Genomic DNA, 41,349 nt, shown 5'->3' with positions numbered 1-41,349 from the left:
AGCGCTGCGATCGCCGGAACGAAGTCGAATGCACCTGCCATCTTACCACCTCATCGTCGCCGCTTTCGTGACGTCGATATCATCGAAGTTGCGGTACAACACCAGGATGATGCCGATACCGACCGCGACCTCCGCGGCCGCCAGCGCCATCACGAACAGCGCGAACACCTGCCCCGTGAGGTTCCCGTGCTGGAACGAGAACGCCACGAGGTTGATGTTCGCCGCGTTGAGCATCAGCTCGACGGACATCAGGAACAACAGCGCGTTGCTCCGCGTCAGGATGCCGTAGACGCCGATGCAAAACACCGCCGCCGACAGCAGGAGGTAGTACTGGGTCTCGATAGCCATCAGGCCTCACCTCCCTCCGTCGCCGCGTCGGAAGCGGTCCCGTCCGCGTCGGCGGCCTCGGGGTCCGCGTCGGTTGCCTCGGGGTCCGCGTCGGTTGCCTCGGAGTCCGCGTCGGCTGCCCCGGACTCGGTCCCGGACACACCGCCGCGGAGTCGGCGGCCGCCGTCGGTCAGCGCCGTGACGACGCTGCCGTCCTCCTCGCGGCGCGCGAGCAGGAGCGAGGCGTCGAGCGCGGCGTCGAGGACGACCGCGATGACGATGAACACGACCAGGAAACTCTCCGCCGGAATGGCGGCCTGGTCGAGCATCCCGAACATCGCATAGCCGATGCTCGCGGTGATCGACCCCGCAGGGAAGCCGTCGGGCTTGGGGAAACTGGCCGTCATGAAGACGTAGGCCATGACGGCGAACAGCGCGAGCGCCGCGACCCCGTTGGCGAAGGTGACGTTCGTCGCCAGACGCGGGCGCTTGGTCATGCTGTCACCTCGCCGTCTCCCTCGGCCTCGACGTCGGCGTCGGGGTCGGTCGAATTATCTCTCTCGGTGAGCATGATGGCGAACGTGATCAGGATCAAGACCCCGCCAACGTACACCAGGATCTGCATCGCGGCGAGGAACTCGGCGCGCAACATGACGTAGTACACTGCTACACTGAGCAGTGAGACGCCGAGAAACAGCGCCGAATGCCAGACGTCGCGAACCATCACGACGCCCAGGCTGCTCCCCACGGTGACGAGGGCGAACAGCGCAAACGCGATTGACTCGAGCAATGCCATCGTTATTTCCCAACTCCTACCGGACGCCCTTTGAAGATTTCTGTATCGTCCCGCGCGTGGCCGCTCTCGCGTGGAAATTCGTTGAACGTTCCCACGACCTTCGGTGGCCGTCACCACACCCGCCCGGTCGAGAGACGACCGACCACACCAAACCACGCATCCGATCCCGCCAAACCGCGAACCCGATCCCGCCAAACCGCACGACCGAGGCGAACGTGTTCGACTCCGGCCGGTCAGCAAAACGACTGGTGGTCCCGTTCAGTAGTCGCCCAGCACGCCCGTCAGTAGTCGCCCAGCACGCCCGTCAGTAGTCGCCCAGCACGCCCAGTCGTCGCGCGCGCTTCGTCGCGCGGGCGAACACCAGGTACCCCACGCCCAGGTACAGGACCGCCGTCCCGGCCAGAAGGGCGACCGCGCCGGGGTCGAACTCCCAGAGCCGGACGCCGTCTTTCATCGCGCGCTGGAGCATCGCGCTCCCCTGGGCCAGCGGGAGGACGCGCAGCCACGGCAGGTCGAACGCTGGCGCCGAGATCAGCCCGATGAAGCCGAACTGCAGGAAGTTGGTGACGTTCCCGATCCGCTTGTAGAGGACGCTCAGCCCGCCCATCGCCAGGCCGAGCCCGAGCGCGCCCGCGATGGTGAGAATCCCCACCACGACGACAGTCACGACCGGGAGTTCGAGCGCGGTCCCCGTCATCAGGATCATCACCGCGAGCACGACCGCCGAAGTGAGAAAGGTTCGGAAGACGATGGCCGCCGACTTCGCGAGAACCACGGGCCCGAACCCGAACGGCGTCATGTAGTGGCGTTCGAGCGTCCCCCAGCTAGCCTCGGACTGGACGTCGTTTGCGATCCCCGAATACGCGCCCAGCGAGAGCGTCCACAGGAAGTAGCCGACGATCAGCCCCTCGATGGTGTCGGTGATCGCCTGCCCGGCGACCATCTGCCCGCCGTAGAACATCAGGCCGATGCCCATGCCTGCAGCAAACAGCATGGCGAACCAGCCCATATAGGAAAAGTCCGGCCGCGCTTTGGCGCCGCCCAGTCGTACCTTGGCCAGTGGCGTGAAGATCAGCACGACGCTGAGGACAAGGAAGATGTTGCCGGACAGAAGGAAAACCCAGGTCAGATTCTGGGTCAGATAGTTGAAGATCGCGTTGTAGATCGGCGCCACCTGGTTCTGTAGTGCCAGTGTGATGAACACGAAGAACACGATGATGGCGGATGAGATGCCGAATACCTTGCCGTGAAGGTCAAGGTTGAGGGTCACTTTGCCGGAGAAGTTGTCCTGACCGATCTTGTAATCCGTATCGATCAGGTTCGCCGGGCCCTCCGGCGCGGGAACGCCGTCGACGCCCTCGCTGCTGTCACCGGATTGGTTTGGATCCTGCGTCATGATAGCGCACTCCGTTTATGATTTGACGTTATTGAGATCCCGTATGATGTAGTCAGGGCCGGACCAGGAAAATGGACGCATCCGTCTCCTTGGCCACCTTGCCGCCATTGGCCGGCATGATAGCGTCGAGCTTGCGGGGCAGGTGGGTCGCCATGACCACCAGATCAGCTCCCACATCCTTTACTGCTTTAAGCAGCTTGTCATCCAACTCGACAGCCGGATCGGACGATACGATTACCCGCGCCGAAACGGGCCGACCGTGCTGCTGGGCCTGTTCGTTGGCGAAGGCTTCAAGCTTCTGTTCATATTCCTCAGGATTGTGGGCCACTGACCCGGGTGAGGAATGGGTAACGCTCACGTAACAGATTTCCGTCTCGTAGTGTTGCCCGAGATCACCCGCCACCGTGAGCGCACCCTTGAGTGCGTCCACATGGGCCAGGTCCACAGGCACCATGATTTTCCTATACATTGCCTTGCTCCTTCCGTGCTCGTGACATGGAATTAATGCTGCGCGGCCGAGGCTACTAGGTAACAGTACGTAATGCCACCCGTTCCCCGGATACTGCCCTACTATAGTCGAATTAATGACGTTTGGTTCACTGGCGATGCGGGAATATCGCAAACGCGCTGGATATGGTGAACCACGGATGCCACTCCCGAGCACCCCTGTTATAGTCGAAAAACATCATCAAGACGGGTATCAAGGGGGCACTGCATGATTGAATCACCACTGCTCGAGCGCGCGGAAGGCTACATTGGTGGCCAGTGGATCGGAAAGGGCAGCGGCGGCACGCTGAGCGTCACCAACCCCGCCACAGGCGAGACACTGGCCGAAGTGCCGGCTCTCGGCGCTGCTGAAACCGAGGAGGCCATTGCCGCAGCTTCCCGGGCCCTGAACCTGCAGGAGCCCGTATCCCTGGACGAGCGCCGCCGCTGGCTCGAGGGCGTGCGCGATGCATTGAAGGAAGAACGGGAGGAAATCGGCCGCATTCTCTGCCTTGAGCACGGCAAGCCGCTGAAGGAGGCAGTGGGTGAGGTGGACTATGCCGCCGGTTTCTTCAATTACTGCGCCAACTACATTGATCAGCTGGCGCCGCACACCATTCCGGAGACCCCCAAGGACTGCACCTGGACGGTCCACTACCGCCCGATAGGGGTGGCGGGGCTCATCACTCCCTGGAACTTCCCCATCGGGATGATCGCCAAGAAGCTTTCGGCGGCGCTGGCCGGTGGTGCCCCGAGTGTGATCAAGCCCGCCGAGGACACGCCGTTGACCATGATCGCCGCCTTCCGGGCCATACACGACCGGAAAGTGCTGCCCAAGGGCATGATCAACCTGGTCATGGGCCCGCCCAAGCCCATCGGCGATACGCTGTGCCAGAACCCGGACGTAACCATGATCAGCTTCACCGGTTCCACCGGCGTGGGCCAGCACCTGATGCGTGAGTGTGCCGGCCGGGTGAAGAAGCTGGCGCTGGAGCTGGGTGGTAATGCCCCCTTTATCGTTTTTGATGACGCCGACGTTGATGACGCCATCACCCAGCTTATCGGTAACAAGTTCCGCGGCGGCGGCCAGACCTGTGTCTGCGCCAACCGTATCTTCGTGCAGTCCGGCATAGCGGATACCTTCGCGGAGCGGCTGGCTGAAAAAGTGGCGGCCCTGAAAGTGGGCGATGGCATGCAGGAAGGCACCGACATCGGCCCGCTCATCAACCAGGCCGGCTTCGACAAGGTGCGCCGCCATGTGAAGGATGCTCTGGACAAAGGCGGCACGCTGAAAGCCGGTCAGCATCCGGACTCGTTGCCCGAGTCCGGCAGCTTTTTCTATCCGCCCACGCTGGTCACCGGTGTTACCCCGGACATGCAGTGCTGCGACGAGGAGACCTTCGGGCCCTTCGTGCCCATGGCCACCTTTGAGACCGAAGAAGATGTGCTGGCCGCCGCCAATGATACGGATTACGGCCTGGCCTCCTACCTGTTCACCAGGGACGAGGCCCGGGCGCAGCGGATGATCCCGGCCATGCGCTTCGGCCATGTGGGCTGGAACACCGGCACCGGCCCCACACCGGAAGCGCCCTTCGGTGGTATGAAACTCTCCGGTGTCGGTCGTGAAGGTGGGCTGGAGGGCCTGTTCGAGTTCGTGGAACCCCAGACCGTGCCCAGGAGCTACTGATCATGGCGGATGAGACGGTTGAGGGTGAGCCCCTGGCGGGGCTGCGGATTGCCCTGCCTGAAACCCGCCAGCTGGATGTGCTGGCGCAGATGGTCGAGCGCCGGGGTGCGGAAACCTGGCGTTGCCCGCTGGTCTCGATCCTGGATACCCCGGATCAGGAGGCCGTGCGGGCCTGGCTCGGGCGCTTTAATGCCGGTGCCATGGATGACCTGATCCTGCTTACGGGCGAGGGTCTTCGCCGTCTTTCCGCCGCGGCCGAGCGCGAGGGCTGCCATGAGGCCTTCGTAACAGCCCTGGCTGGCGTCCGGAAGATCACGCGTGGGCCCAAACCCGTGAACGCCCTGCGTGAGCTGGGCCTGAAGAATGATCTCACGGCGGACGAGGCCACCACCGACGGCGTGATCGCCACACTGCGCGAGCAGGATCTCGATGGTCGCACCGTGGGTGTTCAGCTCTACGGCGAGGAGCCCAATGAAAAGCTGACCGGTTTCCTGCGGCAAGAGGGCGCGGAAGTGGACACCGTGGCGCCCTACGTCTATGCCGACGAGAGCAACCGCGAACAGGTCGAGGTCCTGGCGCAGGGGCTGGTGCGGGGGGAGCTGGATGCCATCGCGTTCACCAGCCAGGCCCAGGTCAAGCGCCTTATGGACGTGGCTAAGGGCATTGGCATGCAGTCCGCAGTGGTCGAGGCACTGAACCGGCTCCTGGTGGTGGCGGTCGGGCCCATCGTGGCCGACAGGCTTGCCCAGTACAGCGTTGGCGTGGACGTCATGCCCGAGGAATCCTGGTTCATGAAGCCGATGGTTCGGGCCCTGATCGAGCGGCTTGCTGCTTGAGGTGAGCAATACCGCGCTTATACAGCAGCCAGGATGTTATGCCGGCGGCGATGTTGCCGAGCATGGCGCCGGTGAAGAGCCCGTTGAGCCCGCCGATCTGGCCGCCGATCCACAGCAGGGGCAGGAACCAGGCGAACAGCCGCAGCACTGAGATGACCAGGGCCCGCATGGGCAGCCCCATGGCGTTGCAGGCTGAGACCATCAGCATGCACACACCGAGCCCGCTCCAGCTCACCGGCAGCCGCAGCAGGAAATCCGCCAGGTGCCCCTGCACCTCGGGGTCACTGGCCAGCAGCGAGGACAGGAGCCCGGACAGCAGCAGCCAGGCCGCGGCGATTCCGAGCTGGAGCAGGATCACGAAACGCACCGCCAGCCAGACCAGCAGTTCCACCCGATCCGGCCGCCCCGCGCCCACGTAGCGACCGATCATCGGGGGCATGGCCATGGTCAGGGCCAGCACCGCCACCAGGGAGAAGAACTCCAGGCGTGAGCCCAGGCCCCAGGCACCCACGGCGGACTCCCCGAAGGTGGCCACAAAGCCAGTGGCCAGCATGGCCGCAATGGGCGGCATCAGCTGGCTGAGCATGGCCGGGCCGGCAATGGAGCCCAGCTGGGCCAGTGCGGGCCGGATCGGCAATTCCGCCAGGAGGAAGGTGATCCACTGGCGTGCAAAGAGTCGGGAGAAGACCACGAGAGTGCCGGTGCCGAACGCGACCACTGTCGCCCAGGCGGCGCCCGCGATGCCCCAGTCGAAGGTGAAGATGAACAGCGGGTCCAGGGCCACGTTGATCAGGCTGGTGATCACCATCATGGCCCCGGGCAGTTTCGTATCCCCGTGGGAGCGGCACAGGCTGTAGCCGAAATAGAGTACGGCGCCCAGCCATGCGGCGAACAGGAATGGTGGCCAGTAGGCGTCCAGCAGGGGCTGGAGGTCCTCGCTGCCGCCGAGCAGCGCCAGGATCCAGTAACGACCCAGCCAGATCGCTAGCGCCAGCAGCGCAATCAGCGTCGCGCCGGCGACCACCACCAGGCCGCCGAGCCGCTTGGCCCGGACCGGGTCATCCGCGCCCAGTACACGGGATATCACGGCGGTGGTCGCAATGCCGATACCGACCTGAACGCCGATGATGAACATCTGCAGTGGCACCGTGAAGCCGAGGGTTGCCAGCGGCTTGACGCCCAGCTGGCCGATGAAGGCACTGTCCACCAGCTGGTAGCTCATCAGAGCCAGCACGCCGAAAAGCATGGGCCATGTGAGATGGAACAGTTCCCGGCCCGGGCGCGGGTTGTCCACGGAGGTGTTGATCATGGGTAACGTCGCGGCTCCACTGGCAGTGCGGAAGAGGGCATTATGCTAGCGGAGATGGTGGGGGATTCACACACACAAAAGGGAAGGCCCTTTCTGAGTGCCTTCCCTTACGATTGCCTGGCGTACCAGTTACTTGCGACGGAGTACCGCCTTGAGACTGCGCGTTTGAGCGGGGCGGGTCAGTGCTTCAAGCGTCATGTTGTCTTTGTTGGGACGGTTCACATCGGCCCGACGGGATGCCTCAACCGGCGCAGTACCGCGGCGGCGAACATCTGATTGAACGAATTTGGTGCGCATGATTCGCCTCCTCTAAGGTTTCCGGTTGATGTTGGTCATTGGATCCGCCCTCCTGCTGCGGCAAAGTGAACCCCATGCGGAGGGACGGCGTATTGCCTCCCGTCAAGAGACATGACAATCATGCTCTCTTGTTTCCAATAGGAAAATACGGAAAGTTACTTAGCCTGCTCACTAATAATGGTGATCAGCCGCGCCAGTGCGGTGATGACCGGTGGGAGTGAGATTAACGCAACAGGATTTCAGGTTGATGACAAATTAATTTTGCTTAACGGCAAATCCTGATCTACCCTCTTAGCATCCTCACCCAAGTGGGTGCAGAGGCGGGAAAACTCGGAGGCGCACAACAAGAAATGCGTCACTGGGAAGTGAACCAGAAGAAACAGAGAGGATGATGACCATGAAAAAGAAGATTCTGGCCCTTGCGGTTAGTGGTGGTCTGGCAGCTGCACCCATGGGTGCGATGGCAGCACCGGAAGTTTATGGCCTGATTGATATCGGCGTTGAGCACTATACTGACAGTGATGGCGCAAACAACGTTGAAATCTTTAATGGTTTAAATTCTGTTGACGGTAACAGTGACGATCGCGACGTTACCTTATCGAATGGCATGACCTCACGTCTTGGCGTTCGTGGAAGTGAGGATATAGATTTCGCTGACTTGACTGCGTCCTACAACATTGAACTTCAGGTTAACGTGCTGGACGACGGTGGTAATGCTACCAATACCCGCCTTGGTTGGGCCGCTCTTGGTGGTGACTGGGGCAAAATCAAGGTTGGTGCCCAATGGCAGGCACTGTACGAGTTCGGGGGTTGGAACACGCACCGTACTGACGTTCATGGCTATGGCACCTACTACTATGCAACAAGTGTTCTGAATGACTCCACGCGTTATGGTTTCCGTCAGGACAGTGCCATCAGCTGGGAGTATGGGAGTGCTTGGGGCCATTCCGATCCGTTTGCAGCGCAAGTGACTCTGGGAATCGGTGATGGAACTCAAACTGTTGGTGGTGACTATGCAGCAGGTGGTTTGGTAACCGATGAGTCTGCGACCATCCAGAATGAAGAAGGCATTACTTCGATTCAGGCTGCATTCCAGTACAGTTTTGATAAGAGAATCAGTGTTAACGCGGTCTATCACAGGGAGTTCAGTGATTACGACACTGGCGTAGTAGCAAGCGCTGAAGACCGTCAGTCTGATTTCTTCAGTGAGACAATCCCGGGATCTGTAACTTCAGATAACCCAACTGGCGACACTTACGGCGAGAGTGCATTGGAAACCTTGGCTGAAGCGAACCAAGAGCCTGAACTCTGGAACGTCGGTGCCCGTTGGAATGTAACTGATGCGCTTGAACTGGCGGCAAACTATACGTTGGTCGATCTTGATGATGCCGACAACAACAAGCGTGACGCGGTTGCAATTGCGTCGGTCATGGACTTCGGTAACGGTTTGACCGGCCATCTTGGTTTCTCTCAAGCCTCCGATGACCGTGACTCTGAGACCGACATCGATCTGAATACCTACGGCTTTATCAAGCAGGCGCTGTCGGACCGGACCAATGTTCGCCTCGAGCTTGAAAACATCCAGTACGACAATGATGCCAACTCAAGCGCTACAGTCGCACTGGTCGCCCTGCAGCATAACTTCTGATCATCTGACCAGAAGCAACTGCAGCAAAGAACGGCACCCCTCGGGGTGCCGTTCTTCGTTGTGGCTCCGGTGGCCTTGGAACATCGCCCCTTCGTACCCATCTCCTGTGTAAAGCCATCAACAGGAGAGCACCATGCCACAGCATTTCGACGACGCCCCCGGCCTCTGCCATGAACCGGATGCGGAGACGCAGCAGTATCGCCTGAACCACACCATGGTCCGCATCAAGGATCCGGAGAAAAGTCTGGATTTCTATACCCGTGCGCTGGGCATGCGTCTGATCCGGAAGCTGGACTTTGAGGATATGCAGTTCACCCTGTACTTTCTGGGCTATCTGCCCGAAGGGGGAGAGTCCGAGGTGCCATCAGACCCTGCGGCGCGCACGACCTACAACTTCGGGCGTGAAGCGCTGATTGAGCTGACCCACAACTGGGGTGACGAGAAGGATCCGGACAAGCAGTTCCACAACGGCAATGAAGAGCCCAAGGGTTACGGGCACATCGGTGTGGCCGTGCCGGACGTGGAGTCCGCCTGCCAGCGCATGGAGACCCTGGGGGTTCCCTTCCAGAAGCGGCCGAACGACGGCAACATGAAGGGCATCGCGTTCGTCAGGGATCCGGATGGTTACTGGGTGGAGCTCTTCCAGCCGGATTCCCTGGAAAAGATGGGCCGGGCCTGATCAGGCCGCTGGCTGGGCGAACAGCTCATGGATGGGGGCGGGGTGGGCGATCCCGAAACCCTGCCCGTAGTCCACGCCCAGCTCCTGGAGGGCCTCGATGAGGTCTTCACCTTCCACGAACTCGGCAATGGTGCGCAGGCCCATGCTGCGGGCCACCTCGCAGATGGCGCGCACCATGCTCTGGTCGTGCTGGTTGGCCAGCAGATCGCGCACGAACACGCCATCGATCTTAACGAAATCCACATCAAAGCTGCGCAGGTAGTCAAAGGTCGCGAGCCCGGTGCCGAAGTCATCCAGCGAGACGCTGCAGCCCAGTGCCCGCATGGCGCGGACCTGCTGGACGGCGGCGGCACGGTCGCCAATCTGCTCGGTTTCGGTGATCTCAAAGCTGATCCTGCCGGCAGGCACCCCGGAGGCCTTGAGCTCATGGTCGATAAAGGCGATGAGTTCCGGGTTGGAGAGGGAGGTGCCTGCCAGGTTGATGGCACACTTGGTGGTGTTCTCCAGCCATTCCGGGTTGTCGGCCAGGGTCCGCAGGGTGGACCGGATGACCCACTGGTCGATCTCCCCCATGAACCCGAAGGTCTCCGCGACTGGCAGGAACCCACCCGGGCTGATCAGTTCTCCGTTGCGCTCGCGCAGGCGCACCAGTATCTCGTAATGCAGGCCCGTGCCCTGGGGTGAGAACGGCTGGATCCGCTGTGCGAAGAGCTCCAGGCGATCCTCGGTAAGTGCGGATTTGAGCCGTTCGATCTGCTGGGTCGTGGCGTGGCGCTCGTCGATCAGGTCCCGGGTGTTCTCGATAACCCGGATTCTGGGGTTTGCCTGCGCTGCCTGGTGGGCCGCCTGGGTGGCCGCGCTCAGGTAGTGGATGGGGTCTTCCAGGTTGCCGTCCAGGGGAACCGCGCCGACCGTGACGCGGATCTGGGTCTGGTTGCCGCCGGGCTCGAAAATGCTGCCGTCAAAGTCGCTGTAAAGGGACTCCAGCCGGCGCTGCAGCACTGCGGTGGACTCCGCAGGCATCAGCAGCACGAAGGTGGCATCGGCGATGCGGGCCGGCAGGGTACGCGGCCCGGTGGCGCCCATGAGCCGGGCGGCGAGCTGGCGCTCGAGCTCCTGGCTGGCCTCGAATCCCAGCAGTTCTTCGATCCGGTCCGCTTCCAGTACCTGCAGATAGACCAGCCAGTCCGGGGGCTGCCTTTTATGGGTGTGATCGGCCAGGGCGGCGCTGAGATCCTCGGTGAACGCACGGTCGTTGCGCAGGCCGGTAAGAAAGTCGGTCCGGGCCTGCTCCTGGAAACCACGGATCAGGCGGGAGCGCTCGGCGGTGATGGCGGAGAGCACCTGGGACATGACAGCCAGGCCGCCCACCAGCAGCAGCGAGCGGATCAGGTCCCCCAGCGTGATGATCTGCGGCAGCCCGCCCATGCCGTTCAGTGAGAGTGCCATGAACAGCGCCACGAAGGCGGGCACGGTGATCAGGCCGCTGGGTGGCCGGGTCTGGAGAATGAACCAGCACAGCAGGGGGAAGAACGCGAAGCCGATGGCCGTGGAATAGGTGCTCTCATTCAGCCCGTGCATGAGCAGCGCCAGTGCCAGAAGCCCGGCCGTGATGGCGAGCCAGAACCAGGGCATGCGCTGGCGCCAGTCGAGGCGGAGCTGGTCGAGGAAGTGATGCGGGTTGCTGAGAATGGAGTACACCAGAGGGGCGAACAGGATGATGCCGATCGCCTCAAAAGCCATATAGACCAGAACGGTGTCATGGAAGCCGGTATCGGCGGCCACTGGCATGCTCAGCCGGTAACCGGCGGCCCCGAAAATCGAAGTGACCAGCCCGCCGGCAAGGGCGGCCCGGGTATAGAGCGCAATCAGCTCCGAGAACGGACCCTTTTTGCGGCCCTGCTGCCAGAACTGGCGCATGAGGAAGGCGCCGACCGCCGCGCCCAGGCACTGCCCGATGGTAGCCAGAACGGCAAGGGCGGGCGGCGTGGCGTCCAGCCAGAGAAGCCACACAAGAAAGGCCGGGCCCAGAACGATCAGAGTGCGGTAGCCCAGAGCCGCCGTGGCACCAAGGAATATGCCGGCCGGGGGCCACAGGGCGGACATGGGCTGGTCACCGATGGTGAACAGTCGGGATGCCTCGGCGCTGGCCACAAGAATTACAGCGAGACCGATCCAGCCCAGAACGGCCTGCCAGCGTGTCGTTGCAAGACGGTGGACAGACCCGGGATAGCCTCCACTGAGATTTTGGGGGGTTGGTAACATGCCGGTGTCGGTTAACCTGCGTTGTTGAGTCTTACTTCAGGGAGCCCCGGCAGCGGGAAAAGGATCCGGTTGAGTGTTTTTACCGCATCCAGGTAATCGGCGAACTCGTCCAGCTGTCCTCCCGCCTCATGGCGCAGGGCATAGGTTTCGAGTTCGGGCTGGCCGTGACCGTTCGTCTCGGTGATACGAACGACAGTATACCCTTGGATGCATTCAAGTGTTTCCTCACTGACCGGCATATCGACCTCGTTCTGATCGCCAGAATCCTGTTTGATACTATTCTGGTGCCTCGCACATCCGGCTCCTACGGTAACTTCGTTACCAGAATGTGTCCGTCTGTCACCGGCGCCCTACAACGAAGGTCGAATACCCGCAACCCGATGTTCCCGGTAATGTTCGGCCTGTCGCCGGGAAATTACAGGTGAACATCTGTTATCATTCTGCGCCGTGTCGCCCAAAAGGCTGAGGTAGTTTGTTCATGACGACCACCACGGATGTCGTCCTCGTAGGCGGGGGCGTAATGAGTGCCACTCTCGGGGTGATCCTCCGGGAGCTTGATCCTTCCCTTAACATCACCCTGGTCGAGCGCCTCGACCATGTTGCCCACGAAAGTACTGACGGCTGGAACAATGCGGGAACCGGCCATGCTGGTTACTGCGAGCTGAATTACACGCCCGAGGACGATCAGGGCAATATCAGCATCGACCGTGCCCTGGATATCAATTCGGCATTTGAGGTTTCGCTCCAGCTCTGGTCCTACCTGGTGAGCAAGGGCGAACTGAAGCCCGAGGAGTTCATCCACACCACGCCCCACTGCAGCTTTGTCTGGGGTGAGGACCACGTGAACTTCCTGCGCAAGCGCCATGGGCTGATGAGCGCGCACCACCTGTTCAAGGAGATGGAATTCTCCGAGGACCCGCGTGTGCTCGAGGAGTGGATGCCGCTGATCACCGATGGCCGTGACCCCATGGAGCCGGTTGCGGCTACCCGGGTTGGACATGGCGCGGACGTGGATTTCGGGTCACTGACCCGGGCGCTGGTGCGCTATCTTGAAAGCAAGCCCAACTTTGAGCTGCTTCTGAACAACTCGGTCACGACCATGGACCAGGCGGATGATGGCAGCTGGAAGGTCTCCTGCCGGGATCGCCATACCGGCGCCAACCGGCACCTGGAGGCGGACTTCGTGTTCATCGGTGCCGGCGGCGGTGCCCTGCCGCTGCTTCAGAAATCCGGCATCGAGGAAAGCAAGGGCTACGGCGGCTTCCCGGTCAGCGGCCAGTGGCTGGTATGCCGCAAGTCGGACGTGGTCGAGCGCCATGACGCCAAGGTCTACGGCAAGGCGCCGGTAGGCGCGCCGCCCATGTCCGTACCGCACCTGGATACCCGCATCATCAACGGTGAGCCGGCCCTGCTGTTCGGGCCCTTTGCCGGTTTCACCACCAAGTTCCAGAAGGAGGGCTCCTTCTTCGACCTGTTCTCCTCTCTGCGCGGCAGCAACTTCTCCTCCATGATGGGCGCGGGTATGAGCAACATGGACCTGACCCGCTACCTGATTGGTGAGGTGTTCCAGTCCGCTGAAGAGCGGATCGAATCGCTGCGCAACTTCTATCCCCGTGCGAAATTCGATGACTGGACACTGCAGCACGCCGGCAAGCGCGTTCAGGTGATCAAGAAAGACGCCAATGGACGGGGTGTACTGCAGTTCGGCACGGAAGTGGTGGCCGCCAGCGACGGCAGTCTGGCCGCTCTGCTGGGGGCATCGCCGGGGGCATCCACTGCCGCCAAGGCGATGATCGATGTGCTGGAGCGCTGCTTCCCGGGGCAGATGGCCGAGGATGGCGAGTGGACCCGCCGGCTGCAGGAAATGATTCCTTCCCATGGCCGTTCGCTCAAGGAGGACGCCGATCTGCTCAATGAGGTCCGCCCCTATACCCTGAGTACCCTCAAGCTGAACGAGTGAGCCGCCGGTGGCCACGCTGGCGGCCCTGACCGGCCCTGAAGTCAGTGGTACCCCGGTATACTTGTGTATACTGGGGGTACCATGACCACTGAATCCTCCATCAGGACGCCCATGCCATGCTGGCAGGACCACGCCTCCGCCATTGCCAGCGGGTTTCTCGGGGACTGGCTCCAGGCCCGGGAGAGCCCGCTCGCCATGCCCATGCAGGTGCGCCATCAGGGGCGCGCCATCAATACTGGCGCCCCCGATGTGCCGGATGCTTCCGGTACCCTCGTTTTCCTGATCCATGGCCTGACCGAACTGGAATCCGTCTGGTCCTACCGGGATGACCCGGACAATGGCTACGGACCGGAACTGGCCCGGGCTCTGGGGGGCACCTCGCTGGCCCTGCGCTATAACACCGGCCTGCCCGTTTACCGCAACGGCGAGCTGATGGCGGAGGCGCTCGAAACCCTTCTCGAGAACTGGCCTGTGCCGGTGACGAACCTGATCCTGATCGGTCACAGCATGGGCGGGCTTCTGATCCGGGCTGCCTGCCATCACGGGCGTCAGAGTGGGCACCAGTGGTGTCGCAGTGTCGGCAGCTGCGTCTACATCGGTTCACCCCATGACGGCTCCTGGCTGGCCCGGGGAGCGCACCGGGTCGCGGACCATCTGGCAGCGATGCCGAAGGATTACCTGCGGGTGGCCGGAGCGTTCATCGACCTCCGCAGTGAGGGCATACGCAACCTGTCCCGCGGCGAGGTGACACGGCCTGACGCGGAAGAGCCGCCACTGCTGCCCGGTGCGGATCATTACGTGATTTCGGGACTGCTTACGCGCAACCGGGCGCACCCCGTGAATACACTGTTCGGTGACGCCCTGGTCCAGGAACCCAGTGCGCGAGGCGATGAACGCTCCGGCTGGGTACTCAGGGACATTGCGAATTTCCCCGGGACCCACCACATCCGGCTCGCCCATGAGCCGAAAGTGGCCCGGCAACTGAAGGAGTGGCTGACATGACCACTGAAACCACAGGCAGCAACAGGCGCTGGTGGTTTGGCGTTGCGGACCTGGCAGGCGTGAGTCTGGAAGAGGCGGCGCTGGGCCTGGAACGCATCCACCTGTCCATTGCGGACGAGACGTTCAATGTGCTGGAAGCGATTCCGGTGACGCGGCCGGTGAGTGAGCCGGTACGGCTCATGCACCACGGTATCAGCCGGCTGTCCTACCGCAGCGTCGCCCTGCTCGGGCGTGGCCTCAATGCCGCCGCTGGTTTCGGCCTTCAGTCCCGCCCCTGACGCACCAGGGTTTCCAGGTCCTCACTGATCTGGCTGATGGACTGATCCGAGCGGATCAGCAGGCGTGCCTGGCCCTGGCCGTCGAAGACGTAGACGGCGTTGCTGTGTGAGACGTCGTAGTCGCCGTTCTCATCGGGCTTGCCGTAGCCGAAAGTGGTGCGGTAACGCTTCGCCAGTGTCCGCAGCGTCTCCTCGTCCGAGGTCAGGCCCACGATGTTGTCCCCGAAGAAGTCCACGTACTCCCCGACGCGTTCCGGCGTATCGCGTTCTGGATCCACGCTCACGAACAGCAGCGTCACCTCATCCCGCATGTCCTGCGGCATCTGTTTCACGGCGTTCTGAAGCCGGGCCATGGTCGCTGGGCAGATGTCCGGGCAGTTGGTGAAGCCGAAGAACAGCAGCCGTACCTGGCCGGCCCTGTCCTCGGCCGTGAATGGCTCGCCGTCGGGTGCCGTGAGCGTGAACTCAAGGTCCGGCATCAACCCCCGTATGTTCTTGGCATGCCACTCCACGCCGCTGCCACCGCAGCCGGCGAGGGCCAGCATCAGTGCCATCACGCTCAGGGCTCGGATGATTCCCGTCATGCGTGTACCTCCCCGGCTTCATCAGCCTGCTGTGTCTTTGCGCTGTTGCGGTCATCGCGCATCATACGCCCGACCACGATCAGGATGGCGATACCGCTCATCATCGCCGGCGGAATCCAGGTCAGGATCCCGCCCAGCATCTGGTCGGTCTCCGGCGCCAGGGGCCAGGCCCGGCCGCAGACCTCGTAGACGTCATACACCATGCTGTCCGAGAACAGGATCCAGGCCCCGAGCGCGCTCTGGGGTGGAATGATCAGCACCAGCAGGATGATGCGCTTGCCATAGCCCAGGACCCGCTCCGTGTGCGGCGAGCGCGGGTCCAGGATCAGCCACCAGAACAGCAGTCCGTCCAGCAGCATGGACCAGTTCATCAACCAGTAAAGCGGGCGGCTGAGCATGGCATCAAAATGCAGCTCAGGGGTGAGCCAGAGGTAGATCAGCCCCACGAACAGGGTCGCGGCGATCAGTGGCTGCTGCAGCACCCGGTAGGCCATCTTCACCGGCCACAGGACGGGACCAAGCCAGCCGGGAATCTGGCGTGCCCAGAAGCGCATGATGGGCAGCGGGTTGGAAAGCACCAACAGCAGCGGCCCCAGGTGGTGGAGGACCAGGTGCTGGCCGCGGTGGATGAAGAACATGTATTGGGAGTAGTAGTCGAACCGCGTGTGCATCACCGTGTAGCACAGCAGCAGCCCCAGCAGGAAGGTGAAGACCCGGAGCGCGCCGGGGCGTTCCTCCGCCGGCAGCGCATAGAGACCCTGCAGATACATCGTCAGCACCACCACGAACGCGATCAGCGTCAGCGGTGAGAAGTCATAGGGTAGGAGGTAGTGATACCAGCTCATGGGCAACCGGGTGATGGTGTGTTGCGGCCCGTAATAATACCGGAAGGTGTGTGGATTTTCACCGTTACGTGCGGATTGACGGGCCACTCTGGCTGCAGTGCCGGCTCCCCGGCTACACTGGCGGCCATTGATGATGAATTGAGGATAGCTGTCCATGACCGAGACTGATGCGCCCTTCGACAAGACCTGGCCGATGATTGTCTACGCCCTGTACCTGGCCAGCCTGCTAGCCGGGGTTACCGGAATCATTGGTGTGATCATTGCCTATGTGAACGGAACCGTGGAAGACGAACGCCTGCGGACCCATTACCGGTTCCAGATCCGCACCTTCTGGATCGGGCTGCTGTACATGGTGGTCTCAACCATCACCATGCCCATTGGCATCGGATGGTTGATCCTGATCTGGGCCGTGGTCTGGTTCCTGATCCGGTGCGTGAAGGGCATGGTGGCGCTGAACGAGGGGCGGGCCCACCCGGACCCGACCACCTGGCTCTTCGGCTGACCGGCTCAGTGTGAGAGGGCGCGGAAGTACAGGTGCGCGCTCTGCTTGCTGAACTGGAGGGTGCGGCCGGAATGGAACCGCACCTCGAAGGCCGTATCCGTCTCACGCACCACGCCGCCGGCGCCGTAAAGCACGTGTTCCACCTCCCGAGCCTGCCAGATGGGCTGTGCCTGTGCCTCGCCCGCGTCCGTTTCCGGTGAGGGCGCGTCCAGAGTCACGCCGTGCAGATCCGCGTAGCGTTGAGCGATACGGGTGGCCGGCTCCGTCACGGTTATCGACTCACTGCCTCCGTCCGTAATGCCCTCGCCCAGCTCCCGGCTCAGCCCGAAAGTGCATTCCGCCACGAAGCGGCTGGGCAGGCGTTCCGGGTCCGAGCCGTCCGTGGTAAGCAGGTGCAGGTGTTCCCTGGTGCGGGTGATGCCCACGTAGAGCAGGCGGCGTTCGCTCTCGAGCAGGGCATCCAGGTCCGCACTGCCACGCGCCGTGTACGGGAAGGTCTTCTCCTGAAGGCCGGGGATCACTACCACCTGCCATTCCAGCCCCTTGGTGCGGTGGATGGTGGCCAGGTGCACTCCCTGCTGCTGGTTGGAGCCGGCCCGGGCCTTGAGGTCCCGCAGGTGGCGCAGGGCTGTCTGGGCGTCCAGGCCCAGGGTGGCCAGGTAGCGCTGGAATCCGGCGACGGTGCCTATGCGCTCGTCCGCCTGCTCGTGCGTCAGTGCCAGGCTGCGGATGCCCTCGAACAGCTCGGTGGCCGTGGCGTAGTCCTCCAGGATCTGATGGGCTGGCCGGCGACTGCCTTCCAGTGCCGCCAGTGCCTCACCCAGCTTGCGGACCTTGCGCGCGGGCAGCGGTTTCCAGTCGCTGGTGTCCAGCTGCTGCAGCACCTGACCCCAGTCCCGGGTGAACGCGGCCAGCTGGTCGGCGATGGCGTTGAGTTCCTGTTCCTTCAGGCCGCAGTGCGGGAAGCGCAGCACCTGCTGGAAGCACTGCCGCCGTTCCGCCCGGGCCGCATCCCCGGGCTCGCGGTGTTCGCCGGCCGCCAGCGCCAGCAGCTCCATCAGTGCTGCCACCTCGCGGGTGAAGAGCGCGCCCTTATGGGCATCGATGCGATAGGGAACGCCCCGGGCCAGCAGCCGCAGCTCAATCGGCACGCTCTGGCTCCAGACCCGTACCAGCACCGCCATGTCCCCCAGCGGCTGGCCGGCCTGCTGACGCTGCTCGGCCAGGCGCACCACGGCGTCCGCATCCTCGCGTACCCGTTCAAGCTCAATGCTCGTATCCGGCGTGCCTGGATGCGAATGGCAGAGCACCTCCTTGCGGTCGCTGTTGTGGGCGATCAGGTGGTTGGCCAGCAGGGCCACGCGGTGGCCGTAACGGAAGCTGTAGGAGAGGCTCAGTTCCACCGGGTCCGGGAACTCCTCGCGAAACCGGGAAAGGATGAACTCCGGCCGCGCCCCCCGGAACTCGTAGATGGTCTGGTCTGGGTCGCCCACCACAGTGACCCGGGCGCGATCCCCGGCGACGACCTTTAACAGCAGGTGCTGGATCTCGTTGGTGTCCTGGTACTCATCCACCAGCACCATGTCCATCTTGTTGGATACCAGCTCCCGCAGCTCGGGGTGTTCGTGCATCGCCACCACCGGCTCATAGAGCATGTCCGCGAAGGTGATGCGCCGGTGGTCCTTTCGCCATTTCTCGAAGGCGTGATACAGATCCAGCAGGTAGCGGTGCTTCGGCTCGAAGCCCAGCGCCTCAAAGACCGTCTCCGCGCTGTCGAGGGTGGTCTTCGCCCGGTCAATGAAGCCCGTGGCCGTTTCCACGAATTCCTTCTTGTTGCGCCGGATCTCATCCTGAAGATCCTCGGGGGCGAAGCGCAGGGTCAGCTGCCAGGCTTGGAAATTGACCTCCTGTTCGCTCAGTACCTCACCCTGCCAGGGCGGTAGATAGCCTTCCTGTACGAAACGCCGGTACAGGCGCAGGCCCATGGCATGATAGGTTCGGATCTCGGGAAGCTGGAGCCGGGTGTCGGCGGTGATGGTCTGGAGCTTGGCCTGGAAATCCGCCCGGGCGCTGCGGTTGAACATCAGGATCAGGATGCGCGCCGGGTCATGGCCCTGCTCCAGCAGGTAACGGATGCGCCAGGCGAGCGTGGTGGTCTTGCCGCTGCCGGCCACGGCGGTGATCACGCAGTGCTGGTTATCGAGGGTGACGACCCTGTTCTGTTCGTCCGTCAGTGACATCATGCGGGGGACCTTCGGGCAGCGGCGTCCATTGTAACGGCAGCAGAGGTAATGAGGGTAATGGTATGAGCGAACCGGAAAGCATTCAGCGCAACGTCCTGGGCGAGCCCCTGAAGGCGTGTGGCTACGATCCCATGACCGGTTTCTACCGGGATGGCTGCTGCCATGTGGGGCCCGAGGACATGGGCGTACATGCGGTCTGCAGCGAAGTCACCGAGGCCTTCCTGGAATTCTCCAGTGCCCAGGGGAATGACCTGGCCTCGCCCATGCCCGCTTTTGGCTTCGAGGGCCTGAAGCCCGGCGACCGCTGGTGCCTGTGCGCCGCGCGCTGGAGAGAGGCCCACGAGGCCGGCTGCGCCCCCAGGCTGGTGCTGCAGGCCACCCATGAGTCCATGCTGGAGTACGTGGACTTCGCCACGCTCAAGGCCTACGCGGTGGATCTCAACTGAGCATGGAACCGGCACTCGGCCAGTGGCTGGAGGCGACCCTGCCCGTGATCCGGGCGCGGCGGCATCGAAGTGTGCTGGTGCTGGCGGGCCCCGCGGACTGGGGGCGGGCGATTGCGAATGAGGTGGCCGCGTATCGGGAAGACGCCGGCCTGTGGGTGGGTGATGCCGACCCGGCTCCGGGGATGTACCAGTGCAGCGGCGCGCAGGCTCGCCAATGGCTGGGCCGGAACCTGTCGCTGATTGTCTGGGACAGCCATTCGGGCACCCATCCGGCGGGGCTGGGCGCGGTCAGCGGGGCCCTGGTGGGCGGCGGCCTGCTGGTCTGGCTGGTGCCGCCTCTCGTGGACTGGTCGGAAGGGCCGGATCCGGACTACGACCGCCTGCGCCAGCATGCGCCCCCCTACCGCTTTCTGGCCCGGATGGCACGGCTTCTGGGGCAGGCGGCGGAGCAACCCCCCAATGCGCTGGTTACCCCGGATTCCGCCTTCCTTGAGCCACCGGCCCCGCCCGCAGCGGCTCGGCAGGCTCCCCAGGGGCCGACAGATGATCAGCAGCGCGCCATTGAGGCTGTTATGGCCATGGGCGGAGCGGCGGAGCCCGCACCCGTGGTCCTGCGTGCGGACCGGGGCCGGGGTAAGTCCGCGGCCCTGGGCATGGCCGCGACACGGCTGGTCAACGAATACGGTACGCGGGTCTGCGTAACCGCTGCTCGCCCCTCCGCGCTGGACAGTTTCTGGCACTTCGTCCCTGAAGAATGCCGGGATGGGGTGATGTTCCGGGCGCCGGATGAACTGCTTCGCCAGGTGCCGGAGGTTGACGTTCTGATGGTGGATGAGGCGGCTACCCTGCCGTTACCGATGCTGGCGGCGATGACGGCGCGCTGGCCGGGCGCGGTTCTGGCGACCACCGTGCACGGGTACGAAGGGACCGGGCGGGGCTTCGACCTTCGGTTCCGTGCCGTGCTGGATCGTAACCATCCGGGCTGGGACAGGGTGATGCTGGATGAGCCCATTCGCTGGGCGCCGGACGATCCGCTGGAAACGCTGATGAACCGGTTGCTGTGCCTGGATGTGGATCTGTCGGAGATCGCCTCTTCGGATGAGCCGGTGGCCTACCGGGTGGTGACACAGGATGAGCTGCTGACCGATGACGGGCTTCTGAAGGCCGTGATGGGTTTGCTGGTCAGCGCCCATTACCAGACCTCCCCGGACGACCTGCGCCAGCTCTTGGATGATCCCGAGACGGTTATTGTTGCGGCCCTGCAGGGCGATGCCCCCGTGGGCGTGGTCTGGGGGCTGCACGAGGGCGGGCTTGCGGCGGAACTGGCGCGCTCGGTCTGGCTGGGCGAGCGCCGGCCTCGCGGGCACCTGGTGGCGCAGTCCCTGGCGTTTCAGGGCGGTGACCCGGAGGCGGCACGCCGGTGCTACCTGCGCGTGACCCGGATTGCTGTGCACCCGGATAGGCGCCGTCAGGGGATCGGGCAGCGATTGCTGGCGGAGATGGAGAGGATTGCAGTCGCGGGCGGCGTTGACGTTCTGGCCACCAGTTTTGGCGCCACGCCGGCCCTGATGGCGTTCTGGCGGGCCGCCGGGTTCCGCTTTCTGCGGCTGGGCACGAAACGCGATGCGGCCAGCGGGACCCATGCCGCTATGCTGGGCAGGCCGCTCAACCATGAAGGCACGGTACTGTGCCGCTCCCAGGCCGAGCGTTTTGCGGCGCACTGGCCCTGGCTTCTGCCGGCACTGAACGGTCTTGAGCCTGAGGTGCAGGCAGCCGTGGAGGCGATGATGCCGGCGCCCCCGGAACGGGAGCCCGGGGTGCTCAGTGACGACGACTGGCGCGAGATCGAGGCCTTCGTGAAGGGAGCAAGGGAACTGGAGGTAACCCGGCTGCCACTGGCCATACTCGCTGCGCTGGTTCCTTCCGAGGTTGCTGGCTGGAGCGAAGGGGAGCGACAGCTCTGGCAGCGGGCGGTCACCGGGAGAGCGGACTGGGAGGCGCTGCGCCAGGAAGGGCTGGTGGCGGGGCGGCGTCCGGGGTTAAAGCGGCTCCGGTCGCTGGCCCGGTCCCTTGTTGAGGCATGGTCGGAAAGCGGAGTGTGACTGCTTCGGTTTCATCGGGGTGATGATCCGCGAACAATGTGGCGAAATCCATTCCTCGGAGTAACCCATGCGCCCCTGCCCCCTGAATCCACTGCCGGCCCTGCTCCTGCTCAGTTCCCTGGTGCTTGCCGGCTGCGGCAGTTCGCCCGGGCCTGACCGTGCCGAAACCCGCACGGATGCCAGCACAGCCCTGATGGCGGCCGCCTCCGAGGGCGATCGGAAGCGGGTGCAGGCACTGCTGGCTGAGGGTGGCGCACTCAATGCCATGGGCCCGGACGGCACCCCGCTCTATCAGGCAGCGGACGCGGGGCACGAGGAGACGGTGTGGTACCTGCTGCGCCAGGGGGCGGACCCGGACCGGGGACTGGAAGGTGGTGTAACACCCCTGATGGCGGCCGCTGCCGCCGGCCAGCAACGCATCATTGATCTTCTGATCCGCGCCGGGGCGGATGTGAATGCACGCAGCGACGCGGGCGAGACGCCGTTGACCTATGCGGCTCTGAACAGCCAGCTGGGAGCAACCAACCGGCTGCTGCGGGCGGATGCGGACGTGAATACGGTTAATGAGGAAGGTGAGTCATTGCTGATGCGCGCGGTGGCCCGCAATGACCTGTTGCTTGCCGGGGTCATCGTGGATGCCGGGGCGGATGTGAACTACCAGGCGGCGGATGGCCGCACCGCGTTGGATGTGGCGCGGGCGAACGGCAACCGGGACCTGGTGATGATGCTGAAGAACGCCGGAGGCGACTGACCCCGCTACAGGTCCTGCAGCGGGTGCTCGTCTTCCGGCCAGGGGGCGGTGAAGTGGGAACGGACCCAGCCCGTTGGAACACTGGCTACGTCTTTGTGCGTCCAGCGCGGTTCGTGATCCTTGTCGATCAGCCTCGCACGCACTCCCTCCAGGAAATCACGATGGCGGGCGCAGTGCACCGCCACCATCAGCTCCATCATGAAGATGTCGCGCAGGCTCTGCTGCAGGCCCCGATGCAGCTGCTCGAACACAATGTGCGCTGATACCGGGCAGCCGTTGCGCAGGTTGTTCTGGGCGGCCTGGAACCACTCGGATTCCGCCTCGGTGTTGAGAATGGCGTTGACCACGGCCACCACGTCCCGACCGCGGCATATCCGGCTGATGAACTGTTCGTGGCGCTCGAGGTTGGATTCGGAGAGGTCCAGCTGATAGCCCGCGGCAAAACCCTGGAGGGTTTCCAGCAAGTGGCGGTCATTGGTCTCCGGTGAGCGGGTCCAGCTCTGCTCACGGAGACGGTCCATGAGCTGGTCGAAGCCGTCGTTGGGCACGGCATAGTCGGCCAGGCTCACGCGCAGCGCGTCGGCCACATTCAGGGTGGCGCCTGTCAGCCCCATGAACATGCCGATGCTGCCGGGCAGGCGGTTGAGGAAGCGGCTGGCGCCCACGTCCGGGAAGAAACCGATGCTGACCTCGGGCATGCCCATTTTCAGATCGGGGGTGACCAGGCGGTAGCGGGAGGCGTTCATCATGCCCAGGCCGCCGCCCATCACCACGCCCTGGCCCCAGCACACCACGGGCTTGGGGTGAGTGGCGATGGTGTAGTCCATGCGGTATTCCGCAGCGAAGAAGCGTTCGCCGTCATTTCCCGGCCGGCCCTTGGCGTCCTGGATGGCTTCGTGCACCGAGCGAACATCGCCGCCGGCGCAGAAGGCCTTCTCGCCGTTGCCGCAGAGGACGATCACGCGGACGTCGTCGTCCTCGGCCCAGGCGTCGAGCTGTTGCTGGATGGCTTCGATCATCGGCAGCGTGAGGGCGTTGAATTTACGGGCATTGTTGAGGGTGATGAGCCCGAGTGCGCCCTCCTGGCATGCCTGTTTCTCGAAGAGGACGGGGTCCTCGGCCTGGTTCTGCGCTGTGTCGGCGCCCATGGGCGTGCCTCCTGTATACCGCTTTGGCCGTTCAATACGGGCCCTTATCCTACCGGAATTGCGCCGGGGCACCAATCGAGGCGGATGCGTGCGCCGGGGGAGCGGTTATAATGCGGGCTTCGCGAATGGGAGGTGTGCATGCGGAGTATCCTGGCGGTTCTGGCTGCGGTGGCGTTGGCGCTGGTATTTTTCTTTGTGGGTCAGGCGCCGGCCGGTGATCCGGATGCCGGCGAGGCGCTGGCGAGTGGCTGTGCGTCCTGTCATGGCGGTGATGGTATTGCGGCGGTGGATCGCTATCCGTCGCTGGCGGGGCAGAATGGGGAGTATCTGTTCCAGGCGATGAAGGCGTATCAGAACGGGAACCGGCGTGGGGGGCAGGCGACGGTGATGCATGGGCAGGTTTCGGGGCTTTCGGAGCAGGAGTTGCGGGATCTGGCGGCTTACTATGCTGAGATGCCTCGGACGGGTGCGAAAGAAGACTGAGAGGTGGTTGCTGGGGTGGGGGTTTGGGGCCTCTCTCCGGGAACCGCCAACAAGTACGTCCGTGTAGGCTACCGATTGCCCGTCACGCTACGCAGTCCTGCTCCGCGTGCCGGTCCTGGCTTGCCTTCCCTGGCAACCCGTCAGGCCTTTCGGCCTGACCCATGGCAATCGAGTTTCCCTCCTAGAGGCCCCAAACCCCCACCCTTCCAGCTGTATTGCTTTCTCTGACAGCGTTTACCCTGGCTTGTCGATGATCTGGTAGCACGGCTTGTAGGCCTGGCCTGGCAGTTTCATGCGGTTCTGGGCCACGAAAGCGTCCAGCAGGGTTTCCAGGGGTTTGAGGAACTCGGGGTCGCCTTCGATCTCGAAGGGGCCGTGTTCTTCCACCTGTTGGATGCCATCGGCTTTGACATTGCCGGCCACGATGCCGCTGAAGGCGCAGCGCAGGTTGGCGGCGAGGCGGTGGGGTTCCTGGTCGCGGCTGAGGTTGAGCGCGCGCATGCTGTCGTGGGTAGGTTCGAACGGGGTCTGGAAGATGGGGTCAACCGTGAGCACCCAGTTGAAATAGTAGGCGTCGCGGTTTTCGCGGCGGTAATCGCGCACGGTCTGCATGCCCTCTTTCATGGCGCGTGCGGTTTCTTCCGGATCGTCGATGATGATGCGGTAGCGGCTCGCGGCCTGGTCGCCGAGGGTGTTGCGGATGAACTGGTCGATCATCTCGAAGTAGTCGGCATTCTCCTTTGAGCCGCTGAAGATCAGCGGGAAGGGAAGGTCCGCGTTTCGGGGGTCGAGCAGGACGCCGAGGAGGTAGAGGATTTCCTCTGCGGTACCCGCGCCCCCGGGGAAGACGACGATGCCGTGGCCGGCGCGCAGGAAGGCTTCCAGGCGCTTTTCGATGTCCGGCATGATCACGAGTTCGTTCACGATCGGGTTCGGGGCCTCGGCGGCGATGATGCCGGGCTCGGTGATGCCGACGTAGCGGCCACCGTCGATGCGCTGCTTGGCGTGCGCGATGGTGGCGCCCTTCATGGGGCCTTTCATGGCGCCGGGCCCGCAGCCGGTGCAGATATCGAGGCCGCGCAGGCCGAGTTCGTGGCCGCAGTTCTTGGTGTAGTCGTATTCGTCGCGGCTGATGGAGTGGCCGCCCCAGCAGACGACCATGTTGGGTTCGTTTTCCGGCCTGAGGATCTCGGCGTTGCGCAGGACCTGGAAGACGAGGTTGGTGATGTCCTCGGAGTGCTCGGGGTTGTACCAGCCGGCGGTGGCCAGTATCGAGTTGGCATAGACGATGTCACGCAGCACGGAGAACAGGTGCTCGCGGATGCCACGGATCATGGTGCCGTCCACGAAGGCGCTGGGCGGGGCGTTGTGGAGTTCGATCTTGATGCCGCGCGGCTGTTGCAGCAGGGCCAGGCCGAAGTCCTGGTAGGTTTCCATGATGGCCTTGCTGTCATCGCTGATGGTGCCGCTGTTGAGCACGGCGAGGGCGCACTGGCGGAAGAGATGGTAGAGGCCGCCTTCGCCGTCGTCCTTGAGCTGGTTCACCTCCTTGTTCGAGAGGATCTCGAGACTGCCTTCGGGAGAGACGCGCGCGTGAACGCCGTTTCTGGACATAGTATTTGGCCTTCGGTGTCGGTTAAAATCGCGCTTCTGCTGAACAAAGCGCGATCCAAGCCGACTAGTGTTACCCATGGTCCATTACCTCATCAAGATTTCGCCGGAAATGGCGGTCAAATCCGATCCCGTGCGGCGCAAGCAGCTGCGCCAGATGCGGCGTAATGTCCGCCGGATGATGCGCCAGCTCGACGAGCGGATTGATGTGCGCCCGGGCTGGGATCGTATCGACGTGTATGTGCCGGGCGAGGACCCTGAAGCGGAGCAGCGGCGCACGGTGGAACACGGCGAGGAGGCGGGCCTGGCCGAGCGCGTTATCCATTACCTCCAGCGTATGCCCGGTGCCCAGTTCATCCTGCTGGTCGACGACCTGCCCTGGCAGAACTTCGAGGATGCGGCCGAGAAAGTGACCCATGTCTACCGCGAGCGGCTCGCGGGCAAGACCTTTGCCGTGCGCGTGAAGCGCCGGGGGGAGCACAGTTTCAGCTCCCAGCAACTGGAACAGTTCCTGGGCGGGCATCTGCTGAAGAACACGGACGCCGCGGGCGTGAATCTCAAACACCCGGAGATTCCGGTGAATCTGGAGGTGAAACGCGAGAGCATGGTGGTGGTGCGTCGGCGCTACCCGGGCCAGGGAGGCTTCCCGATCGGGACTCAGGAGCCGGTGCTGTCCCTGATCTCCGGCGGGTTCGATTCGGCCGTGTCCTCCTACATGGCCATCCGGCGCGGGCTCCAGACCCACTTCCTGTTCTTCAATCTCGGCGGTACGGCCCACGAGGCGGGTGTGCGGCAGATGGTCCGCCACCTCTGGGCGGACTACCAGTCTTCCCACCGGGTCTACATGATCTCGGTGCCGTTCGAAGGGGTGATCGGCGAGCTGATGACGCGCATCAACCACTCGTACCGTGGTGTCGTGCTCAAGCGGCTGATGATGCGGGCGGCGGAGCGCATTGCGAATGAGATGCACATTTCCGGGCTGGTCACGGGCGAGAGTATTTCCCAGGTTTCCAGCCAGACGCCGCTTAACCTGGGCCTGATTGACCAGAGCACGGACATGCTGGTGATGCGGCCGCTGGTGTTCATGAACAAAGACGAGATCATCGACGTCGCGGACCGGATCGGCGCCTACTGGATGGCGGCGAACATGCCGGAATACTGTGGCGTGATCTCGGACCGGCCGACCACGCGTGCGAAGAAAGGGCGCATTGAGCGCGACGAGTCCTTCTTCGATGATGCGGTGCTGGATGCCGCCGTGGCGAACCGCACCATGACGCCGGTGGACCAGATGCTGGAAAGCGAGGTGGGGATCGACGATGTGCCGCGGGTGAACACGCCCTCACCCGGCGATGTGGTCATCGACATCCGCCATCCCGGTGAGGCGGCGGATGCGCCGCTGACGCTCACCAACAATGAGATCCGCTCCATTCCCTTCTACGAACTGAATCACCGCTTTGCGGAGCTGGATGCCGGCAACCGCTACCTCCTGTACTGTGACGAAGGCAGTATGAGCACGCTGCATGCGGGGCATCTCATCGCGGAGGGGCACGATAACGTCGTGGTTTACGATCCGGCCTCCTGAGGCCTGAAAAGATCCTGTTGCGATACTGGATGTCTGCACAGGTTCCCCTGTTATACTGCGCAGGTTTCACGCATCGGCAAAGGGCCCAGTGGCACTATGGATGTCTCCTCCATCCTCGACCCCCTCAACGACGCCCAGCGCGAAGCCGTCACCGCGCCGGACAGCCACGTGCTGGTTCTGGCCGGTGCCGGCAGCGGCAAGACGCGGGTGTTGGTGCACCGTATTGCCTGGCTGATCCAGGTGGAACAGGTGCCGGCCTCGAGCATCATGGCCGTGACCTTCACCAACAAGGCCGCGCGTGAGATGCGCGGGCGGATCGAGGAAATGCTCCAGATCCCGACCCGGGGCATGTGGGTTGGCACCTTCCACGGCCTGGCCCACCGCCTGCTGCGCGCCCATTGCCAGGACGCCGGCCTGCCCGAGAACTTCCAGGTGCTGGATGCGGACGACCAGCTGCGCCTGGTCAAGCGTGTCATGCGTGAGCTGCAGCTGGATGAGAGCCGCTGGCCGCCCAAGCAGGCCCAATGGTTCATCAACTCCAGCAAGGATGAGGGGCTGCGCCCGGATCACATCGAGGACCACGGCGATGTGTTCACCACCACCCTGATCAACGTCTACCGTGAGTACCAGAAGAACTGCCAGCGCAGCGGCCTGGTGGACTTCGGCGAGCTGCTGCTGCGTTCCCATGAGCTGTGGCTGGAGAAGCCGGAGCTGCGCGCCCACTACCAGAACCGCTTCCGGCACATGCTGGTGGACGAGTTCCAGGACACCAACGCCGTGCAGTACGCCTGGTTGCGGGTGCTCAGTGGGGATCGTGTGCCGCTGACCATCGTGGGTGACGACGACCAGTCCATCTACGGCTGGCGTGGCGCGCGCATCGAGAATATCCAGCAGTTCCAGCAGGATTTCGGCGGCAGCCGGCTGGTGCGCCTGGAGCAGAACTACCGCTCCACCCAGACCATCCTGGAGGCGGCCAACGCCGTGATCGCCAACAACCAGGGGCGGCTTGGCAAAGACCTGTGGACGGACGGCGAGACCGGCGACCCCATCGACGTCTACTCCGCCTTCAACGAACAGGACGAAGCCAACTACATCGCGGACACCATCAGCGACTGGGCTCAACAGGGCAACGCCCGCGCCGAGTGTGCCATCCTCTATCGCTCCAATGCCCAGTCCCGGGTGCTCGAGGAATCGCTGCTGCGCCAGGACATTCCCTACCGCGTCTATGGCGGCCTGCGTTTTTACGATCGCCAGGAGATCCGCAACGCCCTGGCCTACATGCGTCTGGTGAACTACCGCCATGACGACGCCGCCTTCGAGCGCGTGGTGAACATCCCCACCCGGGGTGTGGGCGCCAAGGCGCTGGAGACGGTGCGCGAGGCCGCTGGGCGCGAGGATGTCTCGCTGTGGCAGGCCACCGTGAACCTGCTCCATCACCAGCTTCTCAAGGGCAAGGCCCGCACCGGCCTGCAGACCTTCGTGGACCTGATCGAACAACTCGCGGACAACCACGAGAACCTGCCCCTGCACTCACTGGCCGAACGCGCCGTGCGCGACACCGGCCTGCGTGACTATCACGGCCGTGAAAAGGGTGAGAAGGGCCAGGCCCGGGTGGAGAACCTGGACGAGCTGGTGGGCGCAACCCGCGAGTTCCGCGTGGAGGACGACCAGAGCCCGCTGGGCGAGTTCGTCGCCCGTGCCGCCATGGATGCTGGTGAATCCCAGGCGGAAGAGGATGAGGACAGCGTCCAGCTCATGACCCTGCACTCGGCCAAGGGCCTTGAGTACCCCATGGTCTTTCTAACCGGCATGGAGGAAGGCCTCTTCCCCCACAGCATGTCCGCCGAGGAACCTGGGCGCATGGAGGAGGAGCGCCGCCTCGCCTACGTGGGCATGACCCGCGCCATGCGCAAGCTCACCCTCACCTATGCGGAATCCCGCAAGCTCTACGGCCAGGAACGCTTCAACGCGCCCTCCCGTTTCATCCGCGAGATCCCGGACGAACACATGCGCGAGGTCCGCCTGCGCAACACCGTCACCCGCCCCACCATGTTCAGCGACGCGGGCGGTGCCGCCAGCAGTGGCGCCGACACCGGCTTTCAGCTCGGCCAGCGCGTGGTCCACCCCAAGTTCGGGGAAGGCGTTGTGATGAATGCCGAGGGCGCGGGGGCCCATGCCAGGGTGCAGGTGAACTTCGCGGAAGGCAGCAAGTGGCTGGTGCTGGCCTATGCGCCGCTCGAGCCCGCCTGAACCCGTGTCAGGCGATGCCGGAGCCGCCCCAGCAGGCCCGGGGCATGAGCATCCAGCTGCTTCCTGATGGCTTTAATGGCGTGACAGCAGGCGTCGTATCCTTCCTGGAACAGAGCGCTGCTCTGGCCCGGGTTGGTGCGGTCGTAATCGGCAAGATCCAGCGACAGAACGTAATCCGCCTCCCTCAGCTGGGTCCGGGTATGGCTGTCTATGGCGATGTCGAAGGCCGTAATCAGGGCATCGAAGATACCGCCTGGCTCACGCCGACGCCGGCTGCCATTGAGATCGATCCCCATCACAAAGTCCACGCCCCATTTTCTGAGGGGCGAGATCGGCACATTCTCGACCAGCCCGCCATCCACCAGCAACTGGTCACCCCGCTCAATGGGGCTGTAAATCCCAGGCACGCAGGCACTGGTCATGGCTGCCCCGGCCACATCCCCGCTGTCCAGAACAACTTTGGTTCTTGAGGCAAGATCGGTTGCGATGAACGCCATCGGATAAGGCGCCTCGGAGAAATCCCGGTCGCCGATGTGGCTGCGAACAAAATCCCCCATCGCTGAGTTGTTCATGATGCCGTAGCGGGACCATCCGAAACTGGACACCTGCCACCATTCCAGCTCCGAGCATGCATCCCGGATGGCTTCCGGGGTGTGGCCAAAGGCATAGAGCGAAGCCATGATCGCGCCAATGCTGGTGCCCGTTATGTGCGTCGGGCGGAGACCATGCTCTTCCAGAGCTTTCAGTGCCCCCAAGTGGGCAATGCCAAAAACAGCGCCGCCGCCAAGGGCAAGGCCGAAGGTGGGTTCACGGTTGGTAAAGGGGAATTCAAATCGCGCCATGGGCGTCCTGTGTTGATCCAATGATGGGAGGGACGCGCCCTATTCTCCAAAAATGGAAACCCGGTTGCCAGCGATAGATTGGCACCGTGACCTTACCCGCGCTAGGTTAAACCAACGGTGACTAAAGTCCGCCGTGGCTTCAGCATGTTTCAGAACAACCGGAAGCCGGGCAGGCTTTGTTGCTCGCACGGTATCACCGATCTCGCCCAATGGCTGATTCAGCACATTGCCGTAAAGAAAGACCAGCGCGTTGAGAGCCTGATTCTGTGTAGCCGCCGCAACGTTTCTGTGCACCGCTAGCCAGGTCAGGAAGTCCCGTACCTCATGGGCTCCCATTTCGCTGGGATGACGCATTTGATGGAAACGAATGAAGTAGCGGATCCAGTACCAGTAAGACTTCTCAGTGCGACTGCTGTAGTGGTTGACCCGAATGACTTCGCCGACTTGCTCCCTCAAGCGATTACACGCCTGGCGGACTCCTTGCGCGTAGGTTATTGTTATTAAATGGCCTTCAGGCGCTGGCGATCATGCCTAAAGGTGGAGTTATTGAGCCGGCAACAATATTGAATATCGGTGTCGGAACACTAATCTCTGTTAGCAGCTGTACCCCCCCCTTCAAGATCTTGCCCGGTGAGTAAAAAAGGGATAATTTATACTCATGGAAGGATTCGAGTTCGATGAGGACAAGAGCAAGGCCAATCTTTTGAAGCACGGGATTGACTTCGAGGCCGCTCAGGAGCTTTGGCAAGATCCTGACCTTTTGGAAATTCAGGCTAAAGCAGATGGTGAGTCGCGCTTCCTGATCATCGGCCGGATTGGAGCAAAACACTGGTCTGCTGTGGTCACGTACCGCGACGAGCGAATCCGTCTGATCTCGGTCAGGCGAGCTCGCAAGAGAGAGGTGGAGTTGTATGAACGCTGAAGAGTTCGACGAAAAGTTTGATGCGGGTAAGGAAGATGTCGTCGACGATCTGGATCTTTCGACGGCGCGTCGGGTGAATCAGGAACAGAAACGGATCAACGTTGATTTTCCATCCTGGGTTGTCGAGGCGTTGGATCGCGAAGCCGCGCGAATAGGTGTTACCAGGCAGTCGATTATCAAGGTCTGGCTGGTTGAGCGCCTGGAAGCTGATGCTGCTAACAAGACGCATAACGGTGACGCCGCAAGCGGCGCACGTTAGTTTTGCGTTAGCTGGGATTGCCCCACCTGAATAGTGATACTATAGTATCACTGTTGGTCTGATTCAGAGTGAACCCATGAAAGTTGAGCTTGTTACGAACCTCAAGCGCCAAGCGACAAAGATTCTGGCAGATCTGCACTTGTCTAAAGAGCCGATACTGATCACGGAGCATGGTCAGCCATCTGCATACCTTGTTGATGTGCAGGATTACGAGTTCATGCAGCGCCGACTTGAGCTGCTTGAGGGGCTCTCACGGGGAGAGCGTGCTGTACTTGAGGGAAGAACGTACAGCCAGAGTGAGGCCAGGGAGAAAATGAGTAAATGGCTCAAGTAATCTGGACTGAGCCTGCCCTTCAGGAATTGGACGCACTCGCTGAGTACATTGCTCTGGATAATCCTGCCGCCGCCAGTCATCTGGTTCAGGAAGTTTTTGATAAAACCGAGCGTTTGGAAGGTTTTCCTCAGTCCGGACGGGTTCCTCCGGAGCTCCCCGATTCGGTGTACAGGGAGGTGGTGATTCCACCGTGTCGCATTTTTTACCGTGAGGATGAGCAGCGGGTTCTCGTCCTCTATGTCATGCGAGAGGAGCGCCAGCTTCGGGCGTACATGCTTGGGAACAGCTAACCAGGCGCGTCACTCGAATGCCTTTGTCTCGGCTTCGCTACGCCAAAGCCACCGGTGCGCTCAGCGGTACCTTGGCTCGGTGAATCACACAATTGGCAAAGGCCCACCAGCTTTGGGTCTTGGAAACAGCTGTTCCAGCTCATCAAGCTGGTCCCGGTTCAGGGTGACCTCGGCTGAAGCGTGGTTCTCGGCCTGCCGTTCCGGGGAACTCGTTTTCGGAATGGCGATGACATCGTCCTGTGATTGCAGCCATGCGAGTGCGGCCTGCGCGGGGGTAATGCCGTTACGTTCGGCTAATGCGCGCAGGCCGGGTTGTTCCAGAAGCCGGCCCTGGCCGAGCGGGCAATAGGCCATGGCGGGGAGGCCGTGTTGGCGCATCCACGGCAGTGGATCGTGCTCGATGGTGCGCTCGCCGAGGTGATAGAGAAGCTGGTTGGCGCTGCAGGCGTCACCGCCGGGCACCGCCCAGAGATCCGCCAGGTCTGCGGCATCGAAGTTGCTCACGCCCCAGTGGTGGATCAATCCCTCACGCTGCAGCTCCTCAAAGCCAGCGACGGTCTCGGCCAGGTCGGCGCTACCGCGCCAATGCAGGAGGTAGAGGTCGAGCCGGTCGGTGCCCAGGCGTTCCAGGCTTGCCTCGCAGGCGGCGCGGACGCCGGCGCGAGAGGCGTTGTGGGGGAAGACCTTGCTGACGAGGAAGAGCTCATCCCGCCGATGCCCCATGGCCTCGCCAACGATGCGCTCGGCCCCGCCGTTGCCGTACATCTCCGCCGTGTCGATCAGCGTCAGGCCGGCTTCGATGCCGGCACGTACGGCCGCGACTTCGCGGTTGTGATCACTGGTGCGCTCGCCCATCCGCCAGGTGCCCTGGCCCAGCGCGGGAATGCGTTCGCCGCCGTGCAGCTTAACCTGTTTCATGAGCGCTCCTTATCGCAGATCATGTGGCTTCGGACGTTGCCGGGCGCTTTGTGCGTACCGGCCAGACTTCCAGTACGCCGGCGCTGAGCACCAGCAGGCCGCCGGCAATCTCGATCGGCGCCAGGTGTTCGCCGGCAATTACAGCGGCTGAGACCACACCCACCAGGACCTCCGCCATCAGCAGGATACCGACGCGGGCAGGCTCGAGCCGTGCCGTTGCCCACATCAGGCAGACCATCGAAAGCCCCCACCAGAGACCACCGGTGGCAAGCGCCCAGCCGAACGCGGGAATCGCCGCCTCGATTGCGAGACTCGGCAGGGGCTCAAACACCGGCGCCAGAACAGCCGCCCCCACGCAGGCGCCCAGAGCGAAGACGAAAGCTGCCTCAACGGACCCGGTCTCGGGCTGCGAGCGGATGCCGGTTGTGGCGATTGCCCATAGCAGCCCCGAACTCAGCCCCAGCCAATCCCCAAGGCCGTGCGGCAGCGGCAGCCCCCCATCAGCCCCCAGCACAACGCCCAGACCGATGACGCCCACCACGATGGCAAGCATCCGCAGCCAGGGCGTTGGCCAGCCCATCCCATAACGGGCGATCAGGGTGCTCCAGACCGGCGTGAGAAAGAACAGCAGAACGACTACTGCGACACGCCCGTAAACGAGGCCTATCGAATAGAGTACGAAGGCGACACCGCCCAGTGCAATGGACGCCAGCGCAACCGGGCTGGAGCGCAGGAGACGGTGCCTTGCCCGGATGGCGGCAGGAGTCAGTACCAGTGCGGCCATCGCGACAATGGCCAGGGTCCCCCAGGCACCGGGCAGGCCGTTGGCTGCCAGATGGCGGACCGGCAGCCAGTAGAAGCCCCAGAGACTTCCGGTTCCGATGACCAGCAGTGTCGCGATGATGGTGATGCGGTCGTTATGCATGGTGGGTCGTTACCTGGTGCGTTTCATGGTTCGTTCGATCGATCGCTCGCGAGTGGCAGAGCGCACGATAGCCGCTGTCGCGGGACCGACGCCATGGTTTCGCGGCCGGAAATGCAAAAACGGCATGTCAGTCTGAAACCGGGTGATCGGGACCCATCTCTGGCATACTCGGGTGACGGTTAGAACCAATCAAGCACCGCCGGAATAAACCGGGAAGCAGTGGCTTAGTGGGGATCCTGAATGGCCGAACATGATGATGGACACGTAACAACTTCCCAGCGGCCCCTGGACGAGCGGAATGGGCTCCATCAGGAGCTGCCGATCGACTTTCCCGATCCTTTCTTTCGCGGACTTCACCGGGTCATTCGTTTTGCGATCCGCGTGCTGGCCGTTCTGATGGTTGCCGTCATTCTCTGGGGCGTGGGGGATGTTATCTACATCATTTACGACAGGTTGATCACGCCGCCCTTCCTGCTTCTGGATATCAACGATATTTTCTACACTTTCGGCGCCTTCATGGCGGTGCTGATTGCGGTGGAAATCTTCATCAACATCCGGCTCTACCTGGGGACCAATGTGTTTCCAGTCCAGTTGGTGGTTGCCACGGCGCTTATGGCCATTGCCCGGAAAGTCATTGTGCTGGATTTCGACACTCTGACCCCCATGTATCTGATTGGTATTGCGGCGACGACGCTGGCGCTTGGCATTACCTATTGGCTGTTGAGGCAGGGCAATCAGTACCATGAGTGGGACGACTGATGGCGCGCTGGCCAGGCCCCGTCTGGCCGCTCACTCCGCCGTTACCCCTACCTCCATAGCAATGCGTTCGTTGCCCCCCGGGTCGATCTTGTGTGGGGTGAGAACACGCACCCGGTCGGCATCGATACCGTTTCCGCTGGCATCAACCAGAGCGTCCTGAACGGCTGAAGCGCGGGCTTTGGCCAGTGCTCTGAGATCTGCGTCCGTGACCGGCTGTGCCGCGATAATCCTGTCAGCCAGATGATTGCGATAGGCCAGGGAATCAAAGCCACTGCTGTCCGATGAATCACCCTGCTCTTCCGTGAAGCGCGACTGGATGGCCGCCAGATCTGCCTCCGGGTAATGCGTGGTGAACATTGTCTCCACAACGTCCTGATTGGCCTCGGCCGTCAGGTTCAGCTCTCCAGTCTCTCTGTCCGCCTGGGCCAGGCGTTGGCGAAGGGCGTCGATGGCTTTCCCGCGCTTCAGGATGGGGCCGTCGAACGTGTGGTTGAAGGGGCCCGTGAGCTCCAGCGCCAGCTCTGGGCGCTGGGTGAGGGCTTCACGAAGCTTGGCGACACGCTCGCGCTGGGGTGGGAGCAGGTCGGAGCGGCCCGGCGGGAATTCAACCCGGCCAAGCTCTTCCGAGCCAGCGCCTACCAGGTTGGCGAGGAAGCGGAATGGCGATTGGACAACCGATTTGATGGTTCTGGTCAGTGCCTGGCGGACGACCCCGCCGACGTCGAATTCCGGGCTGCCCACATCGCCGGTCACCGGGAGATCCAGATCGATGACGCCGTTGCTGTCCTTGAGCAGGGCGATAGCCAGATCGAGCGGCAGATCCATGGCATCGCTGACGGCCATTTTCTCGCCGAGCCTGAGGTCACGGAGCACGAGGCTGTTGCGCCCGTCGAGCTGCTGTTCGCTGACGGTATAGTCCAGATCCAGGTCCATGGTGCCCCCCGCTATCCTGCGGCCGGCAAAGCGCACGGTGTAGGGGGAGTATTCCGGTATCTGGAGGTTGCGGAACCTCAGTTTCAGGCTGGTATCGCGCATGGGGTGCCAGGCGTGGATGGTGCCGTCCACGCGCGTCAGTCCGTAGTCCGCGACCTGGCCCTCAAGGGCGACCTGTGCTGGCTGGTCCGAGCTGGAGCTCAGGGTCGATACCTGACCGTTCAATGTGTGGATGCTTGTTGAGAAGGGCAGTGGCAGTGAACGGTCCGCAAACCGGAGGGTGCCGTCGGTCAGCTCAACGCCCTCAATGGTGATGTCGAATGGGGCCGTTTCGTCGTCCGTGTCATCCATGCGCGCGGCCCCGTCATCTTCCGCCTTGGCGGGGGCCGTCGCCATAAGCTGGCTGAAGTTGGTGGTGCGGTCCTCGTTGATGATCAATCGCCCGAACAGGCCGTTGAGGCTGATGGGAGCGGTCTCGAGCCGCCTTTCACCCAGATTCAGGTCGAGTTTTTTGGTGTGGAGGCTCTGCCACCCGATGAGGGCGTCCTGATTGGAGCCATCACGGATGTTCAGGGTTTCAATGCCTGCGGAGCCCTCGAATGCAAAGGGCTGCTCTGCCCCGGTCTGCATCCGCCCGTCCAGGTTGAGTGTGCCGTCACTGAGTTGCACGTTCGCGAACTGGCGCAGGTAGGGTTGGGCCTGGTTGAGTGCCAGTTCATTGATCCGGGCGTTGCCCGCCAGGACGGCTGTCGGCAGGAGTTGAAGTGAGCCGTCGAAGGCCAGCGTGCCGCCGCCCTCGAGCTGTCCGTCCAGAGCGACCGGGAAACGTGCGCCTTCCTGCAGCGAGAGGTCACTGGCGGAAAGCATTAGATCCTCCAGTGCCAGCGATACCCGTTTCGGTTGATCCGTTTCTGTTGTCCCATCCCGCAGGTTATCCGTAAAACGCAGAGCAGCCTCTGTCACGCGCAGCTCATCCACCTGCAATGCGGGCAGTGACGAGGCCTCGTCTTCGGCAGGGGCGTCCTCCGACGGCTCGGGCGCAAGTCGGGAAAGGCGTGTCTTGCCGGAGGCGAAGCGTTCTTCGTGAATCATTGGTCTGTCGAGGCGTATGGTCTGGAACGTCCAGGCTCCGTTGAGCGCGCTGGACCAGGCCAGGTCGACGAAGAGCTGCTGCCAGCCAAGAAGCTGACGGTTGTCGGTGTCGTCCAGGGCGAGCCCGTCGATCCGGAGCGTGAGCGTGTACGGATTGACGTGGACGGCCTCAATGCGGAGTTCGCGCCCGAAGTCTTCCTTGGCGGTGCTCGCGGCCAGGTACTGGATGAGCCAGGGCGCGATGAGAAAGCCCAGCAGGGTATACGCGATGACCAGCGCGAGCAGCCAGAACCGGATCCGGCGCGGGGAGGCCCATCGTGTTCGCAGGTAGCCGCCGAAACGACGGAGTGAGTCACTTGGCATGGGGACCACATCCATGGGCATTGAAATGAACCGTTCTGCATAGACTAAACCTGCCCGAGCCTGGCGTCACTTCCTGCCCATCCCAGGTGCTGATAAGCTGACGCCGACACCCCTTCCCTTGGATACAGACCATTGCTGACCGCTGCGCGTAATCTCTGGCGGAAACACCGGTTTCTCTTTATTGCATTCATCACGGCGCTGGTGGTGACGGCATTCTTTGCCGCACGCCTCGTGCTCTTCAGCCTGTACTGGGCCGAGCCGGCCCATCAGGATCAGCCAGTGGAAGGCTGGATGACCCCGCGCTATGTGGCCCTTTCCTATGACCTGCCGCCCGGGGTGGTGCGTGAAGCGCTGGAGCTGGAGCCCGTTGATGGTGAGCGCCACACGCTCGAGGAGATCGCTGAGGCCTCCAGCCTGACCCTCGAGGAGATACAGCGCCGTATTGACGAAGCCGTACGTGCCCAAAAGGGTGACAGGGAATGACGGACACGGTCTTTCTCCTTGTTGCCACCTACGGCAGCGCCGCCCTGTTTGCCGTAACCTTCCTGAGCTGTCTGGCGGTGCCCGTGCCGGCATCGCTGATGATGCTCACCGGTGGTGCCTTCGCGGCCTCAGGCGACCTGCCTCTCGCTTCGGTGAGCCTGGCGGCCTATGGGGGCGCCCTGAGTGGTGACCAGACCGGCTACCTGCTCGGGCGCTCATGCGCGGGATGGCTTGAGCGCTGGGCGGAGGCCCGCCGGGGCCGGGCCGCACTGCTGGGTCGGGCGCACGCTTCTGTTGAGCGTTGGGGCGGTATGGGCGTTTTTCTGAGCCGATGGTTCGTCAGCCCGCTCGGGCCCTATGTCAACTTCGCGGCGGGCGCTGGGCGCATGCGCTGGGCGCGCTTCAGTGTATGGAGTGTGGCCGGGGAGACGGTATGGGTGGCGCTGTATGTGGGCCTGGGGTATCTGTTCGCGAGCAGTCTGACTGCCGTCGCCGAGTTCGCGGCTGACCTGAGCGGATTGGTCGCCGGTGCTGTAGTCGCCGTAGGGCTCGGGTTCTGGCTGCGCATGATGCAGAAGCGCCATGGCCGCGTGAAGGGGTGATCCTTTTCAGTCCGTTATCCGTTACCTTCAGCGGGCCCCTTCCCCTTCGGCCATGAGTTCCCTGCCTACGTCATGGATCTGCTCCCGTAACCACTGATGCGCCGGATCCTGTCGGTAGCGCACATGCCAGCCCAGGTGCACCGGGAAGGTGCCAAGGTCTGCTGGAGGTGTCACGACCCGCAGGCGCGGGTCTCGCACAAAGCGCCGGCAGATCAGGTTGGGGAGCGTAGTGCAGTAGTCCGTGGTGGCGATCAACTCGGGGATGGAGAGAAAGTGGGTTACGGAGACGGCCACATCCCGTTCCAGACCCTGCCGGCCGAGCGCCTCAAACAGACCCTTCTTCAGGCGGCCGGGAGGTAGCATATTGACGTGCTTCAGGCTCTCGAACGCGTCGCGCGTGAGCTGATCGCCCTGAAAGGGATGGTCCGCCCGCAGGACACAGGCCAGACCGTCCTCCATCAATGGCTGCACCACCAGGTTGTCCGGTGGGTCCACAATCCGCCCCAGTACAAGAGCGGTATCTCCGGCGGCCACGCCGGTCTCCGCCAGGTCCGCGCCGTAGGGAACAATGCGGATCTGAATACCCGGTGCCCGGTACTGCAGGCGTTCGACAAGTCTTGGTACGAACACGTATTCCACGTAGTCATTGGCGGCGATCACAAACCGCTGGGTTGTCGTCGCCGGGTCGAAGGTCTGCTGCTCCAGCACCAGATGGTCGATTTCCCCCAGCGCATCGCGGATGGCAGGGCCAATGGCGAGGGCCTTCTCGGTTGGCCTCATGCCATAACGTTCGCGGATGAAAAGCGGATCCTGGAATAGTTCCCGGCAGCGGGTCAGGGTGTTGCTCAGTGCCGGCTGGGTAATGCCCAGGCGCTTGGCGGCGCGCGTGACGCTGCGCTCTTCCAGGAGTGCGATGAAGGTTCTCAGCAGGTTCAGGTCATAGCGCATGGATATGTCATATTAAAATATCTGGAATAACAGAGATAAATTAGATGAATTTTACCCAATACCCCATGGTGTCCGCCAGATCAAACGGCTCAGGCCGCGGATGATCGGTACTCGCAAACAGGCGACCCGGCAATTCAAATCACGAGGAGTTATGACCATGTCCGACATTATGGGAAAAACCGTCATCATAACCGGTGCCAGCAGTGGCCTGGGTGAGGCCACTGCCCGTATGCTGGCCGATAAAGGCGCCAGGCTGATGCTGGCAGCACGGCGTGAAGACCGACTGAAAACACTGACCGATTCCATCAACGCGGCGGGTGGCGAAGCGAGCTACCAGGTGGCGGATGTGACTGACCGCAACGCCATGCAGGCGCTGGCGGATCAGACCCGGGAAACCTATGGCCGTATTGATGTGCTGATCGCCAATGCCGGGCTGATGCAGCTGGCGCCGCTGGACAAACTCAAGGTTGATGAGTGGGATGCCATGATTGATATTAACATCAAGGGCGTTCTGTATGGCCTGGCGGCGGTGCTGCCGACCATGCGGGAGCAGCAGTCCGGCCATATCATCAATCTTTCCTCGGTTGCGGGCCACACGGTCTTTCCCGGCGCTGCGGTCTATTCCGCCACCAAGTACGCGGTCAAGGCGCTCTCGGAAGGCATCCGGCAGGAGTCGAACGGTGAGATCCGCGCAACCAATATTTCGCCCGGCGCGGTTGAAACCGAGCTCACCGACCATATTACGGACCCGGGCGCACAGGAAGCGGCAAATGAGCTGTATTCCGTTGCCATCGGCTCCGATGCCATCGCCAGGGCCATAACCTATGCCATTGAGCAGCCCGGTGATGTGGATGTGAATGAGCTGATCATCCGGCCCACGCAGCAGCAACTGTAATCCCTGGAAATCGGGTATCCTCTGGGTACCCGAACGTGTTCATCTGCAGTGAGGATTCATGAATTCAGTTATCGAGCTTCTGAAGTCCCATCGCTCCATTCGCAAGTTCACCGAGGAAAAGATTCCCCATGAGCTGTTGCTGGAGCTGGTGCGTGCCGGCCAGAGCGCGGCTACTTCCAGCCACATTCAGGCCTACAGCGTGATCCACGTAACCAGGCCGGAGAACCGTGAGCAGATTGCCGAATTGGCCGGCGGCCAGGGCTATATCGCGAGCTGCTCGGATTTCCTGGTGTTCTGTGCCGACATGAAGCGGCCCACGGATGCAGCGGAGCGTACCGGCGCCAACGTGGTGCGGGGCATGACCGAGCAGCTTCTGGTGGCGAGCGTGGATACCGCGCTGATGGCCCAGAATATGGCGGTGGCGGCCGAATCCGAGGGTCTGGGGATCTGCTACATCGGCGGTATCCGCAATAACCCGCAGGCCGTCAGTGACCTGCTGCAGCTGCCGGAGCATGTCTACCCGGTCTTCGGCATGTGCCTTGGCTATCCGGCCCAGGATCCGGAGGTGAAGCCCCGCCTGCCGGCGGAGGCGATCCTTAAGGAGGATGTCTACAACGAGGACCCGGATGAGGTTGAGGCCTTCGACCAGACCATGCAGCGCTACTACCAGGCCCGTACTGGCGGCAATAAGGACAGCAACTGGTCACAGAATCTGACGCCGCTGTTTGATACCAAACTGCGTCCGCACATGCGGGATTTCCTGGTGAAACGCGGTTTCGAGATGAAGTGACAAGCGTCCAGCGGCTTCCCGGCTCTGGGAACGTCGAACACCGAGGCATCGATATGATTTACAATGTGACCCTTATAAGGGGCAGTGGACCAGCAGGGGGTGGTGTGAAGCGTTCAGTATTGGTGCTTATTGTTGCACTGTTTGCCGTTTCCGGGTGTCAGACGTCCAGCCAGCTTACAGCGGCGGTTTCAGACGAGGAAGGCGTCAGCTGTGGTGAGATCCGGCAGGCGTTCCAGGCGTATGAGCGTGATCGCCAGTCCGCACAGGCGCTGAAGGAGCTGTCTCTTATGCTCAGTCCCTCAGCCGGAGCTTACGCCGCCGAGGGTATTGAATCGGCTGAAGGTTACTACGAGCAGATCCGGATCAGCACCAACCTGGCACTGGCCACAAGAGGGTGTGATCCGGTCCGCTGATCGGGGCTTCAATCCCAGAACTTCCACCAGCCCTGGCTGTTTTCCTGGCGCTTCTGCTGGCCCTTCTC

At 62.8% G+C, this 41,349-nt stretch carries 44 protein-coding genes and 1 pseudogene (1 of these 45 cut by a window edge); 24 read left to right on the top strand and 21 right to left on the bottom strand.

Features of this window, described 5'->3' with window-relative positions:
- Positions 1-42: 42 nt before the first annotated feature.
- From nuoK to QZ501_RS01915, 5 genes and pseudogenes are all read right to left on the bottom strand, one after another.
- Positions 43-348: an NADH-quinone oxidoreductase subunit NuoK gene (gene nuoK, locus QZ501_RS01935; RefSeq protein ID WP_295716747.1), complete on the bottom strand. Its 306-nt coding sequence runs from the start codon at positions 346-348 to the stop codon at positions 43-45.
- Positions 348-824, bottom strand: a complete 477-nt coding sequence (locus tag QZ501_RS01930) for a hypothetical protein (RefSeq protein ID WP_295716746.1) — start codon at positions 822-824, stop codon at positions 348-350. Before QZ501_RS01930 ends, nuoK begins: the two co-directional genes overlap by 1 nt.
- Positions 821-1,123 carry an NADH-quinone oxidoreductase subunit J gene (locus QZ501_RS01925; RefSeq protein WP_295716744.1) on the bottom strand — a complete coding sequence of 101 codons (303 nt, stop codon included), beginning with the start codon at positions 1,121-1,123 and terminating at the stop codon, positions 821-823. The genes QZ501_RS01930 and QZ501_RS01925 overlap by 4 nt, the downstream gene beginning before the upstream one ends.
- Positions 1,124-2,072: 949 nt before the next feature.
- Positions 2,073-2,519: pseudogene (locus QZ501_RS01920) on the bottom strand (BCCT family transporter); the annotation flags it as partial.
- Between the two features lie 52 nt (positions 2,520-2,571).
- Positions 2,572-2,988, bottom strand: coding sequence for a universal stress protein (locus tag QZ501_RS01915; protein ID WP_295716742.1), 417 nt, complete (start codon positions 2,986-2,988; stop codon positions 2,572-2,574).
- 246 nt (positions 2,989-3,234) lie between these two features.
- Here QZ501_RS01915 and QZ501_RS01910 point away from each other — a divergent pair, with 246 nt between their 5' ends.
- Together QZ501_RS01910 and QZ501_RS01905 are read left to right on the top strand one after the other, a co-directional pair.
- Positions 3,235-4,692, top strand: coding sequence for an NAD-dependent succinate-semialdehyde dehydrogenase (locus QZ501_RS01910; RefSeq protein WP_295716740.1), 1,458 nt, complete (start codon positions 3,235-3,237; stop codon positions 4,690-4,692).
- Positions 4,693-4,694: 2 nt separating this feature from the next.
- Complete coding sequence (locus tag QZ501_RS01905; protein ID WP_295716738.1) at positions 4,695-5,528, top strand: uroporphyrinogen-III synthase; 834 nt, start codon at positions 4,695-4,697, stop codon at positions 5,526-5,528.
- Here the strand turns inward: QZ501_RS01905 and QZ501_RS01900 are convergent.
- Positions 5,482-6,837, bottom strand: a complete 1,356-nt coding sequence (locus QZ501_RS01900) for an MATE family efflux transporter (RefSeq protein ID WP_295716736.1) — start codon at positions 6,835-6,837, stop codon at positions 5,482-5,484. The two genes, QZ501_RS01905 and QZ501_RS01900, sit on opposite strands and share 47 nt — an antisense overlap.
- 129 nt (positions 6,838-6,966) lie before the next feature.
- Positions 6,967-7,134 (bottom strand): hypothetical protein, encoded by a 168-nt coding sequence (locus QZ501_RS01895; protein WP_158223014.1) that lies wholly within the window; start codon positions 7,132-7,134, stop codon positions 6,967-6,969.
- Between the two features lie 397 nt (positions 7,135-7,531).
- Here QZ501_RS01895 and QZ501_RS01890 point away from each other — a divergent pair, with 397 nt between their 5' ends.
- Both QZ501_RS01890 and gloA read left to right on the top strand, forming a co-directional pair.
- Positions 7,532-8,782: a porin gene (locus QZ501_RS01890; RefSeq protein ID WP_295716734.1), complete on the top strand. Its 1,251-nt coding sequence runs from the start codon at positions 7,532-7,534 to the stop codon at positions 8,780-8,782.
- A 133-nt stretch (positions 8,783-8,915) separates the two neighbouring features.
- Positions 8,916-9,461 carry a lactoylglutathione lyase gene (gene gloA / locus QZ501_RS01885; RefSeq protein WP_295716732.1) on the top strand — a complete coding sequence of 182 codons (546 nt, stop codon included), beginning with the start codon at positions 8,916-8,918 and terminating at the stop codon, positions 9,459-9,461.
- On the opposite strand, the gene QZ501_RS01880 is transcribed toward gloA, so the two are convergent.
- Together QZ501_RS01880 and QZ501_RS01875 are read right to left on the bottom strand one after the other, a co-directional pair.
- Positions 9,462-11,726: an EAL domain-containing protein gene (locus QZ501_RS01880; RefSeq protein ID WP_295716730.1), complete on the bottom strand. Its 2,265-nt coding sequence runs from the start codon at positions 11,724-11,726 to the stop codon at positions 9,462-9,464.
- An 11-nt stretch (positions 11,727-11,737) separates the two neighbouring features.
- Positions 11,738-11,965, bottom strand: coding sequence for a hypothetical protein (locus tag QZ501_RS01875; protein ID WP_151439674.1), 228 nt, complete (start codon positions 11,963-11,965; stop codon positions 11,738-11,740).
- 239 nt (positions 11,966-12,204) lie between these two features.
- On the opposite strand from QZ501_RS01875, the gene mqo reads away from it, so the two are divergent.
- The 3 genes from mqo to QZ501_RS01860 all read left to right on the top strand — a co-directional run bounded on the left by mqo (position 12,205) and on the right by QZ501_RS01860 (position 14,966).
- The gene (gene mqo / locus QZ501_RS01870; RefSeq protein ID WP_151439675.1) at positions 12,205-13,686 is read left to right on the top strand and encodes a malate dehydrogenase (quinone); all 1,482 of its coding nucleotides are present in this window, start codon (positions 12,205-12,207) and stop codon (positions 13,684-13,686) included.
- Positions 13,687-13,767: 81 nt separating this feature from the next.
- Positions 13,768-14,688, top strand: coding sequence for a hypothetical protein (locus tag QZ501_RS01865; RefSeq protein WP_295716727.1), 921 nt, complete (start codon positions 13,768-13,770; stop codon positions 14,686-14,688).
- Positions 14,685-14,966, top strand: coding sequence for a hypothetical protein (locus QZ501_RS01860; protein ID WP_151439676.1), 282 nt, complete (start codon positions 14,685-14,687; stop codon positions 14,964-14,966). The genes QZ501_RS01865 and QZ501_RS01860 overlap by 4 nt, the downstream gene beginning before the upstream one ends.
- On the opposite strand, the gene QZ501_RS01855 is transcribed toward QZ501_RS01860, so the two are convergent.
- Complete coding sequence (locus QZ501_RS01855) at positions 14,951-15,550, bottom strand: SCO family protein (protein WP_295716724.1); 600 nt, start codon at positions 15,548-15,550, stop codon at positions 14,951-14,953. The two genes, QZ501_RS01860 and QZ501_RS01855, sit on opposite strands and share 16 nt — an antisense overlap.
- Positions 15,547-16,395: a cytochrome c oxidase assembly protein gene (locus QZ501_RS01850; protein ID WP_160899638.1), complete on the bottom strand. Its 849-nt coding sequence runs from the start codon at positions 16,393-16,395 to the stop codon at positions 15,547-15,549. Before QZ501_RS01850 ends, QZ501_RS01855 begins: the two co-directional genes overlap by 4 nt.
- A 154-nt stretch (positions 16,396-16,549) precedes the next feature.
- Between QZ501_RS01850 and QZ501_RS01845 the strand changes: the two genes are divergently transcribed.
- Complete coding sequence (locus QZ501_RS01845) at positions 16,550-16,897, top strand: DUF4870 domain-containing protein (protein ID WP_295716722.1); 348 nt, start codon at positions 16,550-16,552, stop codon at positions 16,895-16,897.
- A gap of 5 nt (positions 16,898-16,902) precedes the next feature.
- On the opposite strand, the gene QZ501_RS01840 is transcribed toward QZ501_RS01845, so the two are convergent.
- Positions 16,903-19,140, bottom strand: a complete 2,238-nt coding sequence (locus tag QZ501_RS01840) for an ATP-dependent helicase (RefSeq protein ID WP_295716721.1) — start codon at positions 19,138-19,140, stop codon at positions 16,903-16,905.
- Positions 19,141-19,202: 62 nt separating this feature from the next.
- Here QZ501_RS01840 and QZ501_RS01835 point away from each other — a divergent pair, with 62 nt between their 5' ends.
- From QZ501_RS01835 to QZ501_RS01825, 3 genes are all read left to right on the top strand, one after another.
- A complete protein-coding gene (locus QZ501_RS01835) occupies positions 19,203-19,586 on the top strand; it encodes a DUF2237 domain-containing protein (protein WP_295716719.1) in 384 nt (127 codons plus the stop codon).
- 2 nt (positions 19,587-19,588) lie between these two features.
- Positions 19,589-21,688 carry a GNAT family N-acetyltransferase gene (locus tag QZ501_RS01830; RefSeq protein ID WP_295716717.1) on the top strand — a complete coding sequence of 700 codons (2,100 nt, stop codon included), beginning with the start codon at positions 19,589-19,591 and terminating at the stop codon, positions 21,686-21,688.
- Positions 21,689-21,755: 67 nt separating this feature from the next.
- Positions 21,756-22,439 (top strand): ankyrin repeat domain-containing protein, encoded by a 684-nt coding sequence (locus QZ501_RS01825; protein WP_295716715.1) that lies wholly within the window; start codon positions 21,756-21,758, stop codon positions 22,437-22,439.
- Positions 22,440-22,444: 5 nt separating this feature from the next.
- Here the strand turns inward: QZ501_RS01825 and QZ501_RS01820 are convergent, their stop codons facing one another.
- The gene (locus QZ501_RS01820) at positions 22,445-23,587 is read right to left on the bottom strand and encodes an enoyl-CoA hydratase/isomerase family protein (protein ID WP_151439684.1); all 1,143 of its coding nucleotides are present in this window, start codon (positions 23,585-23,587) and stop codon (positions 22,445-22,447) included.
- 138 nt (positions 23,588-23,725) lie between these two features.
- Between QZ501_RS01820 and QZ501_RS01815 the strand changes: the two genes are divergently transcribed.
- Positions 23,726-24,070 (top strand): cytochrome c, encoded by a 345-nt coding sequence (locus tag QZ501_RS01815; protein ID WP_160899622.1) that lies wholly within the window; start codon positions 23,726-23,728, stop codon positions 24,068-24,070.
- A 234-nt stretch (positions 24,071-24,304) separates the two neighbouring features.
- Here QZ501_RS01815 and ppnN read toward each other — a convergent pair whose 3' ends face one another.
- Positions 24,305-25,684: a nucleotide 5'-monophosphate nucleosidase PpnN gene (gene ppnN / locus QZ501_RS01810; RefSeq protein WP_151439686.1), complete on the bottom strand. Its 1,380-nt coding sequence runs from the start codon at positions 25,682-25,684 to the stop codon at positions 24,305-24,307.
- Positions 25,685-25,760: 76 nt separating this feature from the next.
- On the opposite strand from ppnN, the gene thiI reads away from it, so the two are divergent.
- Positions 25,761-27,263, top strand: a complete 1,503-nt coding sequence (thiI, locus tag QZ501_RS01805; RefSeq protein WP_295716711.1) for a tRNA uracil 4-sulfurtransferase ThiI — start codon at positions 25,761-25,763, stop codon at positions 27,261-27,263.
- 96 nt (positions 27,264-27,359) lie between these two features.
- Positions 27,360-29,513, top strand: a complete 2,154-nt coding sequence (gene uvrD / locus QZ501_RS01800; protein WP_295716709.1) for a DNA helicase II — start codon at positions 27,360-27,362, stop codon at positions 29,511-29,513.
- Here uvrD and QZ501_RS01795 read toward each other — a convergent pair.
- Both QZ501_RS01795 and QZ501_RS01790 read right to left on the bottom strand, forming a co-directional pair.
- The gene (locus tag QZ501_RS01795) at positions 29,489-30,355 is read right to left on the bottom strand and encodes a patatin-like phospholipase family protein (protein WP_295716708.1); all 867 of its coding nucleotides are present in this window, start codon (positions 30,353-30,355) and stop codon (positions 29,489-29,491) included. The two genes, uvrD and QZ501_RS01795, sit on opposite strands and share 25 nt — an antisense overlap.
- A gap of 39 nt (positions 30,356-30,394) precedes the next feature.
- Complete coding sequence (locus QZ501_RS01790) at positions 30,395-30,811, bottom strand: phage integrase N-terminal SAM-like domain-containing protein (RefSeq protein WP_295716706.1); 417 nt, start codon at positions 30,809-30,811, stop codon at positions 30,395-30,397.
- A 202-nt stretch (positions 30,812-31,013) separates the two neighbouring features.
- On the opposite strand from QZ501_RS01790, the gene QZ501_RS01785 reads away from it, so the two are divergent.
- From QZ501_RS01785 to QZ501_RS01770, 4 genes are all read left to right on the top strand, one after another.
- Positions 31,014-31,277, top strand: coding sequence for a BrnT family toxin (locus QZ501_RS01785; RefSeq protein WP_295716705.1), 264 nt, complete (start codon positions 31,014-31,016; stop codon positions 31,275-31,277).
- Positions 31,267-31,536 (top strand): CopG family transcriptional regulator, encoded by a 270-nt coding sequence (locus QZ501_RS01780; RefSeq protein WP_295716703.1) that lies wholly within the window; start codon positions 31,267-31,269, stop codon positions 31,534-31,536. The genes QZ501_RS01785 and QZ501_RS01780 overlap by 11 nt, the downstream gene beginning before the upstream one ends.
- A gap of 76 nt (positions 31,537-31,612) precedes the next feature.
- Positions 31,613-31,870: a type II toxin-antitoxin system Phd/YefM family antitoxin gene (locus QZ501_RS01775; protein ID WP_022992576.1), complete on the top strand. Its 258-nt coding sequence runs from the start codon at positions 31,613-31,615 to the stop codon at positions 31,868-31,870.
- Positions 31,858-32,160, top strand: a complete 303-nt coding sequence (locus tag QZ501_RS01770; RefSeq protein ID WP_295716697.1) for a type II toxin-antitoxin system RelE/ParE family toxin — start codon at positions 31,858-31,860, stop codon at positions 32,158-32,160. The genes QZ501_RS01775 and QZ501_RS01770 overlap by 13 nt, the downstream gene beginning before the upstream one ends.
- Positions 32,161-32,244: 84 nt before the next feature.
- Here QZ501_RS01770 and QZ501_RS01765 read toward each other — a convergent pair whose 3' ends face one another.
- Both QZ501_RS01765 and QZ501_RS01760 read right to left on the bottom strand, forming a co-directional pair.
- Positions 32,245-33,078, bottom strand: coding sequence for an aldo/keto reductase (locus QZ501_RS01765; protein WP_151439716.1), 834 nt, complete (start codon positions 33,076-33,078; stop codon positions 32,245-32,247).
- 19 nt (positions 33,079-33,097) lie between these two features.
- On the bottom strand, positions 33,098-34,003 hold the full coding sequence (locus QZ501_RS01760) for a DMT family transporter (RefSeq protein WP_160898924.1): 906 nt from the start codon (positions 34,001-34,003) through the stop codon (positions 33,098-33,100).
- A 240-nt stretch (positions 34,004-34,243) separates the two neighbouring features.
- On the opposite strand from QZ501_RS01760, the gene QZ501_RS01755 reads away from it, so the two are divergent.
- On the top strand, positions 34,244-34,762 hold the full coding sequence (locus QZ501_RS01755) for a phosphate-starvation-inducible PsiE family protein (protein ID WP_151439718.1): 519 nt from the start codon (positions 34,244-34,246) through the stop codon (positions 34,760-34,762).
- A gap of 30 nt (positions 34,763-34,792) precedes the next feature.
- Here QZ501_RS01755 and QZ501_RS01750 read toward each other — a convergent pair whose 3' ends face one another.
- Positions 34,793-37,150, bottom strand: a complete 2,358-nt coding sequence (locus tag QZ501_RS01750) for a DUF748 domain-containing protein (RefSeq protein ID WP_295716693.1) — start codon at positions 37,148-37,150, stop codon at positions 34,793-34,795.
- A gap of 132 nt (positions 37,151-37,282) precedes the next feature.
- Between QZ501_RS01750 and QZ501_RS01745 the strand changes: the two genes are divergently transcribed.
- Both QZ501_RS01745 and QZ501_RS01740 read left to right on the top strand, forming a co-directional pair.
- Complete coding sequence (locus QZ501_RS01745) at positions 37,283-37,633, top strand: hypothetical protein (RefSeq protein ID WP_151439720.1); 351 nt, start codon at positions 37,283-37,285, stop codon at positions 37,631-37,633.
- On the top strand, positions 37,630-38,235 hold the full coding sequence (locus QZ501_RS01740) for a DedA family protein (RefSeq protein WP_151439721.1): 606 nt from the start codon (positions 37,630-37,632) through the stop codon (positions 38,233-38,235). Before QZ501_RS01745 ends, QZ501_RS01740 begins: the two co-directional genes overlap by 4 nt.
- A 27-nt stretch (positions 38,236-38,262) precedes the next feature.
- On the opposite strand, the gene QZ501_RS01735 is transcribed toward QZ501_RS01740, so the two are convergent.
- Positions 38,263-39,183 carry a LysR family transcriptional regulator gene (locus tag QZ501_RS01735; protein WP_295716691.1) on the bottom strand — a complete coding sequence of 307 codons (921 nt, stop codon included), beginning with the start codon at positions 39,181-39,183 and terminating at the stop codon, positions 38,263-38,265.
- Positions 39,184-39,340: 157 nt separating this feature from the next.
- Between QZ501_RS01735 and QZ501_RS01730 the strand changes: the two genes are divergently transcribed.
- The 3 genes from QZ501_RS01730 (at position 39,341) to QZ501_RS01720 (ending at position 41,281) form a co-directional block, all read left to right on the top strand.
- Positions 39,341-40,078, top strand: coding sequence for an SDR family oxidoreductase (locus QZ501_RS01730; RefSeq protein ID WP_160898927.1), 738 nt, complete (start codon positions 39,341-39,343; stop codon positions 40,076-40,078).
- Positions 40,079-40,136: 58 nt separating this feature from the next.
- Entirely contained in the window at positions 40,137-40,868 is a 732-nt protein-coding gene (gene nfsA, locus QZ501_RS01725) for an oxygen-insensitive NADPH nitroreductase (protein WP_295716688.1), read from the top strand.
- 104 nt (positions 40,869-40,972) lie between these two features.
- The gene (locus QZ501_RS01720; protein WP_295716686.1) at positions 40,973-41,281 is read left to right on the top strand and encodes a lipoprotein; all 309 of its coding nucleotides are present in this window, start codon (positions 40,973-40,975) and stop codon (positions 41,279-41,281) included.
- A gap of 8 nt (positions 41,282-41,289) precedes the next feature.
- Here QZ501_RS01720 and QZ501_RS01715 read toward each other — a convergent pair whose 3' ends face one another.
- Positions 41,290-41,349 carry the final stretch of a DUF1682 domain-containing protein gene (locus tag QZ501_RS01715; protein ID WP_151439726.1) on the bottom strand. Its footprint extends 417 nt past the window's final position, so the window shows 60 of its 477 coding nt (coding positions 418-477); its start codon lies beyond the right edge, outside the window — the gene reads right to left on this strand; it ends in the stop codon at positions 41,290-41,292.

Source organism: uncultured Halovibrio sp., from assembly GCF_913056445.1.
GTDB classification, from domain to species: Bacteria; Pseudomonadota; Gammaproteobacteria; order Pseudomonadales; family Oleiphilaceae; genus Halospina; species Halospina utahensis_B.
The sequence above is the reverse complement of the archived record's forward strand: the minus strand, read 5'-3'. Positions and strand labels throughout refer to the sequence as shown.

Coding starts and splice junctions, on each gene's coding strand:
- QZ501_RS01825 (WP_295716715.1), top strand. CDS start 21,756: ATGCGCCCCTGCCCCCTGAATCCACTGCCGGCCCTGCTCCTGCTCAGT.
- QZ501_RS01900 (WP_295716736.1), bottom strand. CDS start 6,837: ATGATCAACACCTCCGTGGACAACCCGCGCCCGGGCCGGGAACTGTTC.
- QZ501_RS01930 (WP_295716746.1), bottom strand. CDS start 824: ATGACCAAGCGCCCGCGTCTGGCGACGAACGTCACCTTCGCCAACGGG.
- QZ501_RS01740 (WP_151439721.1), top strand. CDS start 37,630: ATGACGGACACGGTCTTTCTCCTTGTTGCCACCTACGGCAGCGCCGCC.
- ppnN (WP_151439686.1), bottom strand. CDS start 25,684: ATGTCCAGAAACGGCGTTCACGCGCGCGTCTCTCCCGAAGGCAGTCTC.
- gloA (WP_295716732.1), top strand. CDS start 8,916: ATGCCACAGCATTTCGACGACGCCCCCGGCCTCTGCCATGAACCGGAT.
- QZ501_RS01835 (WP_295716719.1), top strand. CDS start 19,203: ATGAGCGAACCGGAAAGCATTCAGCGCAACGTCCTGGGCGAGCCCCTG.
- nuoK (WP_295716747.1), bottom strand. CDS start 348: ATGGCTATCGAGACCCAGTACTACCTCCTGCTGTCGGCGGCGGTGTTT.
- QZ501_RS01785 (WP_295716705.1), top strand. CDS start 31,014: ATGGAAGGATTCGAGTTCGATGAGGACAAGAGCAAGGCCAATCTTTTG.
- QZ501_RS01905 (WP_295716738.1), top strand. CDS start 4,695: ATGGCGGATGAGACGGTTGAGGGTGAGCCCCTGGCGGGGCTGCGGATT.
- QZ501_RS01910 (WP_295716740.1), top strand. CDS start 3,235: ATGATTGAATCACCACTGCTCGAGCGCGCGGAAGGCTACATTGGTGGC.
- QZ501_RS01815 (WP_160899622.1), top strand. CDS start 23,726: ATGCGGAGTATCCTGGCGGTTCTGGCTGCGGTGGCGTTGGCGCTGGTA.
- QZ501_RS01850 (WP_160899638.1), bottom strand. CDS start 16,395: ATGAGCTGGTATCACTACCTCCTACCCTATGACTTCTCACCGCTGACG.
- thiI (WP_295716711.1), top strand. CDS start 25,761: ATGGTCCATTACCTCATCAAGATTTCGCCGGAAATGGCGGTCAAATCC.
- QZ501_RS01795 (WP_295716708.1), bottom strand. CDS start 30,355: ATGGCGCGATTTGAATTCCCCTTTACCAACCGTGAACCCACCTTCGGC.
- QZ501_RS01915 (WP_295716742.1), bottom strand. CDS start 2,988: ATGTATAGGAAAATCATGGTGCCTGTGGACCTGGCCCATGTGGACGCA.
- QZ501_RS01875 (WP_151439674.1), bottom strand. CDS start 11,965: ATGCCGGTCAGTGAGGAAACACTTGAATGCATCCAAGGGTATACTGTC.
- QZ501_RS01860 (WP_151439676.1), top strand. CDS start 14,685: ATGACCACTGAAACCACAGGCAGCAACAGGCGCTGGTGGTTTGGCGTT.
- QZ501_RS01750 (WP_295716693.1), bottom strand. CDS start 37,150: ATGCCAAGTGACTCACTCCGTCGTTTCGGCGGCTACCTGCGAACACGA.
- QZ501_RS01760 (WP_160898924.1), bottom strand. CDS start 34,003: ATGCATAACGACCGCATCACCATCATCGCGACACTGCTGGTCATCGGA.
- QZ501_RS01820 (WP_151439684.1), bottom strand. CDS start 23,587: ATGGGCGCCGACACAGCGCAGAACCAGGCCGAGGACCCCGTCCTCTTC.
- QZ501_RS01845 (WP_295716722.1), top strand. CDS start 16,550: ATGACCGAGACTGATGCGCCCTTCGACAAGACCTGGCCGATGATTGTC.
- QZ501_RS01765 (WP_151439716.1), bottom strand. CDS start 33,078: ATGAAACAGGTTAAGCTGCACGGCGGCGAACGCATTCCCGCGCTGGGC.
- mqo (WP_151439675.1), top strand. CDS start 12,205: ATGACGACCACCACGGATGTCGTCCTCGTAGGCGGGGGCGTAATGAGT.
- QZ501_RS01890 (WP_295716734.1), top strand. CDS start 7,532: ATGAAAAAGAAGATTCTGGCCCTTGCGGTTAGTGGTGGTCTGGCAGCT.
- QZ501_RS01865 (WP_295716727.1), top strand. CDS start 13,768: ATGACCACTGAATCCTCCATCAGGACGCCCATGCCATGCTGGCAGGAC.
- QZ501_RS01730 (WP_160898927.1), top strand. CDS start 39,341: ATGTCCGACATTATGGGAAAAACCGTCATCATAACCGGTGCCAGCAGT.
- QZ501_RS01880 (WP_295716730.1), bottom strand. CDS start 11,726: ATGTTACCAACCCCCCAAAATCTCAGTGGAGGCTATCCCGGGTCTGTC.
- QZ501_RS01770 (WP_295716697.1), top strand. CDS start 31,858: ATGGCTCAAGTAATCTGGACTGAGCCTGCCCTTCAGGAATTGGACGCA.
- QZ501_RS01735 (WP_295716691.1), bottom strand. CDS start 39,183: ATGCGCTATGACCTGAACCTGCTGAGAACCTTCATCGCACTCCTGGAA.
- QZ501_RS01775 (WP_022992576.1), top strand. CDS start 31,613: ATGAAAGTTGAGCTTGTTACGAACCTCAAGCGCCAAGCGACAAAGATT.
- QZ501_RS01780 (WP_295716703.1), top strand. CDS start 31,267: ATGAACGCTGAAGAGTTCGACGAAAAGTTTGATGCGGGTAAGGAAGAT.
- QZ501_RS01830 (WP_295716717.1), top strand. CDS start 19,589: ATGGAACCGGCACTCGGCCAGTGGCTGGAGGCGACCCTGCCCGTGATC.
- QZ501_RS01855 (WP_295716724.1), bottom strand. CDS start 15,550: ATGACGGGAATCATCCGAGCCCTGAGCGTGATGGCACTGATGCTGGCC.
- QZ501_RS01755 (WP_151439718.1), top strand. CDS start 34,244: ATGGCCGAACATGATGATGGACACGTAACAACTTCCCAGCGGCCCCTG.
- uvrD (WP_295716709.1), top strand. CDS start 27,360: ATGGATGTCTCCTCCATCCTCGACCCCCTCAACGACGCCCAGCGCGAA.
- QZ501_RS01895 (WP_158223014.1), bottom strand. CDS start 7,134: ATGCGCACCAAATTCGTTCAATCAGATGTTCGCCGCCGCGGTACTGCG.
- nfsA (WP_295716688.1), top strand. CDS start 40,137: ATGAATTCAGTTATCGAGCTTCTGAAGTCCCATCGCTCCATTCGCAAG.
- QZ501_RS01925 (WP_295716744.1), bottom strand. CDS start 1,123: ATGGCATTGCTCGAGTCAATCGCGTTTGCGCTGTTCGCCCTCGTCACC.
- QZ501_RS01840 (WP_295716721.1), bottom strand. CDS start 19,140: ATGATGTCACTGACGGACGAACAGAACAGGGTCGTCACCCTCGATAAC.